The 57671-nt window shown below is 52.2% G+C and carries 44 protein-coding genes; 11 read left to right on the top strand and 33 right to left on the bottom strand.

All coding sequences use genetic code 11. The annotated features are described in order from the left end of the window. Window positions 1-553: 553 nt before the first annotated feature. From PAECUDRAFT_RS17565 to PAECUDRAFT_RS26445, 4 genes are all read right to left on the bottom strand, one after another. A complete protein-coding gene (locus PAECUDRAFT_RS17565; protein ID WP_006039477.1) occupies window positions 554-1273 on the bottom strand; it encodes an LbetaH domain-containing protein in 720 nt (239 codons plus the stop codon). A gap of 123 nt (window positions 1274-1396) precedes the next feature. Then, the gene (locus PAECUDRAFT_RS17570) at window positions 1397-2494 is read right to left on the bottom strand and encodes a LacI family DNA-binding transcriptional regulator (protein WP_050794389.1); all 1098 of its coding nucleotides are present in this window, start codon (window positions 2492-2494) and stop codon (window positions 1397-1399) included. A 165-nt stretch (window positions 2495-2659) separates the two neighbouring features. Next, window positions 2660-3517 (bottom strand): patatin-like phospholipase family protein, encoded by an 858-nt coding sequence (locus PAECUDRAFT_RS17575; protein ID WP_006039479.1) that lies wholly within the window; start codon window positions 3515-3517, stop codon window positions 2660-2662. A 180-nt stretch (window positions 3518-3697) separates the two neighbouring features. Then, window positions 3698-8953, bottom strand: a complete 5256-nt coding sequence (locus tag PAECUDRAFT_RS26445) for a galactose-binding domain-containing protein (protein ID WP_006039480.1) — start codon at window positions 8951-8953, stop codon at window positions 3698-3700. A 316-nt stretch (window positions 8954-9269) separates the two neighbouring features. On the opposite strand from PAECUDRAFT_RS26445, the gene PAECUDRAFT_RS17585 reads away from it, so the two are divergent. Next, window positions 9270-10187, top strand: coding sequence for an aldo/keto reductase (locus PAECUDRAFT_RS17585; RefSeq protein WP_006039481.1), 918 nt, complete (start codon window positions 9270-9272; stop codon window positions 10185-10187). A 274-nt stretch (window positions 10188-10461) separates the two neighbouring features. On the opposite strand, the gene PAECUDRAFT_RS17590 is transcribed toward PAECUDRAFT_RS17585, so the two are convergent. The 3 genes from PAECUDRAFT_RS17590 to PAECUDRAFT_RS17600 all read right to left on the bottom strand — a co-directional run bounded on the left by PAECUDRAFT_RS17590 (window position 10462) and on the right by PAECUDRAFT_RS17600 (window position 15731). Then, a complete protein-coding gene (locus PAECUDRAFT_RS17590) occupies window positions 10462-10719 on the bottom strand; it encodes a hypothetical protein (RefSeq protein WP_006039482.1) in 258 nt (85 codons plus the stop codon). A 102-nt stretch (window positions 10720-10821) separates the two neighbouring features. Next, on the bottom strand, window positions 10822-11607 hold the full coding sequence (locus PAECUDRAFT_RS17595) for a DUF6060 domain-containing protein (protein ID WP_006039483.1): 786 nt from the start codon (window positions 11605-11607) through the stop codon (window positions 10822-10824). A gap of 407 nt (window positions 11608-12014) precedes the next feature. Continuing rightward, window positions 12015-15731 (bottom strand): S-layer homology domain-containing protein, encoded by a 3717-nt coding sequence (locus tag PAECUDRAFT_RS17600; protein WP_006039484.1) that lies wholly within the window; start codon window positions 15729-15731, stop codon window positions 12015-12017. Window positions 15732-16395: 664 nt separating this feature from the next. Between PAECUDRAFT_RS17600 and PAECUDRAFT_RS17605 the strand changes: the two genes are divergently transcribed. Next, window positions 16396-17199, top strand: a complete 804-nt coding sequence (locus tag PAECUDRAFT_RS17605; protein WP_006039485.1) for a class I SAM-dependent methyltransferase — start codon at window positions 16396-16398, stop codon at window positions 17197-17199. Window positions 17200-17295: 96 nt separating this feature from the next. Here PAECUDRAFT_RS17605 and PAECUDRAFT_RS17610 read toward each other — a convergent pair whose 3' ends face one another. Next, window positions 17296-18243, bottom strand: coding sequence for a serine O-acetyltransferase (locus PAECUDRAFT_RS17610; RefSeq protein WP_006039486.1), 948 nt, complete (start codon window positions 18241-18243; stop codon window positions 17296-17298). Between the two features lie 174 nt (window positions 18244-18417). Between PAECUDRAFT_RS17610 and PAECUDRAFT_RS17615 the strand changes: the two genes are divergently transcribed. The 3 genes from PAECUDRAFT_RS17615 to PAECUDRAFT_RS17625 all read left to right on the top strand — a co-directional run bounded on the left by PAECUDRAFT_RS17615 (window position 18418) and on the right by PAECUDRAFT_RS17625 (window position 20842). Then, on the top strand, window positions 18418-18696 hold the full coding sequence (locus PAECUDRAFT_RS17615; protein ID WP_006039487.1) for an ArsR/SmtB family transcription factor: 279 nt from the start codon (window positions 18418-18420) through the stop codon (window positions 18694-18696). Between the two features lie 78 nt (window positions 18697-18774). Then, a complete protein-coding gene (locus tag PAECUDRAFT_RS17620) occupies window positions 18775-19971 on the top strand; it encodes an MFS transporter (protein ID WP_006039488.1) in 1197 nt (398 codons plus the stop codon). 160 nt (window positions 19972-20131) lie between these two features. Beyond that, on the top strand, window positions 20132-20842 hold the full coding sequence (locus PAECUDRAFT_RS17625; RefSeq protein ID WP_006039489.1) for a metallophosphoesterase family protein: 711 nt from the start codon (window positions 20132-20134) through the stop codon (window positions 20840-20842). A gap of 357 nt (window positions 20843-21199) precedes the next feature. Here the strand turns inward: PAECUDRAFT_RS17625 and PAECUDRAFT_RS17630 are convergent, their stop codons facing one another. The 8 genes from PAECUDRAFT_RS17630 to PAECUDRAFT_RS17665 form a co-directional block, all read right to left on the bottom strand. Further along, complete coding sequence (locus PAECUDRAFT_RS17630) at window positions 21200-21811, bottom strand: flavin reductase family protein (protein WP_006039490.1); 612 nt, start codon at window positions 21809-21811, stop codon at window positions 21200-21202. A gap of 33 nt (window positions 21812-21844) precedes the next feature. Next, entirely contained in the window at window positions 21845-22453 is a 609-nt protein-coding gene (locus tag PAECUDRAFT_RS17635) for an alpha/beta hydrolase (RefSeq protein ID WP_199558769.1), read from the bottom strand. 2 nt (window positions 22454-22455) lie between these two features. Then, a complete protein-coding gene (locus PAECUDRAFT_RS17640) occupies window positions 22456-23406 on the bottom strand; it encodes a ring-cleaving dioxygenase (protein WP_006039492.1) in 951 nt (316 codons plus the stop codon). Window positions 23407-23522: 116 nt separating this feature from the next. Next, window positions 23523-23975, bottom strand: a complete 453-nt coding sequence (locus PAECUDRAFT_RS17645) for a MarR family winged helix-turn-helix transcriptional regulator (RefSeq protein ID WP_006039493.1) — start codon at window positions 23973-23975, stop codon at window positions 23523-23525. Window positions 23976-24052: 77 nt separating this feature from the next. After that, window positions 24053-25150: a GerAB/ArcD/ProY family transporter gene (locus tag PAECUDRAFT_RS17650; RefSeq protein WP_006039494.1), complete on the bottom strand. Its 1098-nt coding sequence runs from the start codon at window positions 25148-25150 to the stop codon at window positions 24053-24055. Next, entirely contained in the window at window positions 25147-25392 is a 246-nt protein-coding gene (locus tag PAECUDRAFT_RS25945; RefSeq protein WP_006039495.1) for a hypothetical protein, read from the bottom strand. Before PAECUDRAFT_RS25945 ends, PAECUDRAFT_RS17650 begins: the two co-directional genes overlap by 4 nt. A gap of 11 nt (window positions 25393-25403) precedes the next feature. Further along, entirely contained in the window at window positions 25404-26570 is a 1167-nt protein-coding gene (locus PAECUDRAFT_RS17660) for a Ger(x)C family spore germination protein (RefSeq protein ID WP_006039496.1), read from the bottom strand. Window positions 26571-26593: 23 nt separating this feature from the next. Then, a complete protein-coding gene (locus PAECUDRAFT_RS17665; RefSeq protein ID WP_006039497.1) occupies window positions 26594-28105 on the bottom strand; it encodes a spore germination protein in 1512 nt (503 codons plus the stop codon). 112 nt (window positions 28106-28217) lie between these two features. On the opposite strand from PAECUDRAFT_RS17665, the gene PAECUDRAFT_RS17670 reads away from it, so the two are divergent. Both PAECUDRAFT_RS17670 and PAECUDRAFT_RS17675 read left to right on the top strand, forming a co-directional pair. Next, a complete protein-coding gene (locus tag PAECUDRAFT_RS17670; protein ID WP_006039498.1) occupies window positions 28218-29114 on the top strand; it encodes an SDR family oxidoreductase in 897 nt (298 codons plus the stop codon). A gap of 13 nt (window positions 29115-29127) precedes the next feature. Beyond that, complete coding sequence (locus PAECUDRAFT_RS17675; RefSeq protein ID WP_006039499.1) at window positions 29128-30570, top strand: GMC oxidoreductase; 1443 nt, start codon at window positions 29128-29130, stop codon at window positions 30568-30570. Window positions 30571-30597: 27 nt separating this feature from the next. Here the strand turns inward: PAECUDRAFT_RS17675 and PAECUDRAFT_RS17680 are convergent, their stop codons facing one another. The 3 genes from PAECUDRAFT_RS17680 to PAECUDRAFT_RS17695 form a co-directional block, all read right to left on the bottom strand. Then, complete coding sequence (locus PAECUDRAFT_RS17680; RefSeq protein WP_006039500.1) at window positions 30598-31293, bottom strand: ThuA domain-containing protein; 696 nt, start codon at window positions 31291-31293, stop codon at window positions 30598-30600. 186 nt (window positions 31294-31479) lie between these two features. Next, window positions 31480-32757 carry a GTPase HflX gene (gene hflX, locus PAECUDRAFT_RS17685; RefSeq protein ID WP_006039501.1) on the bottom strand — a complete coding sequence of 426 codons (1278 nt, stop codon included), beginning with the start codon at window positions 32755-32757 and terminating at the stop codon, window positions 31480-31482. A gap of 542 nt (window positions 32758-33299) precedes the next feature. Further along, window positions 33300-39446, bottom strand: coding sequence for a carbohydrate binding domain-containing protein (locus PAECUDRAFT_RS17695; RefSeq protein WP_006039502.1), 6147 nt, complete (start codon window positions 39444-39446; stop codon window positions 33300-33302). A gap of 333 nt (window positions 39447-39779) precedes the next feature. On the opposite strand from PAECUDRAFT_RS17695, the gene PAECUDRAFT_RS17700 reads away from it, so the two are divergent. After that, on the top strand, window positions 39780-40499 hold the full coding sequence (locus PAECUDRAFT_RS17700; protein ID WP_006039503.1) for a 3-ketoacyl-ACP reductase: 720 nt from the start codon (window positions 39780-39782) through the stop codon (window positions 40497-40499). 344 nt (window positions 40500-40843) lie between these two features. Here PAECUDRAFT_RS17700 and PAECUDRAFT_RS17705 read toward each other — a convergent pair whose 3' ends face one another. The 5 genes from PAECUDRAFT_RS17705 to PAECUDRAFT_RS17725 all read right to left on the bottom strand — a co-directional run bounded on the left by PAECUDRAFT_RS17705 (window position 40844) and on the right by PAECUDRAFT_RS17725 (window position 46866). Next, a complete protein-coding gene (locus tag PAECUDRAFT_RS17705) occupies window positions 40844-41755 on the bottom strand; it encodes a fumarylacetoacetate hydrolase family protein (RefSeq protein ID WP_006039504.1) in 912 nt (303 codons plus the stop codon). 73 nt (window positions 41756-41828) lie between these two features. Further along, window positions 41829-42602 carry an SDR family NAD(P)-dependent oxidoreductase gene (locus PAECUDRAFT_RS17710; RefSeq protein ID WP_006039505.1) on the bottom strand — a complete coding sequence of 258 codons (774 nt, stop codon included), beginning with the start codon at window positions 42600-42602 and terminating at the stop codon, window positions 41829-41831. A 165-nt stretch (window positions 42603-42767) separates the two neighbouring features. Next, entirely contained in the window at window positions 42768-43526 is a 759-nt protein-coding gene (locus PAECUDRAFT_RS17715; protein WP_040713224.1) for an IclR family transcriptional regulator, read from the bottom strand. 152 nt (window positions 43527-43678) lie between these two features. Next, complete coding sequence (locus tag PAECUDRAFT_RS17720) at window positions 43679-45712, bottom strand: methyl-accepting chemotaxis protein (RefSeq protein WP_006039507.1); 2034 nt, start codon at window positions 45710-45712, stop codon at window positions 43679-43681. 641 nt (window positions 45713-46353) lie between these two features. Next, complete coding sequence (locus tag PAECUDRAFT_RS17725; RefSeq protein ID WP_006039508.1) at window positions 46354-46866, bottom strand: GNAT family N-acetyltransferase; 513 nt, start codon at window positions 46864-46866, stop codon at window positions 46354-46356. 128 nt (window positions 46867-46994) lie between these two features. On the opposite strand from PAECUDRAFT_RS17725, the gene PAECUDRAFT_RS17730 reads away from it, so the two are divergent. Continuing rightward, complete coding sequence (locus PAECUDRAFT_RS17730) at window positions 46995-47849, top strand: LysR family transcriptional regulator (protein WP_006039509.1); 855 nt, start codon at window positions 46995-46997, stop codon at window positions 47847-47849. A 51-nt stretch (window positions 47850-47900) separates the two neighbouring features. Here PAECUDRAFT_RS17730 and PAECUDRAFT_RS17735 read toward each other — a convergent pair whose 3' ends face one another. The 5 genes from PAECUDRAFT_RS17735 to PAECUDRAFT_RS17755 all read right to left on the bottom strand — a co-directional run bounded on the left by PAECUDRAFT_RS17735 (window position 47901) and on the right by PAECUDRAFT_RS17755 (window position 54587). After that, window positions 47901-48587 (bottom strand): SGNH/GDSL hydrolase family protein, encoded by a 687-nt coding sequence (locus PAECUDRAFT_RS17735; protein WP_006039510.1) that lies wholly within the window; start codon window positions 48585-48587, stop codon window positions 47901-47903. Window positions 48588-48746: 159 nt separating this feature from the next. After that, window positions 48747-50870, bottom strand: a complete 2124-nt coding sequence (locus tag PAECUDRAFT_RS24855) for a methyl-accepting chemotaxis protein (RefSeq protein ID WP_006039511.1) — start codon at window positions 50868-50870, stop codon at window positions 48747-48749. Window positions 50871-51064: 194 nt separating this feature from the next. Then, window positions 51065-53152 carry a methyl-accepting chemotaxis protein gene (locus tag PAECUDRAFT_RS17745; protein WP_006039512.1) on the bottom strand — a complete coding sequence of 696 codons (2088 nt, stop codon included), beginning with the start codon at window positions 53150-53152 and terminating at the stop codon, window positions 51065-51067. A 230-nt stretch (window positions 53153-53382) separates the two neighbouring features. Further along, window positions 53383-53679, bottom strand: a complete 297-nt coding sequence (locus PAECUDRAFT_RS17750; protein ID WP_006039513.1) for a hypothetical protein — start codon at window positions 53677-53679, stop codon at window positions 53383-53385. A 44-nt stretch (window positions 53680-53723) separates the two neighbouring features. Next, window positions 53724-54587, bottom strand: coding sequence for a serine/threonine protein kinase (locus tag PAECUDRAFT_RS17755; RefSeq protein ID WP_006039514.1), 864 nt, complete (start codon window positions 54585-54587; stop codon window positions 53724-53726). 162 nt (window positions 54588-54749) lie between these two features. On the opposite strand from PAECUDRAFT_RS17755, the gene PAECUDRAFT_RS17760 reads away from it, so the two are divergent. Both PAECUDRAFT_RS17760 and PAECUDRAFT_RS17765 read left to right on the top strand, forming a co-directional pair. Then, complete coding sequence (locus PAECUDRAFT_RS17760; protein WP_006039515.1) at window positions 54750-54965, top strand: hypothetical protein; 216 nt, start codon at window positions 54750-54752, stop codon at window positions 54963-54965. A 148-nt stretch (window positions 54966-55113) separates the two neighbouring features. Beyond that, on the top strand, window positions 55114-55548 hold the full coding sequence (locus tag PAECUDRAFT_RS17765) for a hypothetical protein (RefSeq protein WP_006039516.1): 435 nt from the start codon (window positions 55114-55116) through the stop codon (window positions 55546-55548). Between the two features lie 53 nt (window positions 55549-55601). Here the strand turns inward: PAECUDRAFT_RS17765 and PAECUDRAFT_RS17770 are convergent, their stop codons facing one another. From PAECUDRAFT_RS17770 to PAECUDRAFT_RS17785, 4 genes are all read right to left on the bottom strand, one after another. Beyond that, on the bottom strand, window positions 55602-55814 hold the full coding sequence (locus PAECUDRAFT_RS17770; protein WP_006039517.1) for a cold-shock protein: 213 nt from the start codon (window positions 55812-55814) through the stop codon (window positions 55602-55604). A 79-nt stretch (window positions 55815-55893) separates the two neighbouring features. Beyond that, on the bottom strand, window positions 55894-56094 hold the full coding sequence (locus PAECUDRAFT_RS17775) for a cold-shock protein (protein WP_006039518.1): 201 nt from the start codon (window positions 56092-56094) through the stop codon (window positions 55894-55896). A 213-nt stretch (window positions 56095-56307) separates the two neighbouring features. Next, entirely contained in the window at window positions 56308-57141 is an 834-nt protein-coding gene (locus PAECUDRAFT_RS24860) for a permease prefix domain 1-containing protein (protein WP_199558767.1), read from the bottom strand. Further along, window positions 57141-57476: a PadR family transcriptional regulator gene (locus PAECUDRAFT_RS17785; protein WP_006039520.1), complete on the bottom strand. Its 336-nt coding sequence runs from the start codon at window positions 57474-57476 to the stop codon at window positions 57141-57143. The genes PAECUDRAFT_RS24860 and PAECUDRAFT_RS17785 overlap by 1 nt, the downstream gene beginning before the upstream one ends. Window positions 57477-57671 lie beyond the last annotated feature (195 nt).

The raw sequence follows: 57671 nt of genomic DNA on the forward strand, positions 1-57671 counted from the left end.
CCAGTTTAGTTACAGCATTTTCAAGTAGATTGTTGAAAGAATTTTCGGGTATATTAGTCATCGAGTAGGGCTCCTTCTTGGTGCGTGTGGTAACCCCGAGAATACCCTACTTTTTTGCTGCCTGTTAAGGCTCCAAATGTTGGTACACAAACAACTTTACATCATCCGGCTGCTCCGATAGGGCAGATTTTTGTGCCCTATTCGCGCCGGGGCGCGGCGGCTGCGCCGATAGGGCACATTTTTGTGCCCTATTCGCCCCGGGGCGCGGCGGCTGCGCCGATAGGGCAGATTTTTGTGCCCTATTCGCGCCGGGGCGCGGCGGCTGCGCCGATAGGGCACATTTTTCTGCCCTATTCGCGCCGAGGCGCAGCCGCTGCTCCGATAGGGCACATTTTTCTGCCCTATTCGCGCCGAAGCGCGGCGGCTGCGCCGATAGAGCACATTTTTGTGCCCTATTCGCGCCGGGGCGCAGCCGCCCAGCGCAACCAAAAAAAGCAGAGCCGAAATCGCTCTGCTTTTTTGCATATATGCAACTATGAATCCGATCACAAGACTAATGATTCTTCGCCAAGCCGCAGCTGCATCGCTTGCTGCCGAACAGCATGTTATAGCTCGCAGGAAAAGCTTGATTGACGCGCTGCACGCCCTTAACGAATTGCTTCTGATCCGTAGGAACCTCGTTCAATCGGTCCGCTTTGGCCTGTGTATCAATCATTGCACCCGGCGGGACGAACCGATTCTCGCGAATGCGCACGCCGCTCGTGACAACCGCTTGATTAGAAACAAATGCACCGCTTCCAACCTCCGCATCGAACACAAGCGCCTGAAACCCGACAAACACATTGTCTCCTATAGCGCAAGGGCCATGCACGAGTGCACCATGCGCGCAGGTGACGCCATTGCCGATGTAGATCGAATACGAGCGCCCGTTCACCGTAACCTGTTCATCCTTCAAGCCATGCAGCACAACGCCATCTTGAATATTCGAGCCATCCCCGATATAGAACGGCGATCCCTCGTCGGCACGTATGCTGACGCATGGCGCAATAAATACATTATCGCGGACCGTCACATCGCCGATAATGCTCACGAACGGGCTGATGAACGCCGATCCGCTAATCGCGGGCGCTTTCGATTGCGGAACCGTGGGCGTCCTCGGATTCGGGCTTATAAATCGGATGAACATATTAAACGGACCTTCCGGCTTCAAAAAATGGGTCAGTGCCCGGAGCTTGCTGCTCTCCCCGGCCCCCTCTTTGCTGTCTGCCTTCATCGCATCCCCGCCTCGACTCGTTTCTTTCACTATATGAGCAGAGAGGGAACTCCTGAACCGGAACCATCCTGTGGGCTGTTTGACGATTTGGTTATTGCCGATACGCTATGCCGCCGACGGAGCTCATGCGCCGCACGATTCCCGAATCATCAGCTCCGGCGTATGGTTGATGCTGATCTCTTCCTCCGAGCCATTAATTGCGCTTATGAGCTGCAGCACCGCCATTCGCCCCAAATATTCATTATGCTGATCCAAGGAAGTCAGCCTCGGGACGCTGTATTCGCCCGATGGGAACTGATCGCAGCTGGCAATCGCCATATGCTCCGGGCATTGAAGCCCTCTATCCTTCATCGCGCGAATAGCGCCGAGTGCGACCATATCGTTAATGGCAACGACAGCGGTCGGGAGCTGCGAGTTGGAATCCGCGTCCCCCGCCATGTCGAGCAACTGGTTCATCGCGCTATATCCATCTTGCGCATAATAGTCGGACAGCACCACATGCCGCGGGTCCACTCGCTTTCCTAATGCAGACAGCGCCTGCTGGAACGCTTCAACGCGGGCCGAGGTAACCCGGATGCCCGGCTCTCCCCCGATAAACCCGATGCGTTCATGATTCAGCGCGACAAAATGATGAACAATCGCCGTAACGCCCTGCTTCAAATTGCGTTCGACGAACAGGCAATCGCATCCATCGACGCGGCTGCCAACGATAACGACAGGCACTTGGCGGTGCATCTGATTCAACGCCTTCAGGAATTCGTCCGGAATGTCCTCCTTATCCATGCTGCCGCCGAGAATAAGTACGCCGTCCACTTGCTTTTCGAGCGCTATTTTATAATAATCCGCTTCCGTCAGCTCCTCTGCCGGGCGCTGCTCCCCTCGCACGAACATCGTGTTAAACATGAGCGTCGCGTATTGATGCTGCAGTGCGAAACGCTCGACCTGCTGGAACAGCGAAGCGAAATAAGGATTCGTAATATCCGGTAAAATAACGGCAATATTGCGCGTCGTATGGTTCACCATCCCTCTGGCAAACACGCTCGGCGTATAGTTATATTCGTCGATGATCCGCTGGATTTTCTCCCGCTTCTTCGGGGATACCGACGGGCTGTTGTTCAGCACGCGCGATACGGTTGAGACGGATACGCCGCTTTTTTGAGCGATTTCGCTAATCGTTATTTTGCTTTTCACGTCAAGTCCTCCAAATCCGTCCGATAACATGGGCTATGGCTCGATTTTACTCTAAAAGAAGGATCGAATTCAACGCTAGTCTGGTATCGTTACCAAATCAAGTTCAGCTCTGACGCTTGCTCGCCGTCCACACAAAAAAAGGCGGTGCAGCATCCACTCTGCACCGCCTTTCCCGTATGTACACCTCCGCGCACGTTACCGCGTTCGCGCCACCCACGTCTTGATGGACGCCAGCAGCTGCTTCGCGTCCTCGTAGCCTTGCCGATGCAGCGCTTCGAGCTTCCTCGGATTACGCTCCATCCTTCCGACCTCCAGCGGGCGCTGCGGACGAATGACGAAAATGTTGCCCTTGCGCTCCTGATCGTCGATATAGGCAAGCGTATCATTGTAAATTTTGTGCCGGTGCAGCAATATCTTCACGAATTCCGGGAACTTGCCGTACGCACGCCGCACGAACCAGCCGAACCGGTTGCGCCCTTTGCGATACTCGCTATTCCGGGTCAGCACGACGATATTGCGCTTGTAGCCATCCCCCTCTGCCTGACGCAGTGGAATGGGGTCCGATATCCCCCCGTCGAGCAGCGCTTTACCCTCGTACTCCACAATCGGCGCGATGAACGGCAGCGAGCTTGACGCTCGCAGCACCTTCCACAGGTCAAAGCCCGGGTCTGTCTTATTATGATAAATCGTCTTGCCCGTACGGATATCTGTTGTGCCTACGACGAATTGCTCCGGGCTATCCATAAACGCTTGATTGTCAAAAGGAACGAGCACGTTCGGAATCTCATCGAATATAAAATCCATGCCAAACAATTGACGGCTCTTCCACATGTTGCGCCATGAAAGATACCGCCAGTCTTTGACCCACGTCTTATTAATTTCTTGATTCCGTCCCAACTGTCTCGATATATAACTCGCGGCCATGCAAGCGCCAGCGGATACCCCTACCGTATAAGGAAAATAGATATGTTGTTCCGAAAAATAGTCCAGCACGCCTGCCGTGTACACGCCGCGCATGCCGCCGCCTTCTAAAACCAAGCCGACGCCTTCCATTCCCATTTGCCCCCTAGACACGATACGTTAACGTTAACTTTACCTATTGTACCTATCGGTAATCAAACTCGTCAAATGCTAACAAACGGCAGCGATAAGCTGCCTTCTGGTCAGGACGCATACACATAGTAGCCCCCGACCATTGGTCGGGGGCTGCCACTTTTCCTACTTCACTCTACATTAAGAGCCTAACACTTCGAACTCCCACAAGGAGTAGCCATAGCCTGTCGTACGTGCCGTGCCGTACATGCGAACGTATCTGCCGTTGACCGGGGAGCTGAACGTAATGTTTTCTACGCCGCCCGTTCCGTTTGTTTTCGTATAAGCATCCACCCACGTCGCGTTGTCGCTGGACACTTGAATCTTGTAGTCTTTGCCCGCAGCCGTTTCCCAGTTCAGCTTAACGCCCGTAAGCGAGTAGCTTGCGCCAAGGTCAACTTGAATCCATTGCGGATCGCTATTGTTGGATTCCCAACGCGTATTCGCATTGCCGTCGAAAGCCGCTGCCGCTGTGTTGCCACCTACTTGGGAGAAGGCGGTTGCCGTTTTGTTCAGCGCTTTGTTCGTCGGCGTGCCGCCGCCAGTGCCGCCGGAACCGCCTGAGCCGTATACTTCAAACTCCCACAGCGAGTAGCCGTAGCCCGTCGTGCGAGCCGTGCCGTACATGCGAATGAATTTGCCGCTTGCTGGCGTTGCGAACGTAATGTTTTCTACGCCGCCTGTTCCGTTTGTTTTCGTGTATGCATCCGTCCAGGTTGCATTATCGTTGGATACTTGGATTTTGTAATCCTTGCCCGCTGCCGTTTCCCAATTGAGCTTCACGCCTGTAATGGTGTACGTAGCGCCCAGGTCAATCGTAATCCACTGCGGGTCTTGGCCAGCCGATTCCCAACGCGTATTAACGTTGCCATCGATTGCCGCAGCCGCTGTATTGCCGCCTTGCGCCGTCAATGCCGTAGCCGTTTTGTTCAATGCGATATTGGAAACCGCGCCGCCGATCGTAATGACCGATGTTGCAACTGCGGAATCCGTGGCGCCCGATTTGAACGCAATTGCCTTCACCGTCGTAGTCGCCGTTACCGGGAATGCGCCTGCATAGACCGTACCCGTCGTTGCCGTTGGGTTCGAGCCATCCGTCGTGTAACGGATCGATGCGCCTGCCGTTGCCGTGCTGATCGATACATTTTGCGTTCCTGTGTACGTGCCCGTTGCAGGCGTAATGACAGGCGTATCTACCTGCGTTGACGTTGCTGGCGAGCCGTAAACCTCGAACTCCCATAACGAGAAGCCGTAGTTCGTCGTTCTTGCCGTGCCAAGCATGCGTACATATTTGCCGGTTACTGGCGCCGTGAACGTGATGTTCTCAATTCCGCCTGTTCCACCTGTTTTCGTATAAGCATCCGTCCATGTCGCATTGTCGCTGGACACTTGGATTTTGTAATCCTTGCCCGCTGCCGTTTCCCAATTGAGCTTGACGCCCGTAACGCTGTACGTTCCGCCAAGGTCTACCGTAATCCATTGCGGATCGCTAGCAGCCGATTCCCAACGCGTATTCACGTCGCCGTCAAATGCTGCTGCAGCCGTGTTGCCGCCTTGCGCCGTGTACGCCGTAGCTGTTTTGTTCAGCGCACGGTTTACGTTCGTCGCGCCAATCGTAATGACGGATGTTGCTAATGTGGAGTCTGTCATGCCGGATTTCACTGCAATTGCCTTCACCGTCGTCGTTGCCGAAACCGTGAACGCACCTGCATAAACCGTTCCCGTCGTTGCCGTTGGCGTAGAGCCGTCCGTCGTATAACGGATTGTTGCGCCTGCCGTTGCGTCCGTAATCGTTACGCTCTGCGCGCCAGTGTACGTGCCCGTTGCAGGAGAGATCACAGGCTGCGCCACTTGGCTTGCCACGTTGATCGTGTACGTCGCAGTCGACGTAGCCGAGTCATTCATCAGATCCTTGAATGCTTTAGCTTTGATTGTCGTGTTCTGCGACACAGTAATCGGCGCCAAGTATTTCGCGGAAGAAGCATTCGGCTCGGAGCCGTCCGTCGTGTAACGAATCGTTGCGCCTGCCGTCGTCGTGGAAATCGCTACCGATTGTGCAGCGCTGTACGAGCCGCTTGCTACGCTGAACGTCGGTGCTGCGACTTGACCGTTCGGTGCTGGCGGTTGAACGCCGTTCACTGGGTTAGCCGCTACCGTTTTCAGCGGAGGCACGGTTACCGTACCTACGATGCTGCCAGCAGCATTGCGGAATACAACGTATTGCGTCGTGCTCGTCGGGTTCCAAATGTTTGCCGTGTACGTGCCGTTCTTCTTGAACATTTGGTACGTCGTCCAGTTGGACGAATAGATATCGGTCGTACGCGTACCGAATGCATCCATTGCATGGAGGAACCAGTACGTGTTCGGCCATTCTTTCTTGCCGTTGTTATCGTCGTTCGCGATTTTCGTTGGATCCCATTTCGCCAATGCGCCTTGCGGATCGCTCAACGCTTGGAATGGCCAAATGATATGGTACCAGCCCGTTTCGTTGCCGCCCTTATCTTGCTTGAACGCCGTGTACGCTCTTGCAGCTGCGTCTGGGCGCACGCCGAAGTACGTCATGTAAGGAGCGGTCGGCAGCCATTGGATGCCGTACATATTGTTCGCGTCAGCCGCGAAATAAGTGCCGTAGTAGTTTTTGCTGCCGTAAACCTGTGCAACTACGCCATGATTGAAGCCTGGCAGCCAGTTGTCCTGGTCATAGTTGAACCAGTATTGAAGAACCGAATTCGTTTCAACCGCATATACCCACATGCCTGCATCGCGGTAAGCTTTGTTATCCGTTACAACGCCCCACAGATATTCGCCTGCGTAAGCGAACAGCGCTTCGGACGTTGCTTCTTGGTTGTTGCCGTCATAGTTATCGCCATAGCCGCCTGCCCATGAAACGCCCTCATACGGATCGAAAGCGCGCATGAACGGATACATCGAATCCGTGCGCGACGGGTTGCCTACGTCACGGATCAGGTGCTCGACCATGCCGCCGTAGTTGTTCAGGAAGTCTTTGTCGTACGTTGCGAGTACTGCAGATGCATAGATGTAGTAGCTCCATACATAGTGATGGTCGGACATCCACTTCGCCATGCCGTGGTCGCCGCCGTCGCCTTGCATAGCGCCCCACTCAGGCGAGTAGTACAGGTAGAATGGATAGTCGTTCGGCCATCCGCCGCTGTACGTGTACCAGTTGGTGAGGATATTTTTGAGAATCGACAAGGACTTGTCCCGAATTGCCGTCTCTCCCAATTGGTCTGCAATCAGCACCGCTTGCGCGAGCGGATGCAGGTTTTTGCCTTCCCAGTACGGGTCATCCCACATGTAGTTGTTCTCAAGCATCGTGTTTGTGTTGTTCAGGTAGCTGATTACTTCAGCGCGATTGTAGCCTGCGGAGCCTGTTGGCTCAGCGAATTGCGGAATAATGCCCTCAAATTTGTTCTGAACGAAGAACGTATTGCCTTCATGCACTTTCATCGTGCCGCGGATCGATGGATACGTCAGTGCCGTCAGGGACGTTGCGGACGTAATCGTCTTCCATTGGTTAGGCAGGAGCGCCATCAAGGAATCGGACGAGAAGCCGCTGCGCTTCAGTTGAACCGTCGACTGGTACGTCGTCGAAACGTTGCTTGTTGCGTCTTCTACGTTATAGCTTGCTTTCGTGTCCGTCACGAACGCGTAACCATGCTGGTAGTAGTAGTTCAGATTGCTGTTAGCAGGCAGTGTGCCGATGGACAAGTAGTTTTCGCCGCTGCCCAATTGGATCGTCAGCTTGCCGTTAACCTTCTTGAACACCGTGCCAGCCGGAGCAAACAAGCCGTACGATCTTACTTTGTTGTTGCCGCCCGTGTCGACGTTCGCGATTTCCACGCCGATGTGGTCAGCCGTTACAGTCGAGCCCTCTGCTGCGAGCAGCGTGTTGTTGCTGTCATCGAAGAAGCGAGTCGACGTGCCGTTCAGCACGAGGAATGGCGAGGATGGATCCGAGAACTCGTTGAACAGGTAAGGCGAGCCCTTCACGATCGTCGTCTTCATTTTGAACGTGTTGTCATCGCTAAGCACGGCTCTTACCGAGTAGTCGCCATAGCCGTCAACCTTGGACGACATCGTCATCGGGTTGATGTTGCTGGCCATCAGGTAGAAGTCAGGCGCGCCTGCCGTGCTCATCGTTTTGCCGTCTGCCGACACATAGCCTGCACCCGGGTTCATAACGCTGAGGCCTTGGTCCGTGTACTGCGTACGGAATGGCAGCGCGACGATGCCGTCACTCAGGCGTTTGATCAGAATCGATTGCCACCAGCCGCCGGAAGGCAGCGGACCCGTAACATTCGCTGTTTTGTAAGTTGGATAAGTTGGTGAAGTCGTCGTAATATCGTTGGTTTTGTAGCTGCCTGCGCCAACGCTTACGATTTGCGGAACCGGTTTAGCCGGAATTTGCACCGGTGGAATCGGATCGCCATTCACGAAATCATAGACTTCCATCTCGTACAGCGAGTAGCCGAAGCCCGTGCCTCTTGCGAAGCCGGACAAGCGGACATAACGCCCGTCAGCCTTGATCTTGATCGTCTCTACGCCGCCTTGGCCATAGAGCTGGCGGTATACCGTCGTCCAGTTGGTGCCGTCATTGGACACTTCAATGTCATACGATTTGCCGTAAGCCGATTCCCAGTTCAGGATGACCGTACCAATCGTATGCACGCTGCCGAGGTCCACGCTGATCCATTGCGGGTCCCATGACTCGGAAGACCAACGCGTCGTGTAGTCGCCATCGAATGCTTTGGAAGCATTCACGATTCCCGGATCCGTCGACCACGTAGGCACTTCCCACGTCGAAGCATTTGTCGGCTTGTTGATCGCAATGTTCGTAGGCGCCGGAGGCTGTGGCGTCGTGAATTCGCCATATACTTGGAACTCATATAAGGAGAATCCGAAGTCCGCCAATGCGCGCTGTTGGCACAGCACCCGCACATAGCGGCCTGAACCCGACAGGTTCGTCAAATCGTTGATGCCGCCAGTTCCCGTTGTCGTCGAATAGATGTCCGTCCATGTGTTCGCGTCATTGGACACTTGGACTTTATATGCTTTGGCATATGCGCCTTCCCAGCTCAGATATACGCGATTGATATTCGCGACGGAGCCCAGATCGACATAGATCCACTGCGGGTCCATCTGCCATACGCTCGCCCAACGCGAGCTAATGTTGCCGTCTACCGCCCGTTCTGTCATATTGGCGCCTTCTGTGGAAGATGCCAGCACCGGTTTACGAAGCGACAACAGCTGGGAAGCTGCTGCGTGGGCCGGGGCCGCACCCACAAGGGACATCAAGCTGACCAGCAATGCCATACTGAGCGTAATCGCAATCATGCGATTCATGCTTCTGAAGCTGTTCACTTTCAATTGATGCACTTCAACTACCTCCTTCAATGAATGGATGAAGCATTCTCGCGCCAAATGTGTCAGTATCCCCCCATTTACAGTTCAACCATCGTATTCCTCCAGTAAATGAGAATGCATTCCCTATAATGGTAGAGGACGGAAAGATAGATTTATAGAAGTCATATTTCCATTCATACGGTGCATTTTTTAGATAGTTATCTGGCGCATAACGATTGGCTCACTTGAAAACAACGTTGTAATTGTGCCACAATAAAACAGGCAGCGTTTACACGCCATTATCGACATACATACGTACAGGCACAGCCTGCGAGGAGGATACAAATTGATGAGAACGATCAAGCTCGGAACTAGCGCGCTAGAGGTTCCTGTAGTCGCTGTAGGATGCATGCGGATGCAATCGCTGGACCAGACAGGGGCGGAGCGCTTCGTCCAAACTGCGATCGAAGCAGGCGCGAACTTCTTCGAGCATGCTGATATTTACGGCGGCGGCGAGTGCGAAACGATTTTCTCCAAAGCGATTCACATGAACGATTCCGTTCGCGAACAAATCATTCTCCAGTCCAAATGCGGCATTCGCCAAGGCACGTTCGACTTCTCCAAGGAGCATATCCTCAACTCCGTTGACGGCATTTTGCAGCGATTGAATACGGACTACCTCGACGTTCTGCTGCTGCACCGTCCGGATGCGCTCGTGGAGCCGGAAGAAGTAGCCGAAGCGTTCGACCTGCTGGAAAGCTCGGGCAAGGTTCGCCATTTCGGCGTATCCAACCAAAATCCGATGCAAATCGAATTGCTGAAAAAATTCGTGAAGCAGCCGCTTGTAGCGAACCAACTTCAACTGAGCATCACGAACGCGCACATGATCGCCAACGGCGTCAACGTGAACATGGCCAATGATTCGGCTGTGAACCGCGACGGAAGCATTTTGGACTACTGCCGCCTGCATGACATGACGATTCAGCCATGGTCGCCGTTCCAATACGGCTTCTTCGAGGGCGTATTCCTTGGCAGCGACAAGTTCCCGGAGCTGAATGCGGCAATCGATAAAGTGGCGGCAAAATACGAGGTAAGCAGCACGACGATCGCTATTGCTTGGATTCTTCGCCATCCGGCGCGCATGCAGCCGGTCGTCGGCACGATGAACCTGGAACGCCTGCAAGACTGCTTCAAAGCAAGCGAAATTACGCTGACGCGCGAAGAGTGGTACGAGATTTACCGCGCGGCGGGCAATATTTTGCCATAGAAAATTCCGTAGGTAGATAGACAGAAGGTGCTTGTTCAAAAGATCAATTGATCTTTTGAACAAGCACCTTCTTAATGCTTCAATCTGTACCGCTAGGTCACATTTAGAGCAGTCTTATAAATATGGCAGGCATCTTTATCCAATTTCGGACAAGAATACTTATCTTCTTTATTCATTTGATGGTGAATAATTCGGAGTAACTTCTCAAGCGATAATCCCCAGATATTATATGTAGAAGCTATTCCGACAAAATTTACTTAGTTAAGAATCATGTTTAGCCTGCATTCCGTGATTCCTTAATTAATCCTACAACAAACCATAACGCGCCTATTACGCTAAGAAGCACGCCACCTGCGATTGTGTAGTTCGTGATATTCCATATTCGAGATGGAACCGCTTGAATAAATAATTGATATGAATCTCCTATATTATTAGCTTTTACGCCGTAGATAATAATTTTCTCGAGTGTTCCTAGTACAATTAATTCAATACCAAGTATGAATATGACAAATTGATAAATGGATCTGTTCATGATTAACCCCCCTTATATTATCGAAAAGAGTTAAACGATTATACGAGTTTAACTCTTTTCAAGTATATATGAAAGTACTAGACAATAAAATATAATTACATTTTATGCATCAATAGCCAAAGCCCATACGCCATAAGTGAAGTGTTGATTTCCTACAGAGAATTTTTCTGGTGTTGCTCCCCATATTCCGTTTTTCGTTTCGACAGGTACATAGCCTACAATATCTGCATAGTAGCCAATTACCAAATCTCCTTTAGAGAAATCATAGATTGGCGCAAACGTAAGGTGTCCCTTTTTCCCTTTTGCAACATAGAGCGTATATCCAATTTGGCTAGTCTCCGCAGTACTCCATGTATAAGAAAAGCTAGAACTACCTTTTATTGCACTCTTTTCAGCCTGTGCAGTAATGTTTGCCGACCAAGATTCGGTTGAAGTAATTCCGAGGTTAGCTGTGATCGCACAGTTTTGCGCGGAATTTCTACAATCTACAATATCTGATGCAATTCGCGGAGTCTGAACTGCTGACCAATGTTGGGTTTCAGTATAGAAATATACTGAAGTCATACTCATTGGCTGGATTCCGATATTTGAGTCCGCTGGAGCGATTGCTTGATTACCATCTTCAATAGTTGGTAAGTTATTAGAATTTGAGTTTTCTAATATTTCTTTGTACGACTCAAGAGATATTGGAGTTCCGTCGGACATAAAGGCTTGGGTATAATCTACATTGGCTACACTGTCATGGAGTAATTCAACACCATTTTTCTTAGTAATTTCATAACGAGCGTGTTTCCCATCTTTTGCCGATGTAAATCCCGTGTTCAGCGACAAAACAACCAATAACGATAAACTACTAAGGACAACCGTTTTAAAGCTTTTCTTAATCACAGTACACATTCTCCTTTTTTTACTTTTTTTGTATTTTACTACTTCAAAATCTTAGCACTCTTTTTTTTCAGGAACAAGACCTATTATTTCGACATAATTTGCATAATTATTAGATTGGATAAGGAGGTAAGATTTCCATATGAATGTGAAATTCGGATATTTAGCAATTAGTCGGGAGGTTGCAAGTAAGACATTTCCTATGTATAAATGATAAATTGGACCTAAGTATCACATAGTGCTGACGCGCGAAGAGTGGTACGAGATTTACCGCGCGGCGGGCAATATTTTGCCATAGGTTTAAGTTATTAGAACGACAAACGGCTGCATGCGGGTTCGATTCGCGAACCAGCATGCAGCCGTTTTTTATTATGCGCTAGGATGCGCAGCCAAGAATAACATGTTTACTTTTATGGCATATGGTTCCCTATAAACTGATAAGATCCGATCGGGTAAATATTCCATTCACCGTATAGAGAAAACGTAGACGAACCGGAATAGATGCCCGACTTCCTAACGATCGTTCCGCCTGCAGGCAGCAGCTGATCATGGGAGCTAGGATCTCCGATCACATCCACGACCTGCCCGTTTTTCTTCAGCACAAGCGCGACGACATTATACGCGGTTGGATTGTACAGATTCGCCTCTTCGTTGTAATACATCGCGTTCGTTAGATCAAAGAAATCATAGAAGGTCGAATTAATCACGATATACGGCATGTTGGGATAAGTGCTGAACACCGATTGCGTATCAATCACCACGCTGTTGCTCTGTTTATTGAACCTGTGCACTTCCAGTGTATAGCCTTCCGCCTTATGGGAGGGGTCTCCGTCCCCATTAAAGTACAGTTCAATGGCACTTCTCCCATTGCCTCCATCCATGTACTCGGAGAAGTACATGCCTAGCGGCCCCTGTGCCTCCTCAATCAGTTGAATGACCGCAGCTTTTCCATCGGCTCCTACAACCCAGGTCAGATTCGCAGTGTCTTGGACGGTTATGGCTGTTCCGTTAAAGATCGTCGGCCCTGATAGCGTAGCATCTGCGTTCCCTTTGTATATCGTAAAGGACGTCTCGTTAGGGAATAGCGCACGCAGATCATACACGATTGGATCTTTGATTCCCCGCTTCGTTCGAATGACAACTGAACCATTCGTGACAAGCGGAGCTGAACGCACATTGAAATCATAGGAAGCCGTGCCTCCTCTGCCGTCGTCCGCCGTAACGGTTACGACTGCGCTTGCAGCTCCAGTACCCGGCGTAACCGTAAGCATGCTGCCCGAAACCGATACATCAGCGCCCTCGGAAGAACTGCTGACTGCGGAGAACGTCATGACATCTCCTTCCGGATCGCTGAACAAGTTGCTCAAATCGTAGGTTCGCGTCGCCGTAATGCCGATTGTCAGCACTTGAAGCGGAATCGAGGCGACAACGTCCGGGTTGTGATTCGCATTGCTCGGCGCGGCATTGACGGTGACCGTAAACACCGCGTCCTCCGCCGCTCCATGCGTATCCGTCGCCGTCAGCGTTATGTTCGCCGTTCCCGCAGCTGCGCCATGCACCGTCAGCTGCGTGCCGCTTACGCTGGCCAAAGCCGTGCCCGCGTCCGATGACGACGCCGTGAAGGTCAGCGCATCCCCGTCGCTGTCGCTAAATACATTGGCCACGTCCAGCGTAAAGTCGCTTCCCCCTACTGTGAGCGTCTGCGCGCTTGGCGCTTGGATCACCGTTGGTTTGTGGTTCGGACTGCTCGGCGCCGCATTGACGGTGACCGTAAACACCGCGTCCTCCGCCGCTCCATGCGTATCCGTCGCCGTCAGCGTTATGGTCGCCGTTCCCGCAGCCGCGCCATGCACCGTCAGCTGCGTGCCGCTTACGCTGGCCAAAGCCGTGCCCGCGTCCGATGATGCCGCCGTGAAGGTCAGCGCATCTCCATCGCTATCGCTAAATACATTCGCTGCATCCAGCGTAAAGTCGCTTCCTCCTACTGTGAGCGTCTGCGCGCTTGGCGCTTGGATCACCGTCGGTTTGTGGTTCGAACTGCTCGGCGCCGCATTGACGGTGACCGTAAACACCGCGTCCTCCGCCGCTCCATGCGTATCCGTCGCCGTCAGCGTTATGGTCGCTGTTCCCGCAGCTGCGCCATGCACCGTCAGCTGCGTGCCGCTTACGCTGGCCAAAGCCGTGCCCGCGTCCGATGACGACACCGTGAAGGTCAGCGCATCTCCGTCGCTGTCGCTAAATACATTGGCCACGTCCAGCGTAAAGTCGCTTCCTCCTACTGTGAGCGTCTGCGCGCTTGGCGCTTGGATCACGGTCGGTTTGTGGTTCACAGGTTTGATGGTAAGTACAAACGACTTTGTCAGTAAGCCGCCTCGTCCATCGTCCGCTTGGATCGTAATCGTCGTTGTCCCTGCAGTGAGAGGCGTCAACGTCAGCTGGCTGCCGTTCATCGTAATCCTCGCGACCCGAACACGGGAAGAAAGCACCTCATAGCTTAAGCTGTCCCCGTCGGGATCGCTGATGAGAGAATCCAGCATCAGTACAAGCGGCCCGTCGCCAAGCGTCAATTCTTTATCTTCAATGTTGGAGGCGGTCGGCGGCATATTAGACGTCGCAGACCCTTGGCTAGATGCGCTCCCCGAGGTCACAGAATACGTAACGGTCGAAGTTGGAACACCCGTTCCATAAGTAATAGAAGGAATTCCATTTCCTTGGCCGATTTCAACATGCGCCTTCGCATCCAACACCTCAAGCTTGTTGACGGTTCCCCCATTAGTCAGCTGAACAGACGCCGTAGACTGTACGGAAATGGTACCGATCGTTCCACTGGCAATATTCAGCTTGATCGACTGCGAGCCCGTAATCACAAGGTTCTCTATAGAGCCTACAATCTTAAGCTCGGTGACGCCATCCGCCAGTTCAACCTTCTCCACCTTCGCGTCGCTGCCACTAAACAGGAGGGCATCCGATGAGACCGTCATCTGCGCGATCGTGGTGCTGCCCGTCGCTTCAACGCGCACGCCGGTCTTGTCCACATCGACAGTTCCAAGCTTGGAATCCTCGAACACAACCGTGTTGTCATCGCCGCCCTGCACTTCAGTGCGACCAAGCACCGTTAGCTGATGGGCAAAAAAATCGTTTTCCAGCTTGGAGGATATCTTAAAATTACCGGAAACGGTCAAATTGCAGACCGTAAGATAGTCGCCATCCAGCGTCAAATTGCCTTCCAGAACGGAACCATGGCCATCCAGCGTTAAATTTCCAGTGAATTCACCTGCATCCTTGCCTGCAGCTTGTCCACTGGCATGCAGCTGAAGCGATGTGATGCGTTCAAGCTTTCGACCATTTGCACTAAAGGTCAGCGTAGACCCCTTCAGCACTTCCGCATTTGAAGGAGACAGCACGCCTTTAACCTTATCGGAAAGCTGGTACTGCACTCCGTTTATCCAGACCCGGTTCTCCTCCACTTTGCCCAGTTGGCTTGGACGGGCGGTTGGAAAAAAGGTCTGGAGCAGCATTTCCGCAGCTTCCTGCCTGCTAATCGTACCTTTCGGATGGAACGCACCCCCTTCGGCCGTCATTACGCCCTGGCTAAGAGAAGTCAACACATAAGGACGAGCCCATTCCCTGACGGCTTCCCAGTCCGTCACCTCGGCAGCAGCTGCTTCCGATTGGACCAGTGCCGATTCAGAAGCGCGCTCCAGCACAACCGCCAGCTCTTCACGCGTAATCAGACTTGCGGGACGAAAGCACCCCTCTTTGTCTCCCGTCATAATGCCGGCAGCGCGTACCGCCTCGATCGCATGCTCTGCCCAACTGCCCGGAATCACATCGGAGAAACTTCCTTTAACGCCAGCTTGAGGAAGCTGCAGCGCCCGTTGAATGACAACCGCCAGCTCCGCTCGCGTCAATGCCGCATGCGGGTGAAACTCGCCCGTAGGCGTCCCCAGCAGCAGCCCTTGCCGCGCTGATTCTATAATGGATTGCTGAACATTCTTCGGTACGTCAGCAATATCACTAAAAGAACCCGCTGGAGCTGAAGCGGCGCCAGCAGCCGTTGATTCGGAAAGATGAAGTCCCGAAGACAAGAGCGCTATTGCCAAACAAGCAGCTAAATGTTTTTTCATTAATCTCTCTCCAATACATATGTAATAAGACCTATATCGGTAGAACCGAGAGGGAGGTTTAGTGTATAGTTCTAAAGGCATATAAAAAAATCAAAGAATAGTGGCTTGCAGCGTACTGATGCGAGTTAAACAGCTGTGTAACGGACCGGAATGACGCTATTTGCCGAAAATAGGTCGTTTAAAAATCGTAACGGACCCAGTAGCCGCTATTCACCCTAAAATGCCTCGTTCAGGCCAAGTTTCGCACAAATAGTGCCCCCTGAGTCCGTTAGCCGCAAAGCTTCGCGTATTCGTGTTAATTAACGCCCGCTCGGTCCGTTAGCTGTCGTTCATTAGATCCAATCACAGAACGTTCCCCCTCTCATTTCCATCCTTATAATGGAAACAGAAACACTCCATCCCTCACGAAATTTCGGCACAAAAAAGCGCAGGAAAGCTTCCTACGCTTTTCTTATCCATACCCTTTTCTCATCTATCCGTTCCCTTCACATCCGTTTAGGCAGCTTCAGTTCGGTAAAATAATATAATTTTCCACCATAAATCTAAGCCGTTTGCTTATCAAATCAAAGCATGCTAGAGTAAGAAAATCATACAAATAATTACTAAAATTGATAGCCTTATAGGATGCTAGGCAAAGCCAAATTAGCGACGGGAGTGTTCGTTCATGTCTGATGCGACGCAGTATGCGAATACAGGCAAATTCAATGCTAGAGTTGAGCTTCACGCGAGGTTTAGTACGAACGCTTATCCGTGGCCCCGGTGGGTGCGGGATCAAATCGAAGCGCCGGAGCAAGCAGATGTGCTGGAGCTTGGCTGCGGCACAGGGCTGCTATGGCTGGCGAATGCGGATCGTATTCCCGCCGGCTGGCAGGTCACGCTTTCTGACTTCTCCGAAGGAATGCTCGAAGGTACGAAAGCTGCTCTTGCGGCAGTCAATCATCCATTCCGCTATGAGCAAATGGACGCTTCGCATATCCCCTACCCTGATGACTCATTCGATCTCATTATCGCCAACCATATGCTTTATCACATCGAAGACCGCCAGCAGGCGCTTCGTGAAATCGCTCGCGTCCTGCGGCCCGGCGGCATTCTATGCGCATCGACGATCGGGAACGGCAACATGCGTGAGGTCAAGTCGCTCATGCGCGACTTCCGTTCCGGTTCTAATTATGAGGCAGCGCTGGGTACCGTTTCCGAGCGGTTCTCGCTCGATAACGGAGCCGAACAGCTCGGGCAGGTTTTCAAGCAAATCGAAACCCGATTGTACGCCAACACCCTGCACGTAACAGACCCGGAAGCAATCGTGCGCTACTTGCTTTCGGTCAACGGCTTAATCGAAGGGGCTGTGGCGCTTCCGCCTGAGCTTGTGGAATCTTTCAGCGCCTTCCTGCAAAGCCGGTTGGACGATGAAGGCGCCTTCGATATCAGTACGGAGTCGGGGTTGTTCATCGCCCGTAACAACGGGTAGCCTACAAAAAAAGCCGCAAGATAGAGGCAGTTAACGATGAACCGTTAACGCCCCTGATTGCGGCTTACTTTTGCATGGACTAGCTTATGAACGGGATCAAATGCTCCAATCCACGTTCTCCTCTTGCCTGAACTCCTGCGGCGCACGGCCTCGAATAATCAGCTCCGGATTTTTAACCGTGACGCGGGCTCCTTCCGGCACCGACTTCGAGATAAACACATTGCTGCCGATGATGACGCCCTTGCCAATGACGGTTTCTCCTCCGAGAATCGAAGCGCCGGAATAGACCGTAACATCATCCTCCAGCGTTGGATGGCGCTTAACGCCATTCAGCGCTTGTCCGCCGCGCGTCGATAAAGCGCCCAGCGTCACGCCGTGATAGATTTTCACCCGATTGCCGATGACGGTTGTCTCGCCGATTACGACGCCTGTGCCGTGGTCAATAAAGAAGGAATGGCCGATCTTGGCGCCTGCATGGATATCAATTCCCGTCAGGTTATGCGCGTACTCCGTCATGATCCGAGGGATTAGCGGGACGGACAAGGAATGGAGCTCATGCGCCGCACGATAAATGCCCACCGCGAACAGCCCCGGGTAGGAGAAAATGATTTCGCTCGTATTGCTCGCTGCAGGATCGCCATCATAAGCGGCCTGTACATCCGTTGCCAGCACCGCGCGCAGCGCCGGGACCCTGCTAAGAAACTCGGTAACGATCGTCTCTGTCCGATCCTTCACCTGCTCTTGGAACGCTGCATCCTGATGGTCATTCTCATAACGCAGGACGCGGCAAACTTGATCGGACAAGATCTCATGGATTTTAATGAGCGTCTCCCCGATTTGGTAATTCATTGTCGCCTCGTGCATATTTTGCTTGCCAAAATAGCCCGGGAACAGCAGCTCGCGCATTAAGTGAATAACCTCAATGATACGATTCCGGTTTGGCAGCAGCGTAGGATCGATCGAACTATTTATCGGGTAATCCCGGTAGCTGTTCCCAATGTTTGCAACTAACTCGTTAAGCTTGCCATGAAAGACGCCACGCAATGAAAGCTCCCCTTTGCCTGTGTAATAACGGTCATATATAGCACAAACATACCATCATTCCTCGCGATGCTCAATCTTTTGACGGAAATCGAGAATGCCCTTGTCTGCCACTTTACTTCTGTAATTGGCTATGGTAAATTAATTTCGAAAATATTAGAAATAAAGGTGAAGACCATGGACGCAGCCCAAATGCAAGCACACGCCATTAAAGTTCATCGCGCATTAGGCGAACAGACGCGCTATCGCATCGTTCAGCTTCTAACAACAGAGGGGGATCTCTGTCCTGCGGAGCTTGAGAAGCGGTTGGAATCCATTCCGCTCTCTACCCTGTCCCATCACTTGAAGCAGCTTGTCGAATGCCAGCTACTCACTCCCCAGAAGCAAGGAACCTTCATTTACTACAGCCTAAATAGAGAAACCGTTCAAAAATTCGCTGCTTATTTGATCAGCTAAAAAATTTTAGTTCATATTTCGATATTACCGGAAATATCGAATTTATATAGATAGTTGACCATAAAGGAGATTTCGCCAATGTCCTCCACATGGAAAATCTACATTCTTACGCTAATCAGCTTCCTAGTCGGCACGTCTGAATATGTGATTGCAGGGATTCTCGATCAAATAGCGGCAAGCCTTTCGATCTCGCTCGTCGCCGCCGGTCAGCTCATTACCGTTTTCTCGATCGTCTATGCGTTTGGCACGCCGCTGCTCATTGCGCTTACCGCCCGATGGGACCGCCGCAAGCTGCTGCTTAGCGGGCTTGGTTTATTCGTCTTAGCGAACGGGCTCGTTTTTGCCCTCCCGGGATTCACGCTGTTTCTAGTTGCACGGATTATTATGGCGCTCGGCGCTGGCATTGTCGTCGTGACCGCGCTCACCGTCGCTTCTTCCATTGCGCCGCAGAACAAGCAAGGCAGCGCCATTGCCACTGTTATTATGGGCTTCACCGCGTCCCTCATCATCGGCGTTCCGATCGGTCGCATCGTCGCTGCTCATTTTGATTGGAAAATCATTTTCGCCGGCATTGTCCTGCTTGGCCTTGTCGCAATCATCGTGCTCTGGGCAACGATCCCTCATACGCAAAACGCCGCGCCCATCCCACTTCGCCAGCAGCTCGCCATCCTTCGGAGCCGTACAATCATACTCGCCCTAGCCATCAGCTTCTTCTGGCTGGCAGGATACTCAATCGCTTACACCTATATTTCTCCGTTCCTGCTGGATGTCACCGGCATGAATGAACAAACCCTCAGCGCTGCCCTGCTTGCATTCGGCATCGCCAGTCTCATCGGCTCCAAGCTCGGCGGCTACGGTACCGATCGTTGGGGCGTGCAGCGAACGCTCGTATCTGGCATGGTCCTGCATGTCATTGCATTGCTGCTGCTGTCGACAGCCATTCACTCGCCGATCATCGTGTTCGCAGCCTTAATGCTGTGGTCGTTCGCCGCATGGTCCTCAGGGCCAACGCAGCAATACAACCTCGTCACCTTAGCGCCAGAATCAGCCAGCATTATGCTCAGCCTCAACAGCTCCGTCATGCAGCTCGCCATGGCGGCTGGCGCAGGCATCGGCGGCATTGTGGTCGGGTCCGTGTCCTTGCGGGCCGTAATGTGGATGGGCGCGATCGGGGTTGCACTAGCAATTGGCATTATCGCGCTGTTAGCCCGATATGCGCGGTCGAACTGCCCCGAGCGCCACAATGCCGAAGCAGAGGAGCTGCAGCAGGCTTGACCTATACGCGGAAAATGGGTGCATAACGCATAAAAACCACAGCCCGCTAGGCTAGTGGTTTTTACGTTTGCGCATGAGCTAAATCCTTGAACTCCCTGTCTTATCCAGCTATACTTGCTCGATACACGCTATCCATTCATTCCTGGAGGAAGGGATTTCAATGGAAAGAACCATTATCATCAGCGACGTTCATGGATGCCTTACGCAATTGGAAGCCTTATTGCATCTGGTTCAGTTTCAGCCCCGCCGCGATCACTTGATCCTGCTCGGCGATCTGATCGATCACGGCCCGCAAAGCCGCGAGGCGATCGACTTCGCCATCTCGCTCGTTCGTGACGGCGCCGCTACAGCCATTCGAGGCAACCATGACCAGCGATTGATCGAAATTGTAAATGGCGATCCAGAAGCTATCGCGAAGTTTTTCAAGCATGGCGGCCAAGCGACGTACGAGAGCTATATCGGACCGCGGGAGCAACGGACGGAAACTGAGATGCTTCGGGAACTGCAGGAGCGAATTCCTGCCGAGTTCCCGCATCATCTGGATTTTATCGAGTCGATGCCTCACTACTTAGAGGATGAATCGTATATTTATGTGCATGCTGGCATCCATCCCGATTACGTGAGCGATTGGCAAAACCAGCCGCTACGGGAATTCCTGTATGTGAAAGAGCCATTCATCTCGCAGCCGACAGGCCTCAGCAAGCCCGTCGTGTTCGGTCATACGAAAACGATAGATATCCACGGCAAACCCGACATTTGGTTCGGTGCAGACAAGATCGGCATCGATGGGGGCTGCGCTTATGGGCATCAGCTGAACGCGCTTGTCGTGACGGGGGATGGAGAGCTACGGATGTACAGCGTGCCCGCTTGATTAGTAGCGAGGTTTGCACGCTCGCGCGCCAATAGGGCAGATTTTTCTGCCCTATTCACTCGGCTTACGCGCTCATGCGCCAAATAGGGCAGATTTTTCTGCCCTATTCACTCGGCTTGCGCGCTCACGCGCCAATAGGGCAGATTTTTCTGCCCTATTCACTCGGCTTACGCGCTCATGCGCCAATAGGGCAGATTTTTCTGCCCTATTCACTCGGCTTGCGCGCTCATGCGCCAATAGGGCAGATTTTTCTGCCCTATTCACTCGGCTTGCGCGCTCACGCGCCAATAGGGCAGATTTTTCTGCCCTATTCACTCAACCAACACGCTCAACTCAGCTCCTCGCGCCTTCGTTCGCTCACACCGGCCGCTCCACCGTAAACAGCTCGCCCAACTTCGCATAATCATTGCCTGCGAGCCTGCTCACCGGCCGCAGACCGTGCGGATCGATCCGTCCGTTCTCGTACAGCGACTCCGCAACGTGAAACTGCACAATCCGCGCAATCAGCAGGTCCGCCGCAGGCTGCTCAGCGGTGCCGCCGAGCGGGATTGCCCGTTCAAGCACGCATTCCATGCGGATGCTCGCCTCGGCGATCCCCGGTACGGCAACGCGGTCGCTCGCAATGGGGGTCAGCCCTGCCAGCGCCACTTCGCTCTCATCCGGCGGCAAACTCGCTGCGGTCGCATTCAGCTGTTCCACGTAGGATTCGGACGCAATGTGTACGACCAGCTCGCCTGTCGCAATTGCATTGCGCGCCGTATCTTTACGCTCGCCCTGCTTACGCTGGACGGAAATCGCGATCATCGGCGGATTCACCGTCACGATGGTAAAGAAGCTAAAGGGCGCCGCGTTCATCACGCCCTCCTGCGACAACGTCGTTACGAATGCGATCGGCCTCGGAATGATGCTTCCGATGAGCAGCTTATAATTGTCCTTATCGCTCTGTTGAGAAGGATCGATAGCAATCATGCGTTCAGCCCTCCGTTCTATTCCATGTGATCATCACGCAAAATTCCGTTCAAACCACGCCGCCGCCGCATCGGCCTCGGTTCTCGACAGCTGATGCCCTGTCCGCTCCCAATGGACCTCAACCTCCGCTCCCGCGTCGCTTAGCAGCTGCTGCAGCTCCTCCGTCTCCTGCGGCGAGCAGATCGGATCGTTCTCACCTGCCCCGATGAAGACGGGCACGCCGGGCAGATCAGGCAGCTTCACGCCACGGCGCGGCACCATTGGATGATGAAGGATTGCGCCTCTGAGCGAGCCCGCATGATGGAAGAGCAAACTCCCTGCGATGTTCGCCCCGTTAGAGTAGCCCACAGCAACGAAATTGCTTCGATCCAGCCCATATTCAGCCGCTGCCCAATTCAGAAAATCATGCAGCTCCTGCGTGCGGAATACGAGGTCCTCTTCATCAAACACACCCTCTGCCAGACGGCGGAAAAATCGCGCCATGCCATTCTCAAGCACATTGCCTCTTACGCTCAGCACCGAAGAAGTCGGGGAAACGAGCCTTGCCAGCGACAGCAGATCCCGCTCGGTGCCGCCCGTTCCGTGGAACAGGACGAGCACCGGCGCATTCAAATCAAATCCAGCCTGGAATAAATGTTTCATGCTCATTGTGCATCCTCCTCTAATACGCGCACTTGGATGGGCGGCAGCAGCGCTTCGATCTGCCCGCGATGCTCTTCGAACCATTCCGGCAGTTTAATTTCCTCGCCAAGCGCGTCCGGCGCTTCGTCGCGAGCGAATCCCGGCGGGTCTGTTGCAATCTCGAACAGGATGCCGCCTTCTTCACGGAAGTATAGCGCGTGGAAATATTGGCGATCGACGATCGGCGTCGGATGGAAACCGCTCTGCACAACATGCTCTCTCCACAGCGCATGCTCGGCATCATCCGCTGCGCGCCACGCAATATGATGGACGGTGCCTGCTCCGCCTGTGCCATGCGGCACCGCTTGAACCGGCAGATCGATCACGTTGCCGATGTCAGCCGTCGATTGGTACCGGGCATATACGCCTTCTTGGCCGACTTTGCGCAGGCCCATTACATGCTCAAGCAGATGCGCCGTTTTGTCTGGCGCCGTGCTGTACAATACAGCACCGCCGAAGCCTTTGATCGCTTTATCGACCGGCACGCCGCCGAATGCCCATTGACTAGGCGCCCCTGCTTCGCGCTCAACGATTTCAAGTTTCAGTCCGTCGCGATCTTCGAATTGCAGATAGGTCTCGCCGAATCGAACCGTCGTTTCATACGCAACATTAAATTTCTGCAAGCGCGCTTCCCAGAATGGCAGACTGCCCGTCGGTACAACATAAGAAGTGATGCCGACTTGGCCGCCGCCAACGCGGCCTTTACGCGAATTCGCCCATGGGAAGAACGTGATGATCGTGCCCGGACTGCCCTGTTGATCGCCGAAGTACAGATGGTACACTTCCGGCGCGTCGAAGTTAATCGTTTTTTTCACCAGCCGAAGCCCGAGAACCCCTGCGTAGAAATCAACGTTTTCCTGTGCGTTTCTTACGAATGCCGTAATGTGGTGGATACCTGCGGTTTGTTTTGTCATTTTAGCCATCTCCTTAAGCGGGTTTAGTTTTTATTTCGTTTATGATTAGCCTGATTGATTGACTTAGGTTCATTTTAAGAATCTTAAATTTAAGATATATGATGTGCAAAATGGCTCTACTTGAATCCATCCTGCGCGAACCGGCCCAGCTTCTTCAGCAACTGACTTGCCGCCTGCTTCTCTTCTGCCGTCAGTCCCGCCATCGCTTGGCCGATCACATCCGTATGCGTCGGAAATACTTCCTTGATAAACTGCTTGCCTGCATCCGTTATTTCCGCGAAAATGAGTCGGCGATCCTCCGTCGATGTCTTCCGCGATACGAACTGCTTCTTCTCCAGCTTATCGACGACATAAGTGATGTTGCCGCTGCTCATGAGCACTTTGCTGCCAATCTGTTGAATCGGTTGAGCACCCTTATGATACAGCAGCTCGAGTACGCCGAATTCGGTTCGGTTAAGCCCATGGCGCCGAATATCGCGATCCGCATGTGCATTCACCCACTGACTTGCTCTCGAAAGAGCAATGTAAAGATCCAGCGTTACGTCCTTATCCTTCGTCAGCTCCGTCATTGTGATCACCTCGCGTTCGTTTCATTTATCTTGATTTAAAGATAATACAATTTAAGATAGTTGTCAAGCGGGTCATGTTATGAATTTACGGATTTTCTTAAAAAGGCTGCGGTCGTAATGAAGACAAGCGGCAGCACGTATACCACCCCGACCCATAATGGATGAACGACGACCACAAGCTCCTCCCACTCCAGCATCGTCGCTGGCAGCGTAAGCGCCATTAGCTGAGTCATCACGCATAAAGGGTTAACCATTAGTCGACGATTGTTGATTTTGAACAGGTCCGTTACAATCGTCAAAATGGCAAACATCGTGATCGTGGCTTTCATAAGCGAGCCTGCGATCATGGACATCCCCACGATTGCTTCCATCCGTTCGATGATATCGCCAATCTCAATAATTTGAGCGAGCACGAACAACGGATATCGCTTCTCCGCCGCTAACGGGCCTAATGTCATGATCGTACAGATCGTCGACAAAATGAGAATGACGACGTTGATGATCATCATGCCGACAAGCATGGTTTTCAATTTTTTGGGGGCGCCTGTACGTGCATACGGCAAGACTGTCATAAATAAAACAACCTCTCCATAAGGAAACCCGAACGTAAAATAGCTGCCCAGAAGCATTGGTTTAATCCCTTCCGGGAAAATCGGAGCCAAAAAATCGAGGTGATAATCCGGGATAAGCAGCACGATGACAACCGCCCAAAATAAGATGACGATGACCGTCATAATGACAAACATGCGCGCTATGGTTTCAATACCCGCTCTCAATAATAGGGCAACCACAATAAACATCATGCCGGTGAATACGTATGCTGGCGTCTCCGGGAGCATCATGCTGTTCATAAAACCGGCGACATCAATTAAAATACCGGCCGCCATATGAAAAGCCATCGTTAGCATCAACCCGGCGACTGCAAACGTCGGCCACTTGCCGATTGTCTTTCGACAAATATCAATAAAGGATACGCCCGGATACCGATTTATCAAATAGAGCATCATCGCTAGCAAAGCGAGCCCGAATGCCAAGGAGATCAGAAGCGACAGCCATGCGGCATTCATCGCCATTCCGACGAGAGGCCCCGGGATGACGATAATCGCCGAGCCCGTGATGTAGATAAAGAACAAAAAGGCAGTTTGTACGACGCTGATCGTTTGCAGATTTTTCATGACGGCTTGACCTTCAAATAGCCGACGATTTGCCTTGCAGGCGCCGTCAACAGATGGTCCACGACCGTGTGCATATCCGGCAGTTCTCGGATCGTCAGATAGTCGACACAATAATAAATCGATAGCGTGAGGATGGTGTAATACATCCATTTTTCCCGCACGGCGGCGGTACGGGATGCTCGAAGGTCAGGCAAGAGCGCGATGGCGTAGGTCAATACCAGAACGATCATTTTCTCCTTCATCGGACTGCCTCCTACTTCATATAGATGGGCTTGCCAATGATCGTTAACGTGTTCAGCAGTCGAACGCTGCCCTTGAGTTCAATGTCAGCCTCGGCATAACGAGCGCCCCAGTCTTGCTTCCATTGTTTCCAAACACGCGGATTCTTCCGATACAAGGCATTCCCGATTCCGAGCAAATCGACTTCTCTCTTCTGCGTCTCCCGAATCGTACCGAGCAGACGCGCCTCCATCATTTGTTGGATTCGCTCGACGAAAGCTTTCTCATCCGATCTCTTCTCCAGCTTGGTGCACCGCAGGCTTCCGATATTGCCTGATAACTCGAAAGTCATTTGGACCCTCAGCTTGCCCGACTGAATGATTGGCTTCATTGTCGTTCGGACCGACTGCACCTCAATCGCTTCGGATTCCCCTTTTCCCTCTCCTTCATGGATGCAAGGGACATTCAGGATTCCTTTCTTAAACTGATTGGTAAGCATTAATAAATCTTCCGTCTGCGAAGCCGACATCGTGCCTACCATTTTACTGTCCCGGATGACTGCGAGTCCCGACATCGTCGCCTCCCCCTTCGGTTTGAGAGTTGCGATTGGAAGAATCGTATTGGGCACCTCGCTCTTTAATGCCTGAGCAAGACGAAGCAAGTTGACGGTCAGCGCCTTGCCCGAGGATCCACTTGCGTTTTCTTCCGTTTTGTTAAACTGCTGCGAAATGGTTTGCTCGATCATCGGCCTGACCTTCAAATATTCGGACGGTTCGCCCTTCGTAATCAATACTCTCGTTGTTATTCTCGCCTCATGATCGCGGTAAAAATATTCAAGCAGGGATAACAAATTATTCGTTCTCGCTGTTTGTTCGTCAAGGATGATAATGCGCATATGGCTCCATTGCGCTTTGCGTCCCAAATGAAGCGTGATATCGCGTACGGCCTCGAATATCGATCGGCCTTTTGTATTAATATTAATAAAGGATTTCTGCATGCTGCCGCCCTGTCCGCCCGCCTTCTGCGACGGTTTGAATATTTGTACGGTCAGGTGGACGATTTCCGGCTCGACGCTTTGGATCGCAACGCCCATCACGAAGCCTTTATCCAGCAACTCCACCCGGTTCCAACATCCTGTCAACAGGAATGCCGCCAAGAGCAAGGAAACAACCTTTCCTATTCGTCTCATCTCGCGCATCATACTTTCCTCAGAGTTGTATATACCTAACCTTCGCCTGTCCGATGTTTGAACGATCGACCCAGCCTTTTCTTCACGGATGGACGAATAAATACATCGCCAAGCGAATTGGGGTCGGCAGGCTGAATCGGGCTGAGATACGGTTGTCCAAGCGAACGAAGCGCGCATAGATGCCACAATACGACTAGGAGGCCAAACATGAGCCCAAAGCCGCCAAAAGCAGCGGACAGCGCCATTAACGGTAAGCGAATGATTCTAAGCGCGATGGCCATGTTGTATTGAGGAATCGCAAACGAGGCAATCCCCGTCAGCGCTACCACGACAACCATGATCGGCGAAGCTACCCCCGCATTAATAGCGGCTTCGCCGATGACGAGCGCACCTACGATGCTGACTGCCGAGCCGACTGGCCGCGGCAGCCGAATGCCCGCCTCACGCAACAGCTCGAAGAAAAACTCCATGATGAGCGCTTCAAAGAATGCAGGAAACGGAATGCCTTCCCGCGTATCCAGAATGGTAAGCAGTAAATTGGTCGGTATCATCTCCGAATGGAACGTCGTAAGCGCAATATAAACGCTAGGAAGCGTTAATGCCAGAAAGAACGCGACGATTCGAAGCCAACGAACCATTGAAGCGTACATGGAGCGTTGATAATAATCTTCGCTCGATTGAAGCAGCTCTACGAACAACCCGGGGCAAATCAGCATGGAGCCTGTCCCTTGCACCAGCACAACGATTTTGCCGTCCAGCAGGGAAGCAACCGCCGCATCCGGCCTTTCCGTATAGCGGAATTGGGGAAAGGGCGAATACGTCACGTCTTGGATCAGCTCCTCGACATATGAGGTCTCCAGTATTTCGATCTGCTTCGCTCTCTCGATCCGTCTCTTGAACTCCTCTAGCAAATCCGGTTTTACCCTTCCTTCCAAATAGCAATATACGATTTCCGTATTCGTCTCGCCGCCCCCGTTCAGCTTTATGAGCTTAAATCGCGAACTCATGAGCCTTTGCCGCAGCAAGCCGATGTTTTTATTAATGTTCTCGACGGTGCTTTCCCTTGGGCCCTGTACGACGCTTTCATTCGCAGGCTCCGTAATTTGCCTCGATTCCATGCCCGATGTCTCGAAGGACAGCGCTTTGTCCCAGCTATCGAAGTAGATGACGAGGTTGCCATTCAATATTTCTTTGACGGTTTGATCGAAACTGGCTACGATTTGGGCCGATTCATCGGATACGCCGTGCTTCTCGAAATGCGAAATGATGTTTTCTGTCAGCACCTCGGTTCCGGGACCGACTTCGTGCATGACGAGATCTTGAAGCACCGTCTTCATGTAATTTACTTTTTTACGTTCCGCAATTGTCCCGAAATAGACGGAATACGCCTCATGTTTCATGTCCGGGCCATACTGCCAAGTTAAACACTTTAGATCGTTGCAATCGCGGAAGATTTCGTCCAAGCGTTTCCGGGTTTCATGAAGCTCCTTCGGAATCGGATTTGAAGGCCGAATGGTTGCATCGGATTGAAGCGACAATGTGATCATCCCCTACATACCTATCATGCAGTATTGGATTCAAAATTATTCCTTTTTCACCTAATTCTCGATCTAGGCATATGCTGAACTATTCAGCAACGGGGAAAGTGACGGTACCGACATGAAAATCAAACCGAATGTTTACGGCTATAAGACCCAATGCGAGAACATTCCGATTCATTACTTGCCGGAGTATCAGCCCCAGCAGCCTGGGCTCGAATATTTGATGAAGCAAAGGCCTCTCTCAGAACCGCCGCCTTGTGAAGGAAAGAGAAAACTTGAGGGAAAAGTCGCCGTTATTACAGGGGGAGACAGCGGAATCGGCCGAGCAGTCGCATATGCCTTCGCCAAGGAAGGCGCCGATCTCATCGTAGCCTACTACAACGAGCACATCGATGCGATCGAAACAAAGACGCGGGTCGAACAGCTTGGGCGTCAATGCTTGACGATTGCCGGAGATATAGGCGACGAAGCGTTCTGCCGACATGTTGCAGAACAGGCGGTCCGCCAATTCGGGCGAATCGACATTCTGGTGAATAACGCAGCGGTCCAGTTTTATCAGCCTCGCCTTGAGGATATTAGCCGCGAACAGCTGGAACTGACGTTTCGAACCAATATATTTGCCATGTTCCACCTAACCAAAGCCGTTCTACCCCATATGAAGCCAGGCAGTGCAATTATTAATACATCATCCGTATTAGGCACCGTCGGGCTGGATGTGTTAATCGATTATTCCGCTACGAAAGGAGCAATCAACGCCTTCACGCGGGCGCTCGCTGGCTCTGTAATCAGTCGAGGCATCCGTGTCAATGCCGTTGCGCCTGGCGCGACATGGACGCCATTGGTGCCTGCGTCGTTCCCGCCGGAAGAATACGAATCGATCGGATTCGACTCGCCGATGAAGCGCAACGCCCAGCCTTTCGAGTTAGCGGGAGCCTATGTTTACTTGGCATCGGACGACTCGTCCTATGTTGTCGGAGAAATTATTAATGTAAACGGTGGAGCGTATTTCGCATAGGGATGTGAACCATTTGACAGTTAGCGCGGGTAATGCCATCGGAATTTCGACGCCAAGCTGGCTGCCGACTACGACGCTGGATCAAATGAGCAGGAACGAATACGATGTGTTGGTTGTGGGTACGGGAGCAGGCGGGGGCGCAGTCATTTGGCGGTTATGCGAGCATTGGAGAAGCACCGGCAAGAAAGTCGGCGTAATCGAGGCTGGCGATCTGATATTGCCCACCAACCTCCGCAATGTAGAGACCATGAATCCGGAACGCGTAGACGCATTAGCCTATGGTTCGGGCGGCATCGTAATCCCTGTACCCGGAACTAAATTCCGAGAGATCATTGCAGTCGGTGGGCGAACGCTCGTATGGAACGCGATCTCGCCGCGCATGCGGGTGAAGCGCGAAAGTTGGCACGTACCGCTTCAAGAGATGGATCAATATTACGACATTGCCGAGCAAGCCCTGCAGGTATCCGGCGCTTATGTGGAAGGTTCGCCGATTAACCGCATCTTGCTAAACCGGTTATGGAGCGAAGGCTATCATTATGCACGGAAAATGCCGACGGCAACGGATATGGTTCCGACCAAATACGGCGAAATGCATTCCAACGTTTATTTCAGCTCGATTAAATTTCTAGCTGGGGCGGTTAACCGCAGGCCAATCGACCTTGCCGTATTGTCGCGCGCGGTCGGCGTATTGGCGAGCAATGGAAAAGTTGAAGGCATTGAAGCGGCGACGCCCGATTTGCGGACCTACAGAATAAAGGCCAAGAAGGTCGTGTTATGCACCAGTACAATCGAGACGCCCCGCCTGCTGCTCTATTCCGGCATCCCCGGACCGGCGATTGGCCATTACCTGACGACGCACTCCGTCGTTTGGGGCGCTTTTCCATTCAACCGCACATCCTATCCATACGTGACGGGAACGGCAGGCATTCTGCTGCCTGAGCAAGAAGGCCGCCCATTCCAGATCCAAGTCGAGGGTCCGAGCAGATCCTTGTTTTATCACGATCCTTTCATCCCGTTTCAAAGCGTGGAGCGGATAAAGGTCGCCGGGGTCGGAACCGTTCAACCGCGCTATGATAACCGCGTCTCGCTTAACCCCTGCAACCGGGATCGGTATGGCGTTCCGGAAGTCGACGTTCAAATGACTTACAGCCCCCATGATTATGCTGTAAGCGCGTTGGCCGAACAATCCGTCCTTCGCATCGCGTCCTTGCTTGGATTTCAGTCGACGCCTCTTACTCGCGATGTGCCTTTGCAAGGCGACCATGAATCATGCACATGTCGGATGGGCAACGATCCTATGACGTCCGCTACGAATCAGTTTGGACAAATCCATGGTATCGCCGGCCTCTTCATCGCGGACAACAGCGTTATTCCAAAGCTTGAAGCGGCGAGCCCTACGCTGACAACGATCGCGCTTGCGCTTCGAACAGCAGATTACATCGCACGTACATCCTAAGATGAGCCGCTTGAACGAATCTTGATTTTACATTGGAGGCGGGGTATTCGAGTGCGGATGACCGTCCGCCGCCCATAGCATGCCTCTGCGAATCATTTCCGTTACTTGAGGCATCTGTACGATATCGGGCCGATGGCCGAGCGAATTATAGTAGATTCGGCCTGCTCCATATAGTTTCACCCATGATGCAGGCATAATGACCGGACGCCACACAAGCGGGGGAACAGGCCGATCGAAGTACGTTGTTGCGAGCACGACGACCGAAGGGTCAACCATCATGTAGTATTGTTCGGTCCTGACATAAAAATCGCCGATTCCGGCGACGAGGGGGTTATGCGGATTCGGAAAATGGACGCGATATATCGCGGTATCATCGCCAGGATGCGCGAGAAACTGGCCTCCGATCATCGCTTGATACTGGATTTCACCGCGAAACGCGTCCGCCGATCCATGAATGCCGGCCAAGCCCGTTCCTGCAGCGACCGCTTGCAGCAAATTGTTGAGCGGTTCCGCTTCGATTTTGCCATTCGTCCATAATGGCACGATCAGATCGGCATGCATCAACTTGCTGCGATCGTTGAAAATTTCCAGCGTATCGTAAACTTCGACGATAAAATGCTCAGCTTCTAATATCTGCGCTACCATATTGGCTATTTCGCGCGGCCGATGCCCTGGATATCCGCCTTGCACGATCAACGCCCGTTTTCGTCTTGGAATCGTCATCTGCTGGACCACTCCCCTTCCGCATACGCTCCATTCACAAACATATGAGAACCGCGGCCAATTATGCCGTAACGGGCCATTCCACGGATCAGGCGGCATTCACTTTCGTAGGTAATAAAAATCGCTGCTCACTTCCTCTCTAGAGGGAAGTGAGCAGCGATTACGCCGAATGCCCTTTTCAATCGCTTATGCTTCCGTAACAGGCTCCACAAACAAATGCTGATACTTCTCATAGTCAGCCTTCCTGCACTCCATCGTCAGGCGGGTTCCATTGGGCTCATAATCAGTCGCAATGACATTCGCATTGGCATTGAAATACGCGACCAAGCGGCCTTCCTCGAACGGAATGATGACCTCACAGGACATATAGTCTTGGAATATCTGCTGCTTCACGAGCGTAATGAGCTCGCTGAGCCCCGCCTCTTCCTTAACGGACAGATACACCTTATCCCCGTTCACTTGCGGATACTGCTCATCGGTGAGATCCGTCTTGTTGTACGCATAAATCATCGGAATGTGATCGGCGCCAAGCTCCTTCAGCGTCGTATTCGTCACTTGAATATGGCGTTCGTATTCCTCATTGGAGAAGTCGACGACTTGGATCAGCAGATCTGCCTCGGTCACTTCCTCTAGCGTGGAGCGGAACGCTTTGATCAAATAATGCGGGAGCTTGCTGACGAATCCGACCGTGTCGGTCAACAGGAACGACTTGTTGTCAGGCAGCTCGATGCCGCGAACGGACGTTTCAAGCGTGGCGAACAGCATGTCTTTGGCTAATACTTGCTTGTTGGACTCCGGCATGAATTCCTTCAATACGGCGTTCAGAAGGCTCGACTTTCCCGCATTCGTGTAGCCCACAAGACAGACAACCGGCACGCCCGTCTTCTGCCGCTGCTTGCGCTGCACCTGACGTTGGGCGACGAGCTTCTCCAGCTCCGACTGCAATGCGGTAATTCGCTCCTCGATGCGGCGGCGGTCCAGCTCAAGCTTCGTCTCGCCTGTGCCTTTGTTTTTCATGCCGGAGCCGCCGCCTTGACGGCCGAGCGATTCGCGCAAGCCAACGAGCCGCGGGAGCATGTATTGCAGCTGAGCCACCTCAACTTGCAGCTGCGCTTCGCGCGTCCGAGCGCGCTCGCCGAATATATCAAGGATGAGAATCGTCCGGTCGATCACCTTTTTCTCCAACGAGCTCTCCAGGTTGCGAATCTGCGAAGGCGACAGCTCATCGTTGAAGATGACGGTCGACGCATCCAACCCTTCCACCAAAGCAAGCAGCTCCTGAATTTTGCCGCTGCCGATGTAGTGAGGGCCGTTGACCTTGGCAGCATTCTGGGTAAGCTCCCCTACGACCTCAATGTTGCATGCATCCGCCAGGTTGCGCAGCTCTTCCATCGAATACGCAAAATCCGGACGGTTCTGTAAATTAACGCCGACGATAACGGCTCTGTTGTTCACGGGTTCCATCTATATATTCCTCCTCTGATTAGAGCAATTCATTCATTTCTTCAGTAACAAGCCATTCATGCCAATTCAACAAAAAAACGCACGGGCGCGCTAAGGCCTGTGCGTTGTTCGATACACGTATCGAATAGAGGATTTCAAGATAACGTTGGTCTTGTCGGAGCGTGATGCTGAATAGACCCGCCGTATTGGCGAGCATTCGCATGGATCGCATCGTTTCCGAACACTTCTCCCATAAAAGCACGAGAACGATATCCGATTCGTCTCGTCGTAACCATTCTTAGTGTGGGTTACCTCTATGTGGGCAGACCTATCCTGAGTCCTCTGCACAGGGCAGAGCCTTGGCGCTGTTCCATTAGCCGCGCGAAGTTCTAACTCGGATAAAGTCTATCACACGTAACCCTCCGTTCCAATTTAAGTAAGGCCATTCTAACACGGGGATCGGTTGGAACGCAAACAAACTTTGGCGTTCCAAGCAAAAAACCGAGAAAGCGGCGCAACCGCGCGCTCTCCCGGCTTTTCTAGCTGCTTATACACTGAAGACGTTAGTTCGTAAACACTTGGAACTCATAAATCGAGTAGCCCCAAGGGGTATTGCGCTCCAATCCGAGCATCCGAACATACTGACCAGTGCCGGAGACCGGGATAAGATCCGTTCGCGGCGCCTGTGGCAAGCCGCTCTCGTTGAACGAGCCTGCATCGCGCCAGCTGCTCTCGATATTCGGCGTATCGGTAACTTGAATTTTATAAGCTTTAGCCGATGCGGTTTCCCATGAAAGCTGAACAGCTGTGAGGGTCATGCTTTGCCCCAAATCAACGTAAATCCACTGGTCATTCGTCTGTGCCGACTCCCAGCGCGTTCCGTTATTGCCATCCGTTGCAGGTACTGCGTCGCCAGAGGAAGCTACTGCAGCTTTGCCAAGCGCCGCATTGTTCAAGGACAAACGAATCACATTGATCGTGTAGGTCTTGTTTAGCTGCGCACCCGGCTTCGCAACCGTGAAGGTGACGACATTGTTGCCGACCGCCAAACTTGCCGTGTAGCTATTCGGGCCGGATGCCGCCGCACCAGTGACCGAATCCATATTGTTGTCCAGTGCCAACACGGTCGTTAAATCAACGCTTGCCGTCGCGTAGCCGACAATGAGCGTGTAACGCAGCGTGTCTTGGTTGAATTGCGGCGTCAGCGTGCCTTGGCTTGCCGCGAGGCCAACTAACCCGTCCGCTTTGGTCAGCTTAACAAGTGCCGCAACTGCTCCGGACAGGGCTGCCAACGCATCGTTGACTTCCGTTTGCGTTGCATCGACCTTCGCATACATGGCATTGGCTGTGCTCAGCGCCGTCGATACGGCAAGCCACGTATCTGCCGAATAATCAGCTGCATCAAGTGCGCCTACCGCAGTGATTTGCTGCTGCAGATCCGCCTTAAATGCACGGTAATCCGCTGGGCTTGCGAACGGCTCGCCCGTTGCTGAAATTTCAAACAGCGAGTAGCCATATTTGACACCGCCGAACGAGAACCGGTCAGTTCCCGTCATTCGGATGTAACGCGCCGTAACGCGATCCGGAATGGAGATGGTATCGGTCGGGCCGCTGCCCGTCGACGTGCGGTAAACGGTTACCCAATTCGTTTGGTCGCTCGAAACTTCAACCTTATAAGCTGTAGCACGGGAAGTTTCCCAGTCGAGTTTGATCTGCGAAACATTGTAGCGATCGCCCATGTCTACCGTAATCGACTGCGGATCGCTGTGATCCGATTCCCACCGCGTGTTGATGTCACCATCTACTGCTAATGAAGCATTGCCTGAGGTGCCGGTAATCGCTTTGCCTTTAAGCAAATTGAACGGCGTGCGTACAACATGAATCGTGTACGCCTTCGGCACCCGCCCTTGCTGATCGACAATGAAGGTAATCGCATTCTCGCCTTCCGCCAGCGAGGCTACATAATCGTTGCCGTTCTTCGTCGCGCCGCCGATCAACGAAATATCATTATCTGCAGCGATTGTTGGCGTCAGCGCAATGCTCGTTACGCCAGCAAGAACTTTAACCGTGTACTCCGTCGTATTGCTGTCAAACGGCTGATTTAAGCTGCCCTGGTTAACAGCCAATGCCGTGAAACCGTCCGCCTGTTGAACTTGAATCGGCTCGCCCGGCACGTCAATCGTGAGCGGATTGACCGCCGATGATGCTTGCTCCACTGCTGGAATTTCCGCAAATCGGACTTGATCCAAATAAACGTCATGTTTGCCGGCTGCCGTGCCGATTTTGCCTAAGTTAAAATCAATTCGGCTGTTCAGATTCGTCGCTGCGTTCATCGTGAAGTCGAAGCTATACGTCTTAAGCTGCGGCGTCAGCGCGATCGAATCGTATAACGCATAAGCATAGTTATTGCTTGGATCGTCGATCGTAAGACGCAGCTTGCGGCTTACTGACGAGCGCGCTTCGAACGTAACGCGGTAGCTCTTGCCCTTGTAGAGCGCTGCGCCCTGCTGGCTGAACTGCAGCCCCCAGAAATCATCGCCCTGCGCCGTAATGGCGAGCTTCGTCTGGTTTTGCTCTGTCGTAATGACTGCACCGCCAGCGTTCTGCATCCACACGTCCCACATGCTCGTGTTCGCATCCATGCTGCCGTTACGAATGACGTTCGGCGAGATCATGATATGGTCCAGTGTGTAGCCTGCGCCAGAGAGGAGCAGCATCTGCGTCCCAGCATTCAAATGCACAAGATCCGTTACCGTCTGGAACCGGTCATTGCCGCCCGTATTCGGGAGATGGATCGTCCGCGTATGCGGCTCTGCGCCCTTCGACGTCAGCTTCGCCGTATTGCTGTTCGTCGCTAAGCGATAAGACAGCACGTAGTCGCCATCGGTTGGTACGGTTACGTTGTATTGGAGCCAAGCTGCAGCCGAGCCATCCGGCGTAACTGCTCCGTTTTGGACCGTAAAGGCTTGCCCGTTCGTAAAGGATTCCGCCTCGACGACTTGATATAGCGGCGGATAATAATTTGTCAGCTTCACATCGTCGATGAAAATATCTCCGCTATTTAGGCCCAGATTAAACGCAAGCCGCGCTTTATTATCCGTAGCATCGTTCATCGTGAAGATCGTGGAGTAGGTCTTCATCGTGTCATCCAGCGCAAAAGCTTTCACGCCCGAATAGCTCGTGGCTGGACTGCCTTCCTTAAACGCCTGAGCTTCAATGGTCTGTCCGGCGTTGGCCGCCCGGGCCTTGAAGGTCAGCTGATACTGCCTATCCCGCACAAGCGGAATGCCTGGCTGGCTGAGCTGCACCGAAGATGCGTTCGCTCCGCTGCTCGCAATCGATGCTTTGAATTCGCGTTCGTTAATGGCAGCGCCGACAGCATGGGATGCCGTAGCAGTACCGTCCTCTTTATACTCCCAGAAGCCCATCCGCTCAGCGCCTTCATCGAAGGTGCCGTTGTAGATGAGTCCGCCCAGTCCGGCTTCCGGACGCGGCGTCGGCACGTTAGCCGTGAGCGAGGAAGCTGGGCCTGCGCCTGGATCGCGATACGACAAGCCATCCTTAAGCTTGTAGACGCGAACGTAGTCGACGAACATTTTGCTCGGAATAATCGTCGTCTTATCCGGGAATTGCGGCCATTCGCCGCCAACTGCCAGGTTCAACTGCATGTAGAAATCCTGGTCGAACGGAGCCGGCCATGTGATCGGCAGCGTCTCCCCTTCGCGTTTGGTGTACCAATCGTTCTGGCGTTGATAGAAAATGCCGTCTACATACCAGCGAATTTCACCCGGCTCCCATTCGATCGAGAACGTATGGAAGTCCTGCGAGAAATCCATGCTGCCCGGCAATTCGAAGCTGGCATTGGTATATTTCCATGGCAAACCGTAGTGCAGCGTACCCCACGCCTTATTCGGCTCGCTGCCGATCAGCTCCATGATGTCGATCTCGCCCGTCGCCGGCCATGGGCCATAGAGGTCGTAGTTCGTCGGCATCATCCAGATTGCCGGCCAAATGCCTTGCGATTTCGGCACCTTGGCGCGAATCTCGTATTTGCCGTACGTCCAGTCGCCCTTGTACTGGGAGTACAATTTGGCCGATGTGTAATCATGGTCTTGGTATTTCTCTTTGCGCGCTTCGATGACTAACGCTTTGTTCGAGCCGTCGATCGGTTCGATGCGTGCGTTTTCCTCGCGAGGCGTGTAGTACTCCAACTCGCGGTTGCCGAAACCGCCGCCTTTATTTACAAAATTCCACTTGGATTCGTCGATCTTGGTTCCGTTAAATTCGTCGCTCCAAGTGAGCTGCCAATCTGCCGGGTTGCGTCTAACTTCTCCATTAGCATCTGCCGGCTTTTCTTTGATCACGTAAATATGATACACAGCGTTCGCTTTACCCGACTCTGCTACTTCGAATACAACCTCATTCGTACCCGTGTCAACCAATGCTGTGTATTTGCCGTTTGCTGCCGTCGCCCCGGTCACCTTGCTCAGCGTATTATTCGTCGCCAGCTTCGGATCAAGCACAACCGTCGCAACATTGCTGTACGCGCCGATCAAGTAATTGAATTGATTCGGACGGAAAGCTGGCGTCAGCTCCATCTTCAGATCATTGCCACTGCCGTCCGTTATCGCAATGCCCGTAAGGCCCGCTGCGCGTACGATGCGCACAAGTGCCGCCATCGATTTCGTCAAGCCTTCCAGCGCCTGATCCACTTCCGCTTTCGAAGCGCTATTCGAGAAGCTTGCTTCCTTCGCCGTAATCAATGCGCTCTCGAATAATGACCACGAAGCTGGCGTATAATCGTTCTGCTCCAGCTGTTGGCCAGCCTCGATCTTCGCATCCAGCGCAGACTTGTCTACGATCGATGCCGTATTCGCCGTCAGCTTCACATTGTCGATGAACACGTTCACCGGCGCCTTCGCGCCTCCCAGCTGGAAGATCAGCTTGCCCGTAGGCGTTGACATCCCCTGCATCGTGAAGGTAAAGGTGTACGAGCCCGCTTCCTTCATTAACGCGAATTTACGCGGCGTCGATACATTTTTCACGCCATCGCTTACGACAACGACCATATCGCGTTCGATCGATGCACGCGCATCGAAGGAAACGGTGTAGATCGTTCCGCTAGATAACGAGAGTCCCTCACGAATGATTTGCACGCTCGCAACGTCATCTCCAGCCGATTGAATGCTTGCTTTCATCTCGCCCTGTACCGCTGTAAGCGTACCTGTCGACAATCCTGTCGTTTCATTGCCCCAGAACGCTTTCCAATTGCCTAGACCATTGGCAAAAGCGCCATCGTCGATGAGATCAACGGTACTACCAGTGCCTGAACCTGATCCCGAACCCGATCCAGCGCCGCCGCCGAAGCCGCCCCCGCCAATACCGCCGCCCGCTTGGGCTTGGCCGATGACGAGCTTGCCGTCCGTGACCGACGCTTGGTCACCCTTCTCCAGCTTAGTGCCGTTCAGCGTCAGTGGCGCTTGAATATCCACTTGCTGGAGCGAACCGCCTACCGTCACTGTGCTGCTGCCGCCCTGCGCGGCTACGCGAAGCTGTCTCGCCGACGCCTTCTCATCCAGCACCACATTCGCCGGTGCATGGAGCGCAAGTTCGTCGATGCTGCCTGATGTGAGATGCAGCGACGGCTGGCTGCCGTTAAGCGTCACATCGCCAAATGTACCCGACAGATCCGCTGCAACCTTCTGACTGCCTGCTTCTACGATGATGTTGCCGAAGCCCGATCCGCCAGCCAGTCCTTCCTCTTGCAAGCTTGCATTGGAATACAGGTGAACGTCCCCGATGCTGCTTTTGCCGGAAGCGACGATAGCAGTCGTGTCGCTCGCCGTGTTAACGATGACTTCCCCCAAGATTGAGTCCTTCACATCAACGGTTACTTTGCCGCCGCCGATAATGAACGTCTTGCCTTGGACAATGACATTCGTAAGCGTGACATCGCCCGTTGCAATAATGAACAGGTTGCCGCTGATTACTTTACCTGCCAGCGAAGCGCCTGAAGCACTCACAATTGCGCTGCCTTGGCCCGACGCTGAAGGGAACGACCCCTGCGCATTCGTGTAAAGGCCAATCATCTTGTCGAGCAGCGCCGCGATTTCAGCGCGGGACAAGCTTTTGGCTGGCAGCATGCTGCCATTGGCATACCCAGATAGATAGCCGTTCGTCGCCATGATGCCGACGGCTTCACGCGCATAGGAGGCTATCGCCGAGCTGTCCGTGTAAGTGCTCGACTGCTTGCTTCCGGCGATCAATTGGAACACTCGGGTCAGCATGACCGCCGCATCCTGCCTGCTCACCGTATCGTTCGGATGTATCGAGCCGTCCGGATACCCTTTCATATAGCCTGCGGCTTTGGCCTTCTGCAGCGCCTCTTCATACCAAGCGCCCGCAGGCACATCGGACATCGCCGATTTGTCGTTTGCCGCGAAGCCAAACAAGCTGTTCAGAATGACCGCGAATTGCGCGCGCGTCACCGAATCATTCGGATGGAACCGACCATCCGAGAAGCCTTTCATAATACCAGCTTGTACCCAACGATTAATGGGCGCAGCCGCCCAATGGGCTTGTGCATCCGCAAGCGTGCCCGCCTGCGAAGCTGCCGCTGTCGCAGCGCTCGCCTGTGCCGGTACGGCCATGCCGGATAAGAGATTAACGACTAAAGCCAAGACGACTGTCATGCTTAGCTTACGCATCATGCTGACTCACTCCCCTTTGTATGGTCTTGTTGCCGCGAACGTTTACCAGTTGCCTGGAAGCGCTTGCATCAGTGTTGGAATTCAAACTTCGAGAGCAGATCTTTCCGCGTTTTTTCGACATGATTCACCAAAAACTAACAAGACCTTCTACCTATTTTAATATGCTTATGTTCCTATCGAATATGGAATAAACTAATGATTTCTATCATTAAACAACGAACTTTTAAAAGCTTGCGATCATCCAGCGACCCCGTCAACTTGCTTCAAGCCTGTTTGTCTTCCATAATACAAGGAGTCCCTACCTATAAAAATTGGAGCGAGGAGAGATCACGAATGACTTTACAAAACAAAACCGCAATCATTACAGGTGCTGGCAAAGGAATCGGCAAAGCGACGGCAATCGCGCTTGCCAAGGAAGGCGTTCATCTCGGCTTGCTCGCTAGAACGTCCAACGATTTGGAGGAGCTTCAAGCATCGCTTACAAGCGAATATGGCATCAAGGTATACATAGCGACAGCAAATGTGTCCAATAAAGCAGAGGTCGACCAAGCGATTGCTTCGCTGGCGCAAAGCCTCGGCTCCATTGAAATCTTGATCAACAACGCAGGCATCGCCCAGTTCGGCACGCTGCTCGACATGGATCCGGAGCAATGGGAACAAATTATCCAAACAAACCTGATGGGCACCTACTACGTGACCCGCGCTGCCCTTCCTACTATGATTGCGCAAAATAGCGGCAGCATCATTAACATTGCATCGACGGCAGGCGAGCGCGGCTTCGCGACAGGCTCTGCTTATGTCGCTTCCAAATTCGCTGTCATGGGCCTCACCGAATCGCTCATGCAAGAGGTGCGCAAATCCAATATTCGCGTGACCGCCCTCACGCCAAGCACCGTCAACACCCCGCTCGCGCAAAATGCCGGGCTGAAAATCGGCGACGAAGACCGCATGATGCAGCCGGAGGATGTAGCTGACCTGATCCTCGCAGCCTTGAAGCTGCCGCAGCGCGTGTTCATTCGCACGGCGGGCATTTGGACGACGAATCCGCAGTAAAATGGTAAATCGAAGAGGGTGTCTCAAAAGCAGCTCTGCTTTTAAGACACCCTCTTTTCTAACGGACCTCAGAGCCGCTATTCCCCTCCAAAGTGCCCATCAAAAAATGTAACTGACCCCACTGCCTTTATTTAGCCATTTTGCTACCTTCTGAGGGCAATATGGACTAAATAACGGCCGCTCGGTCCGTTAGAACGTAAATGTGGCTGATTTTGATCAAATAAGGGCTGTGTGGTCCGCTAGAACAGCAGTCTGAGGCTGAGCGGTAGCGGCAGCGAACGGAGTTTCAACTTGCGCTTCCTTGGCCCCTATGGCTCTCTATCGCGCTTTTACAATACGCCTTCCTACTTCTCATCCACCATCCGGTTCGTCAACGCGCCAAGCTTCTCAATCTCGATCGTCACCACGTCGCCGTCCTTCAAATAGACACGCTCGTCCACCGGCTTGCCGAGAACGACGCCCTCCGGCGTTCCCGTCAGGATGATATCCCCCGGATACAGCGTCATATGCTGGGAAATATAGCTGACGATCTCGTCGCAATGGAAAATCATATCCGACGTGTTGGAATGTTGCCTCACTTCGCCGTTCACGATACATTTGATGTTCAGCTCGTTCGGATTGCCCACTTCATCAGCCGTCACCAAGTATGGACCGAGCGGGCTGAACTTGTCGCAGGACTTGCCCAGCAGCCATTGCTGCGTGCGCATCTGGAGATCGCGGGCGGACAGGTCGTTCGCGTTGCAGTAGCCGAACACATGCGACAGCGCCTGCTCCTTGTCCACATACTTCGCCTGCTTGCCGATAACGATCACCAGCTCCGCTTCATAATCGACCTGCTCCGTCACCCGAATCGGGAGCGGAATATCGTCAGAGTGGGCCGCAATCGTATTGTTGAACTTGTTGAACAAAATCGGATATTGCGGGATCGGCGCGTTCGTTTCCTCCGCATGCTTGCGATAGTTCAAGCCGACGCAAATGATTTTGCCCGGCTCGGTAACAGTGGGACCATAACGAAGCGACGACTCCTCATAAAGGAAAGAGCGTCCTGCTCCTTCGCCGCCTAGCACGCGGTCAATATAGCTCTCTAGCAACGGCAAATAATGATCCGCCTGCGCGATAACCGCCATAATGTTTATCTCGCCTTGCAGCCCTTCCGCCGGGACTGCTTTCAAAGCTTCCGTTACATTCAGCACGCCTGCGTCCAGCTTCACACCCAGCTCAATGCCGCCATTGCGATCGATTGTTACGAGTTTCATTACAAAAACATCCTCTCTTCGCGTAACTTTAATCGTCTCTATCTATTAGGAGTCAAGCATACCACGCCTGACGTTATGCGTTCTTGCCGAATACAACGCCGCCATCGATGTACAGCGGGGAGCCCATCATAAATTTCGAGTCATCCGATGCAAGGAATAACGCCGCTTGCGCCACATCCTCCGGACTGCCGAGGTCATTGCTAAGCTGCCTGCCTTTGATCGAAGCAAGCGCAGCCTCGGGATCATCGTAGGCGTTTTTCAAATAGTTCTCGACGAACGGCGTAAGAATCGTTCCCGGCAGCAGCGCGTTTACCCGAATGCCATACGGCGCGTAGTCGACCTGCATCGACTTCGTCAGCGCCAGCACGGCCCCTTTGGTCGCTGCATAAGAGGCCCGATTCGCAAGGCCGATCTCCGCTATACAGGAAGACATATTAATGATGGAACCGTTCTTCTGCTCGATCATGTGCGGGATAACGTATTTAGAAGGAAGAAAAACACCGCGAATGTTCACGTTCATGACACGGTCCCACTGCTCCAGCTCGATCTCATGCAGCACGCCCACTCCGCTAATTCCCGCATTATTAAACAGCACATCGATGCGCCCGCATTGCTCCAGCGCGTGCGCTGTCATCTGCTGAACAGATTCCGGATGCGTCACATCCGCCTGAATGAACACCGCCCTGCCGCCGCCCGCTTGAATCTCGGCAACGGTCGCTTCGCCTTTGGCCGCGTCCAGATCATTCACGACGACATAGGCCCCTTCTCGACCAAAAAGAAGCGCTGCACTTCTGCCGATACCCGATCCAGATCCCGTGATTAACGTCACTTTGCCCTGCAGCTTCATCGCAAACCCGCCTTCATAAGTTTATTATAATAAACTAAGTTTATAATATTAAACATCGTGCATTCAGTTTATCATCCGTCTGCATGACACGTCAACGTTAAGGCAAAAAGCCGACCTGTTATCCCTCATGGGATGACAGGTCGGCTTCATTGGCCCGACTTGGCCTCATTCCGTAACGCCGCTAGCTGACAAGGAACGTGCCAGCTGCTGGATTTCTTCTACCGCAAGCGCCTGCTTCGCCGGCCAATGATGAACAGACATCGAGCAGCTAACGGCCCCGATCGCTTTGCCGCCCCGATCCAACACCGGAGCCGCGACGCAGCAAAATCCGAGCGCTACTTCCTCCCGGTCGAGGGCATAGCCGAGCGCTCTTGCTTCATTAATATGCTGTTGCAGCTCAAGGGTACTTTTGACGGTATTCGGCGTGAAAGCCTGATAATCCTCATCCGCGTATAAAGCGTCGATCTGCTCATTCTCAAGCGAGGCGAGCAGCGCCTTGCCCATCGCAGTCGCATATGCAGGCAGCCGCATGCCTGGCTCGGAAATCAGGCGGACATGCGTCGCAGCTTCCTTTTTGGCCAAATAGACAAGCTCGCCCTTCTCCAGCCTCGCTAGCTGAATCGTCTCGCCGAGCTTCCTCATCGTCTGCTCCGCTTTCTCCTCAAACAGCTTCACCAGATTCATCCCGGCAAAATAAGCGTTGCCCAGCACGCCGAACACAGCGCCCAGCGCATACGTGTCACCCGGTTCCTTGATCACCCAATTAAGCGTCTCCATCGTCTGAAGAAGCGAGAACATCGTGCTTTTATTAATGCCCGTCGCAGCGCTCAGGTCCATTAGCTTCAGCTTGGAAGGCTGCGATGCAATCTGCTCAAGTACATCATTTGCTCGCTCTATCGCCGGAACCCAATATTTTCTTTCCATCTCGTTACCCCACATCTCCATGGACGTCCTTATGCCTCTGATGATAACATAGTTCGGCCAATCATGTGCGGATGAGAAAACCGCATCCAAAGCGGATGCGGTTCCTAGGTGGATGCGCGCATGCTCGCCCCCTGTCCGAAGGATTCGCCTGCTTATTTCGTCTTAAACTGTGCCAACGACTCCTGCAGCTCCTGCGCCATATTGCTCAGATGCTCTGCCGACGATGAAATCTCTTGCATGGAAACCTTCTGCTGCGTCGAGCCCTCCGAAATGTCCTGCGTATGCCGATACGTGTTGTCCGCCATATTCACGATTTCGCCCATCGAAGCCGTCACTTCCTCGGTTCCAGCCGACATCTGCTGCGATGCTGCGGATACTTCCTGAATTTGATCGGAAATCTCCTCGAAGGTAAGGGAAATACGGTTAAAAATGTCCCCCGCCGCATGAATGAGGTCTGCGCCCCGATCGACGTCGGACACCCCTTGATTCATCGCTAGAACCGCTCTTGCAGTCGCCGTCTGCACTTCACGAATCAGGTTCGCAATATCCGCCGCGGATGCTGATGACAGCTCCGCCAGCTTCTTCACCTCGTTCGCCACGACTGCAAACCCGCGTCCTTGCTCGCCTGCCCTCGCCGCCTCGATTGAAGCATTAAGCGACAATAGCTGCGTTTGATTCGTAATATCCGTAATCACCGAGACGATGGAACCGATCTGCTGCGAATAGCCTTCCAATGCGCGCATGTCCTCTGCCGACTTCCCGACAGAATGATGTACGGATTTCATCTGCTCGACCGCCTCCGTAATCGCGACGCGTCCCTTCTGCACTTCCTGCAGCGAGCTAAAGGATGCCTCGGTAACGACCGACGAAGATTCGGCAATCCGCTGCACGCCGATGGCCATCTCATTCATCGCAATGGACGTTTGCTCAGCGCCTTGCAGCTGAACCTCACCTGCCCCCAGCACCTCTTGCGTCGATTGCACGATCCGATTCGAGATGTCCAAGGAGTCAATCGCAGTAGCGGTCAGTTCCTCAGACGACGCGGCAACCTGCTCGGCAGCAAAGCTTGCTTTCCCTACAATATCCGAGAAGGAATCCAGCGTTTGATTCATATTATCGGCAAGCTGTCCGAGCTCGTCATACCGTCTGATGGTCAGACGCGGCGTAAGGTCGCCTGTCGCCAGCTTTTTCACCGCACTCGTAATCGCTGTGATCGGCTTTACCATTCTCATGGAGATGAATAATGCAACGGCCGCAACGACGACGGCTGTTGCAACGGCTAGGATGATCGACATTTTCTTCGCGGATTGCACCGATGCATAAACCTCATCCGTGGCTACGCTCGAGACTAGGCGCCAGCCCGTTGAAGGAATGCGGTCGTAGCTATTTTGCCTTGCGACCCCCTGCTCGTCCGTGATGCTATAGCGTCCCTTCTCTTCTTCCAGCACCGTCCGGTTGATGGCGTCCACCTCAGCTGGGGAAAACACCTCTTCGATGTTTTTGCCGACTTTAGAAGGGTCCGGGTACGTAATCAGCATGCCGCTCGGAGATAAAAGATACCCGAAGCCGGACTCTCCGATTTTGATCGTCTTCGTGAAAACATCAAGACTGGCCGTCGTTAACGAGCAGAACACGCCGCCCATGTAGTTCTCCTGCTCATCGAGAATCGGAACATAGATGACGATGATATGACTGCCAGTTGCCTTGCTCACGAGCAAATCGCTAATAATCGGCAGCTTGGCCGCTCTCGCTTGCTTCGTATAATCGCGGTCCGCTACGGATAGCTTCTGCATCGCGGTCGTGGTCGCCATATCATGCTTATCGACATATACGTATTGCTCTACTTCTTTGTTCGCCGCTTCCAGCTTCTTGAAGAAATCAATGACCGCCGGCACATTGCCGCTCTTGACGTCTTTATTGGTTGCAACCAGCTCTTTCAAAAATGCGACTTGGCGCTGAATCGAATAATCCACCGCAGCTACGTTAGCCGTCACGACAGCCTCTTCCTTCGTATGAATCTCATCCGTTACGACATTCTTCAAGTAATTGGAGAAAAACACCGTACTGAACACCATTGGCACTAACGAGATAAGCAGAAAAATAACGATCATTCTCGCTTTAAATGACCGCATCGCAAACTTGCCTATCCATGTGTCTAGCTTTCTTAGCTTCCCCTTCGATTCCATTAACGTTAACCCTCCATATCGGCTGTGCATTGCATTCTCCATTATCGTTCGCTGCCTGAATACCGTTCCTTATTGCAGTGCATCAGACAGTATACTAATCAAATGTTAAATGAAATCGATTTTAAAATTGAATTAAATGGGTTTAAGCTAATAGTTTGCTCACATTTGTTCATCATCCGCCTAACAAAACAAGGGATGTCCCACAAGCCATGACAGCTCAGGGGCATCCCTTGTTTTGCGGTACAGCAATCGATGCGGTGTGCACGTTCAGACTGTCGTATACGCCATCGTACTTAAGGCCGCTTTGTTGCACGCAGCAATAAGCAATCTGCTCCTTGCAGTTTGTGCAATAGGATCAACTTGAACACGGAAGTGACGCGGTGTCATTGCAAATTGCGCAATGAGCAAGGCGGTTCTCTATGCTTTTGGCACATCGCGCCTCTTCAGGATCGTTTCCCATTGCATGAACTGCAATGGGAACCTTCGAAGCCAGCCACTCATCCCTTATTCATTGTACAACGTACAACGGCATGACTATCGGATGAGAGGAAACCCCGTTCCTCAGAACCGCATCATACGGCCCCCAGCCCCCCTAACCTACAGTGAGGGTAGCATGATTTATAATCGATTTATTAGTCATTCTAGTCAACGCGCTTATAATACAGCACCGTCGCATGCAGCTCCCCATTAGCCGACTTCGCAAAATCCGGTATGCGGCCTGCCTCCAGATAGTCCAGCGATTTGTACAACAGGTTGGACGGATCGCCTTCTCTCGTGTCCAGCACAAGCAGCGTTCGTCCTTCCCGCTTCGCCCTCGCTTCCGCTTCCAGCATGAGCGCACGCCCTATTCCTTGCCGGCGAGCATTCGGATGCGTCATCAGCTTGGCAATTTCCGCGCGATGCGCGCCGTTTTGCTTTGAGCAAAGCTGCAGTTGAACGGTTCCTACCATTCGCGCATCTAGCCGAACGACATACAGGATCACATCAGGCCCTGCCGCTTGGCGCCAATAAACTGAAGCATCCTCAAGACTCAGCGGCGGCAGGAATCCAATCGACGCGCCATCCTCCACGACTTTTACCAACAGCTCAGCCAGCTCTTGCAGGACCGGCCCTATTGCACAAATTTGCTCGATGGTCGCATTCCTATTAAGCATCTTACTCTCTCCTTCTGTTACCCTCTAACTGTATATAGCTCAAGGATAAGGGATAAGCTGTGGGTTGTATAACGAATCATTCCTATTGCAGTAATCGATATGATCAATGATGAAGGGGCACGCAATGTATGGATTCCTCTCAGCTCGAAGCTTTCCTAGCCATATGCAAAACCATGAATTTCACCAAAGCCGCGGACTACTTGCATATCTCGCAATCGGCGATCACTGCGCGCATCAAAGCATTGGAGACCGCGATGGGCAAGTCGCTTTTCTCTCGCAACAATCGCAACGTCACGCTTACGAAGGCAGGAATTGCCTTCTATCCTTACGTGGAGCGCATGCTGCGCTTGTACGAGGAGAGCAAGCTTACGTTATCTGAACAATTCGATCAAGCTATCGTCTTGAGCGGTCCCGGCTCCGTGTGGCATTATCGCTATTTGCCAAACATTCTTTCCTTCCGCCGCATGCACCCCAACGTCGCCATCAAATTTCTAAGCGACATCGACCCCGGCTACATGATTCGCGATCTGCTGCTTGATGGAGTCGTGCATGTATCGATTCGATTCGATCCGCCTGATCATCCGAAGGTTTCCAAAATCCAATTGTTCGAGGATGAGATCCTGCTCGTCTCGGCGCATCCGGTCAGCCATCCAATTACGGGAGAGGATTTTCGCTCCTCCTCCTATTGCCATATTGAATGGGGTTCCCCCTTCCCCGATTGGTTCGCAGGCATCGTCGGGGCCGGCTATATTCCCGCTCTTCAATCCGACCACTCCGCTATTATGCTAACGATGCTTTTGCAAGGCGCCGGCTATGGCTTCTTGCCGCGGTCTATCGCGCAGCCTTATCTGGATTCGCGGCAGTTGTTCCAGCTCTCCTGCGCCTTCCAAATCCCAACAATGACCGCCAGCGCCGTGTATTTGACGGAAAGTCAGGAGCAGGCAAGCGTGCAGCTCGGGTTAGCACTGCTGCAGCGCGCATAAAAAAAGGAGCAGCTCCAACAACTCATGCGAGTTGGGAACGCTCCCCTGCAGCTATAATACGTTGGATACAGCAGTCTCATTGTACATCGAGGCGTCCATCGTATACAAAATGTTCTGGTAGACTCTGACGATTTCCTCCGCAATTGCGCGATGACCCGCTAAATTCGGATGAATCGGATTGCCGATTGGCCTCAAATCGAGGAACCGACCGTACCGATAACCGTCAATCCACTCTTTCTCATTGCCTCGGAACAGCTGCTCCAAGTCCAGCAGATGCACATTTTCCATCATGCTGATTTTTCGAATCGTTTTATTAATCATTTCGGTAACAGTCTCCATTACCCACCAGTTTGGAAATGGATTGTACAGCGTGCCCAGCAATATGGTCGTGTTCGGCTGAGCGATCTGATTGATCATCTTCATCACATTGTCGAATAGCTGCTCGGATGCTGCATGTAAGCCAGCTACTCTCCCCGTCAACAGCGGCAACGTATGCTTAATAACATCATTCCCGCCAATGATGATGGTCGCTAAACGAGGCGCTTCACAGAAGCGATCCGCGCTAACGGACAAGGAACGAAGCAGCTTGCTCGACGTCCAGCCCGGCTTGGCATGCAACCGCAGCTGCACCGGACTTGCTTGGGCCAGTAAGGCTTGAACATGGATCGGAAAAGGCAATTCCTTTGTTTTTGGGCTGTGCCCGTACGTAATTGAGTCCCCCAGTGCTAAATAATTCATGGTCCCCTGATCCCCCAACTGTACCACTCTGGTAGAGTACTATATATGTCAAATAGCACAAGGCTATATGTCATAATTTAGTGAAACTATTATAAATGATATGAGCGATAATGTCTAATCGTGCAAATCATGGGACACGGCACTGAACGTGAACGCCCTCTAAAGCCTGAACCGCTCAACGAGCGTCTGCAGTTGACCGGCCATCGCGGTAAGGTGTGCGGATGAAGAGGTAATTTCCTGCATCGAAGCCAGCTGCTGCTCCGTCGCTGCCGATACATTTTGCGTGCCGGATGCAGCTACTTGCGCCACGCCAGCGATCGATTCGATCGCATGCACGACCAGCTCCGCCCCTTCCGAAATATGCTGCGCAGCCGTCGATACCTCGCTAGCTTCGTCATTCACTTCTTGCACGGAGCGTTCAATTTCTGCAAAGAGGCTTCCGGCTGCATGGACCACCTCGATGCCCGTCCGGACTTCATGGGTTGCTGCATGCATCGAGTGATGCGCCTGACCAATCTCACTCCGAATTGATGTAATTAAATGTGCAATTTGGCCTGCGGACTGAGCGGATTGCTCCGCCAGCTTCTTCACCTCTTCTGCGACGACTGCAAAGCCGCGCCCTTCTTCGCCTGCTCTCGCCGCTTCAATCGCTGCATTAAGCGACAGCAAATTCGTTTGATGCGACACCTCATTGATCGCTTCCGTAATCTGGCCAATCGCTTGCGAGGCTTCAGCCAGGCGCGCAACGATCATGGCCAGCCCATCGACCGATTCGCTGATCGCCCCCATTTGCTCGATAGCCTGATGAATCGCACGTCCGCCTTCGGCAGACTTGTCGGAGGCCAGCGATGTCGTGCTTGCGACCGACTGGGCGCTGGCGGCGATTTGCTGGATTTTCGCCGATACTTCATGGATCGTAAGCGCGCTTTCGCCAACAATATGAACCTGATGGCTAGCCCCTCCCGCCATCTGCTCCACGATGCCTGCAATGTGCTCGGTGGCGTGCGAAGTCTGCTCCGCGCTTGCGGTCAGCTGCTCCGAGGAAGCCGCTAACTGATGGGAGGATTGCGTAATTTGAAGCAGAACAGCCCGGAACGATTCGCCCACCCGATTAAAGCTGTTCGCAACGACCTGCAGCTCATCTTTGGTCTGAATAGCGATCGTGGCTGTCAAATCGCCCTCTGCAAGCCTGCCCGAAGCGCGTTCAAGATCATAAACGACTCGCGTGATCGAACGATAAAGCGCGAAAAATAAGTAAACCGAGAGCAGTACCGCCGCAACAGAGAGCAATTGGATCAGCAGCATATCTCGCGTGCTCGCCGATGCTTGATTCCGTAAACCTTGCTCCGTCCAGTCGATTGTTCTATCCCATTGTCCGTAGAGCTGCTTAGTCGCCTCCTCGGACGCTTTCAACCACTCTTTGTTGCTCATAAGCAGCTTAAACGGCAAAATCACCTTCGTCTGAATGTCCTCGATTGCTTGTGCGGAAGCATCCCCCGCTTTCGCTTCGCCATCGCCGCTCTGTACGAATGCGGAGGAATGCTCGACGATTCCTTGCCATTCCTCATCAACAGCGTCTGTCTCTGAAGTAATCCTGCTTTTATCATCGCTGCTAATGATCGATTGGGTAAAGACCCATTGCATTTCCGCCTGCAAGCTGCTCCATTTCACCAGGAGAGATGGAAATTGCCGAATAAGCGCATTCTTCGCTTGGAACATCTCCGGCTGCGTGTCTAGATGGAGCCCCGTCGCACTGCCCAATTGATCGACCAGCTGCACGACCTGGCCCAGCAATTGCGCATGGATATCCGTACTCTCGATGCGCTCTACTTCTACGCCCTTCGCTTTTAATTGCTCCCATTGGCCGACGAACCCTTGCAGCGTCTCCTGAAGGGCTGGCTCTCCCGTTTGCTGGCGAATAGCTGGCGTTAACGCTTGAATATCTTTATCGATCGCTTGCTGAACTGTCTCCAGCCGCTTCGAGTCAGCCGGGTTCGAACGCACCTGCTCCAGCAGCGTGCGATGTACAGCAAGCGAGCCGAGCAATTGAGAGGCTGCCCTCACTCCACCCAGCGCATCGATTTGCTTCTCCACTTGCGAGACGGATTGATACGAATTGATGGCTGACCGACCTGTCAACACGATTAACGGCAGCAGTACAACTAGTCCGATTAACACAAATTTGCGCCAAAACGATAATCGATTCATAATCCCTATGCCTGGCTTCAAGCCATTCGATGCGATTGCAGACAACCATCCTTGTAAAGAAAATACCCGTTTCATGCTCATACCCCTCTTTATCTAAAAATAAATAAAATCATAAACCGCTAATTACATATAATTCTTATTAGTTTACTAGGTTTTAAAGTTACCATGTTCCAATATTTGTGTCAACTCTATGATGTTAGCTAAGTTTACAGCCGATATCAAAAATAAAACCCTGACTTCACTCAAAGTCAGGGCTCTTATGCGGCAAATTACATCCTAAAATGGCTCAGCTGCTCTTTCGAGACCTTCGTCATTTGCAGCAATTCATCCGCCGATTCCAGCAGCGTTTTCATGATGCCTGCTTGCTTCGTCATCGATTCCGAAGCATAGTTCGTGTTGTCCGCCGACTGTTTGGAAATGTAGGCAACCTCATGGACAGATGCGGTCACCTGCTCCGTGCTGGCGGAAATTTGCTCGGTAAGGATGGATACCTGCTGCACGCGATCGACCAACCGCTGGGAAGATGCCAGGATGCCCGTGAATATATCATTCGCAAGATGAATCGCTTGCATGCCGTGGCCGACCTCCATCTCCTCATGCTCCATCGATTCGCCCAAGCTGTTGATTTTGGAAGAAATGGCTTCCAGCTTGCCAGTGATATCATCGGTAGAGCGTTTGGACTGATTAGCCAGCTTCTGAATTTCAGAGGCGACCACCGCAAATCCCTTCCCGTGCTCTCCAGCGCGCGCAGCCTCGATCGAAGCGTTAAGCGCCAGTATATTCGTCTGTGCCGAGATTTTCGCGATGGTTTCCACAATGTTTTTCACTTGCTCCGATTGGCTCGTTAGAAACTCTACCAATTCGCTTGAATCTTTGACCGACGCGTTAATTTTATTCATTTGATCAAATGCGCCATCAATCGCCAGCTTGCCCTCCAGCGCTTGCTGATGGGAATGGGTAGATTCTGCAAGCACGTCTTGCGCAGACTCGGCGATATGCTGAATATGCGTTGCAATTTCGTTCATCGCCTTGGAGCTTTCCTCTGAATGGAGAAACTGCGCGCGGCTTCCCCCGCTCAACTCTGCCATCTTCTGATTGATGTTATCCATCTCCGCTACGGTCTCCGTAATGGCCGATGATAATGCAGATGAGGATGTCGTCACTTTATTGCTTGAAGCTTTGCTTGCGCTAATCATATTTTTGAATACTTGGATCACCGTATTAATCGGATTTACGATGTCCCCGATCTCATCCTTCGTATAAGAAACCAACGTATTGGTCAAATCACCCTCACTGACCTTAATGAGCGAAGTGCTGATATAGCTGATCGATTTCTTAACTGAAATATAGAAGCCAATGAAAATATACAACAAAATAATAAACCCGATGATGACTGCAATATTAAATATCATCGCTTTGGACTCGTAAGCGTCTACCCGAGCTTTGATGAGCTTATCCAGCACCTTCAATTCTACCTGATACAGCTCCGAATGATGCTGAATAAACGCTGACGACAGCTGCAGGTAATCATTCTTGGAAAGATTCAAAGCGGTGGCATGAATCAGCTCTTCGTTCACGACCTTCGTAAAGCTCGCTCTCCCCTCTTCCAGCTTTAGCCGAGAGGCTTCGAGTTCCGACGCTAATGCAGGGTTTTCATCGATGACCGAGAGAATGCCGCTGCTGATTTCATTCATTGAATAGTTTAATAGGGACAACAGCTCCAGCAGCTGATCACGCTGCTCACTCGTTACCGACTTTGCGAGCAGGAACGTTGCGCCCAGATCGCGGATTTGCGTAAGCTTTTCCGTTGCAAACGGGATTTTATTAATGACGCCGTCCATTAAGTAGTAGCTGTCCAGATCCGGATCGAGGATGAGATTCGACGAGTCCCCTACTTCCGCGATGAGCTTAATGCTCCGGCTAATGACCGCGCTATAGCTGTTCAGCGGATCGACATCCCCCGCTTTCTTCCACGCGTTATAGATGTCATGTATCGTCCCATCGACCTTCAATTCTTCGCCCAGTTTATCGTTTATAGCAAACGTTGCCTGAAAAGCCTGTTCGATTTCGGCATTGTTTTTATCGATCTCCCCAGTCATGCCAGCATCCTTGCTCGAGGCTTGAACATAATAGAGGCCCCGTCCTTGCTGCAATTTCGTAATCAACTGATGCAAGGGAGCAATATATTCGACACCCAACCTCTCTTTTTCATTAAATGAAATAAGCTCGCTCGATTGTCGTTGGTACATGAAGGACATGACAACCATCGGTATGAAGATCAATAACCCAATCACGATAAACTTGTACGCGTACCTTAGTCTTCGAATTAACTGTTCAGACAACCAAAACAAATTCATTGTTATCCCCCTGTTTTCTAATGTAACCTTTTCTGACATGAATCAGTCCACCAGTATTTCTTCAACATTCGACAAAATCCTTTATTTAGCAGTGAAATAATTGTATTTTTTTGGTCAAAAAGCAAGCGAGTCACATATACATGCAAAATGCACCCTGCCCGTTAGGTAGCATCTAACAGGTAGGGTGCATTTTTTAATTGTTACATGAGCGCAGCATTGGCCGCCTTTGCTTATTCATTAGCCTTTTGTTGCTGCTGAGCTAATAACGCTTGCTTCTCTTTCAACTGCTTTGACGACTGCGTGAGCAGGACGTTAATTCGTTCAACTTCTTTCTTCAGCTTTATTTCACGCGAGATTTTACTGCTCAAATCGCTGACTGACTGGCTTACTTTCTGATCGCGCTGAAGCTGGCTTATCTTAGCAAGGGACTTCTCGCGTTTTGTTTTCAATTCACGGACGAGCGAATGAATGTCCGCTATTTCTTTTTCTAACCGAGTAATAATCGAACGGGTGAAGCTAATGGCCATCCTGGCACCTCTTATTCCTATAGTCTTGCATCCCCCTCATTCTACTACGATATCTGCATCGCGTCCAAGACGGCTCCGAGCTCCCGTTCGCACTCCACCGCCGTCTGCCACCGTTTCTCCAGCAGCCCGCGTATGAAATCCTTTACGGCCGGCTCCAGCTCCAGCTCTTCCTCCCAGCTCCGTTCCTCCTGTCCCTCGACCGAAACGTACCCCGCATACATCAAAAACAAGAATAAATGCCCAAGTCCGTACAAATCGCTCATCGGGTAAGGCTCCCGCATCTGCTGCTTGACGGCTCCCCAGCTGTCCGCAAACCCGCTTGGTTCCCCTTCCCGCTCCTCCGCAGCTTTCATCCGGTCATCTGGCGCTTCCTCGCCAATACGGCATGCTAAGCCGAAGTCGATCAGGCCGATCCGTTCGCCGCTTGCCAGCACGTTCGGGATACGTACATCCCTATGCACATAGCCTGCTTCATGAAGATGCTTAAGCGGGCTTATCAGCTGCCCAACGATGCGCAGCGCATCCGCCTGCGTGTACGTCTGCGCCCGTTCCATGATCCACTCCTCTAGATTGTAACCGTCCATGAATGCCATAATGAGAGATGATTCGCGCCGATGCTTGACGTTGCCCAGCCACCTCGGAATCTGCGGGTGGGTCAGCTGCCGCATCATCTCGCTCTCCCGCTTCAGCATCTCTCGCCCAATGGCATGCTTGCTTGGCTTCGCCCGCTTCATCAGTACAACGGCGCCGGTCTGCATATCGATGCAACGATACGCTTGGCCATAGCTGCCCATGCCAATAAACTGCTCGATCCTGTACCTGCCTGCCCACATCTTTCCCTGCCGAAGCGGATAGTCCAGCCACTGGCGTCTCCATTGCTTCCATCTTGTGCTCAACCTGCTGAACATCCGAATCACTCCCTTGCTTCCACATACGTCATTCAGAGCCGCGAGGTTCCCGTTCCAAGCGCGGAGCAGGCTTTTTTTGACGAAACCCTGCGTTTACAATTGCGTAGTATTGTATAAGTCACGCAAGCACATCACGATGTGCATGCTTTAGGAGGTCATTACATGATCAGACACATGTTGAAACGATTAATCGGTTCGCTCACGGGCCATAAACATCACGGTCATCATGGCAACTACGGCCACGGCAACGGGCATGGATACTACGGCAACAAACATTACAGCAGCAGCGACTATAAAAAAGGCAGCTATTATCCGCCGCAGCATCCGCCATACGGCCACGGACACTACAAGAAGAAACATAGCAGCTTCAGCAGCTAAGCTATCACCAGAAATTTTCCGCCTAACCATTAAGCAGCTCCTCAAGAAGCATCCACCGCTTCTTGAGCAGCTGCTTATTTCTTTTCCATCGTATAAGCCCGAGTCGCACTGATCCCATCAGCGTTCACACAAGCCACTCCCTGGGTCTATGGCTAGATTATTGGATGCTAGAACATCCCAAGGCGCGAGCTACACCAATCTTGGATCAACGATTACTTTACTGGCTAATACACCGACGATCATCGGGGTGGTCGGGTTGAACACCTTCGGCGCAAACGGAAACATCCGCGTGCAATTCACGGGAATCGCTGAATTGCTGCTCCCGCAGCCTTTAGCGTCCGATACGGTTATTGTGCTAGCCATTGTGCGTGGCACAGATATGACCGGCACATCGGTCGCATATACGCTGCATGGCACTGGGAACACCGTTTCCCCTGTACAAGCCATTACCATCAATGCTTCCGATTTCGATGTTCCCTACCCTCCAACCAATGAACTCGTCTACACCCTCTTTTTATTTTGCACAATTGATGCCATTCGAATTGGCATGGAAAGCTTCAACGCAATTGCATTCTCGGATTAAATAAAAAAACGGCTTGCAGGATGCTACTCTGCTAACCGTTCTGGAATGTGGATCTACTCTTTGATCTGATTCGGGCTTGTATTCACGACCGCGACCAGCATTTTCTCGCTTTTCACCATCTCGGACTGGCATAGGGAGCATACGGGAGCGACGGAGAATGCAAAATTATCCCTCATCCATCCCTTACAGTTCTCATCCGTACAAGACCATATTACGGTTAGCTCATTAGGCACATCCTCAACCGGTCTTTTCCGTGAATAATACATGTGCATCCCTCATTTCTCTGATTTGGATAAAGCGATAAAAAAATGCCCCTAACGAGATGTTCGGGGCATTTGACTTCATTTACAGTTTTACAACATTCTCAGCTTGTGCGCCGCGATTGCCTTGTACGATATTGAACTCAACGCTTTGGCCTTCGTCCAACGATTTGTAACCGTCGCCTTGGATCGCGCTGAAGTGAACGAATACGTCTTCTCCGCCTTCAACCGAAATGAAACCGAAGCCTTTTTCTGCGTTAAACCATTTCACTGTACCTGTTACCAAACCAATTACCACCTTCAATTATATTTGCATGACCATCTTGATCGATGAGACTAAAAATTCACATACCGTTCAAGGATCACAAGCTCAATATATCCATTATAGCATCTTTCCACACCATTAGCCCTGCCAAATATTATTTAATTTTTATCAATCCAAAATACGCACGATTCCAGGGCCAAGCTGCATGCCCCAGACAGGATATTCTTCACTCACTCATGCGGCCGCTCGAAGCCGCCAGCTCCTCATGCGCTCAACCAGCTTGTAGAGCAAATACGCCGCGACATTTAACGAGAGGAAACAAATGACCCAGAACACGTTCAAGCTCCCCCTGCGGTGCGCGTTCATTACGTTCCACAGCCCGAACAATAGCCAGTACAGGGCAAAGCAGACGACGGCGGTTACGAATAATACGTGCTCCTGCGGCGGGAATATCACTGAATTGTTATAGTAGATGTTCGCATACCACTGAATGCCGGTCACATCGGTCTCTATTCGCACTGGAAGATAGAAGCGATTGCCGGCAGAAGCTTCTTCGGAATCTGCAGGATACGCATACTCCGAAATCGGCACCGCACGTTTCTTTTGTGTCAATGACACAGAGCGGACAACGCCCTCGTGCCGCTCGACATAGGCCTGCAGCTCCGCATAAGGGATGCTGTTCGTTTGCTCAACAGAACCTTTCACTACCCCGAAATCATGATTCATATGATCGAAATTCGCCAGTCCTCGCTTCTCCAGCGTTCGAGAATAAGACACGAAGAAAACGGACAGCAGCAGAAAGAATACAGAAGCGACCAGCATCCATTTCTTAAAGCTTTTATGAAAGCGATACTCCCTCCTCAGCTCGGCGTTTAGATTCGACTCCTCCCCGAACCGCTGCAGGGCGATGGCCACACTTTCCTTCTCGGAGTACCCTTCCAGCCGCAAGGCGTTCACCGACTCGGTCAGATGGCTCCGGATCTCATCTTGGAACGAAGCCATCTCCTCCGACTCTAAATTGACATGCTTGCTCAGCGAGCGTACATAACGATCGATTGCCTTCATCATTAAACCCCCTTATAGAAAAGATCCATCATGTTCTTCAGAAAATCCCACTGCTGCTTTCGCTCGGTCAGATAGCGAATGCCTTCCTCGTTGATCTGGTAGTACCTTCGTCTCCCGCCGCCGCTTTCCGTCGATTCATTCCAATACGATCGCACCATGCCGTTCTTCTCCAGCCGCTTCAGTACGATGTACAGCGTTCCTTCCTTGATTTCGAATGTATGTTCACTTATGTCACGAATTCGTTTGCAAATTTCATAGCCATAAAGGTCCTCTTCCTTTAACTGGCTTAATATAACGCTCTCGATGTTGCCTTTGATCATCTCTTTATTCAGGTCCAAGCTAGCCCGCCCTCCTGTGGGTATTTATACCATAAACTACTCTATAGAGTATAGTAGTTTTGTGGCAGCTTTTCCTTTCTCACTTCATAGGAGTCTGGTAGAATAGATACAAACTATGGAAGCTTCTTACATAGCCAGCCTCCGCGGCATCGCAGTCCTGCTTGTTCGGTTTTGACTATTTAATAGGAGTGGATT

The sequence above is a fragment of the Paenibacillus curdlanolyticus YK9 genome, from assembly GCF_000179615.1.
GTDB classification, from domain to species: Bacteria; Bacillota; Bacilli; order Paenibacillales; family Paenibacillaceae; genus Paenibacillus_T; species Paenibacillus_T curdlanolyticus.

Bases quoted from the DNA above. Each gene is read 5' to 3' on its own strand.
- PAECUDRAFT_RS17585 (WP_006039481.1), top strand. From the start codon at position 9,270: ATGAGAACGATCAAGCTCGGAACTAGCGCGCTAGAGGTTCCTGTAGTC.
- PAECUDRAFT_RS17720 (WP_006039507.1), bottom strand. From the start codon at position 45,712: ATGGAATCGAAGGGGAAGCTAAGAAAGCTAGACACATGGATAGGCAAG.
- PAECUDRAFT_RS17705 (WP_006039504.1), bottom strand. From the start codon at position 41,755: ATGAAACTCGTAACAATCGATCGCAATGGCGGCATTGAGCTGGGTGTG.
- PAECUDRAFT_RS17570 (WP_050794389.1), bottom strand. From the start codon at position 2,494: ATGTTATCGGACGGATTTGGAGGACTTGACGTGAAAAGCAAAATAACG.
- PAECUDRAFT_RS17725 (WP_006039508.1), bottom strand. From the start codon at position 46,866: ATGCTTAATAGGAATGCGACCATCGAGCAAATTTGTGCAATAGGGCCG.
- PAECUDRAFT_RS17680 (WP_006039500.1), bottom strand. From the start codon at position 31,293: ATGACGATTCCAAGACGAAAACGGGCGTTGATCGTGCAAGGCGGATAT.
- PAECUDRAFT_RS17615 (WP_006039487.1), top strand. From the start codon at position 18,418: ATGGACGCAGCCCAAATGCAAGCACACGCCATTAAAGTTCATCGCGCA.
- PAECUDRAFT_RS17565 (WP_006039477.1), bottom strand. From the start codon at position 1,273: ATGAAGGCAGACAGCAAAGAGGGGGCCGGGGAGAGCAGCAAGCTCCGG.
- PAECUDRAFT_RS25945 (WP_006039495.1), bottom strand. From the start codon at position 25,392: ATGAAGGAGAAAATGATCGTTCTGGTATTGACCTACGCCATCGCGCTC.
- PAECUDRAFT_RS17750 (WP_006039513.1), bottom strand. From the start codon at position 53,679: ATGGCCATTAGCTTCACCCGTTCGATTATTACTCGGTTAGAAAAAGAA.
- PAECUDRAFT_RS17625 (WP_006039489.1), top strand. From the start codon at position 20,132: ATGGAAAGAACCATTATCATCAGCGACGTTCATGGATGCCTTACGCAA.
- PAECUDRAFT_RS17605 (WP_006039485.1), top strand. From the start codon at position 16,396: ATGTCTGATGCGACGCAGTATGCGAATACAGGCAAATTCAATGCTAGA.
- PAECUDRAFT_RS17715 (WP_040713224.1), bottom strand. From the start codon at position 43,526: ATGGAAAGAAAATATTGGGTTCCGGCGATAGAGCGAGCAAATGATGTA.
- PAECUDRAFT_RS17695 (WP_006039502.1), bottom strand. From the start codon at position 39,446: ATGATGCGTAAGCTAAGCATGACAGTCGTCTTGGCTTTAGTCGTTAAT.
- hflX (WP_006039501.1), bottom strand. From the start codon at position 32,757: ATGGAACCCGTGAACAACAGAGCCGTTATCGTCGGCGTTAATTTACAG.
- PAECUDRAFT_RS17745 (WP_006039512.1), bottom strand. From the start codon at position 53,152: ATGAATTTGTTTTGGTTGTCTGAACAGTTAATTCGAAGACTAAGGTAC.
- PAECUDRAFT_RS17760 (WP_006039515.1), top strand. From the start codon at position 54,750: ATGATCAGACACATGTTGAAACGATTAATCGGTTCGCTCACGGGCCAT.
- PAECUDRAFT_RS17600 (WP_006039484.1), bottom strand. From the start codon at position 15,731: ATGAAAAAACATTTAGCTGCTTGTTTGGCAATAGCGCTCTTGTCTTCG.
- PAECUDRAFT_RS17770 (WP_006039517.1), bottom strand. From the start codon at position 55,814: ATGTATTATTCACGGAAAAGACCGGTTGAGGATGTGCCTAATGAGCTA.
- PAECUDRAFT_RS17590 (WP_006039482.1), bottom strand. From the start codon at position 10,719: ATGAACAGATCCATTTATCAATTTGTCATATTCATACTTGGTATTGAA.
- PAECUDRAFT_RS17755 (WP_006039514.1), bottom strand. From the start codon at position 54,587: ATGTTCAGCAGGTTGAGCACAAGATGGAAGCAATGGAGACGCCAGTGG.
- PAECUDRAFT_RS24855 (WP_006039511.1), bottom strand. From the start codon at position 50,870: ATGAAACGGGTATTTTCTTTACAAGGATGGTTGTCTGCAATCGCATCG.
- PAECUDRAFT_RS17700 (WP_006039503.1), top strand. From the start codon at position 39,780: ATGACTTTACAAAACAAAACCGCAATCATTACAGGTGCTGGCAAAGGA.
- PAECUDRAFT_RS17735 (WP_006039510.1), bottom strand. From the start codon at position 48,587: ATGAATTATTTAGCACTGGGGGACTCAATTACGTACGGGCACAGCCCA.
- PAECUDRAFT_RS17630 (WP_006039490.1), bottom strand. From the start codon at position 21,811: ATGATTGCTATCGATCCTTCTCAACAGAGCGATAAGGACAATTATAAG.
- PAECUDRAFT_RS17670 (WP_006039498.1), top strand. From the start codon at position 28,218: ATGAAAATCAAACCGAATGTTTACGGCTATAAGACCCAATGCGAGAAC.
- PAECUDRAFT_RS17730 (WP_006039509.1), top strand. From the start codon at position 46,995: ATGGATTCCTCTCAGCTCGAAGCTTTCCTAGCCATATGCAAAACCATG.
- PAECUDRAFT_RS17650 (WP_006039494.1), bottom strand. From the start codon at position 25,150: ATGAAAAATCTGCAAACGATCAGCGTCGTACAAACTGCCTTTTTGTTC.
- PAECUDRAFT_RS17660 (WP_006039496.1), bottom strand. From the start codon at position 26,570: ATGATGCGCGAGATGAGACGAATAGGAAAGGTTGTTTCCTTGCTCTTG.
- PAECUDRAFT_RS17665 (WP_006039497.1), bottom strand. From the start codon at position 28,105: ATGATCACATTGTCGCTTCAATCCGATGCAACCATTCGGCCTTCAAAT.
- PAECUDRAFT_RS24860 (WP_199558767.1), bottom strand. From the start codon at position 57,141: ATGATGAAGGCAATCGATCGTTATGTACGCTCGCTGAGCAAGCATGTC.
- PAECUDRAFT_RS17640 (WP_006039492.1), bottom strand. From the start codon at position 23,406: ATGACAAAACAAACCGCAGGTATCCACCACATTACGGCATTCGTAAGA.
- PAECUDRAFT_RS17620 (WP_006039488.1), top strand. From the start codon at position 18,775: ATGTCCTCCACATGGAAAATCTACATTCTTACGCTAATCAGCTTCCTA.
- PAECUDRAFT_RS17645 (WP_006039493.1), bottom strand. From the start codon at position 23,975: ATGACGGAGCTGACGAAGGATAAGGACGTAACGCTGGATCTTTACATT.
- PAECUDRAFT_RS17575 (WP_006039479.1), bottom strand. From the start codon at position 3,517: ATGGAAGGCGTCGGCTTGGTTTTAGAAGGCGGCGGCATGCGCGGCGTG.
- PAECUDRAFT_RS17765 (WP_006039516.1), top strand. From the start codon at position 55,114: ATGGCTAGATTATTGGATGCTAGAACATCCCAAGGCGCGAGCTACACC.
- PAECUDRAFT_RS17635 (WP_199558769.1), bottom strand. From the start codon at position 22,453: ATGAAACATTTATTCCAGGCTGGATTTGATTTGAATGCGCCGGTGCTC.
- PAECUDRAFT_RS17710 (WP_006039505.1), bottom strand. From the start codon at position 42,602: ATGAAGCTGCAGGGCAAAGTGACGTTAATCACGGGATCTGGATCGGGT.